General features: G+C 48.0%; 57 protein-coding genes (2 of these 57 cut by a window edge). 41 read left to right on the forward strand and 16 right to left on the reverse strand.

Annotated features, from left to right (window positions below; translation table 11 throughout):
* Both T497_RS18375 and T497_RS18380 read left to right on the forward strand, forming a co-directional pair.
* A protein-coding gene (locus T497_RS18375) for a cellulose-binding protein CttA-related protein (protein ID WP_028516030.1) crosses the window boundary here: on the forward strand, positions 1–1,308 show its 3' portion. The gene continues 1,209 nt to the left of window position 1, outside the view; only the last 1,308 of its 2,517 coding nucleotides appear in the window; the start codon falls outside the window, past its left edge; its stop codon occupies positions 1,306–1,308.
* A 140-nt stretch (positions 1,309–1,448) separates the two neighbouring features.
* A complete protein-coding gene (locus T497_RS18380) occupies positions 1,449–2,312 on the forward strand; it encodes an NPXTG-anchored protein (RefSeq protein ID WP_028516031.1) in 864 nt (287 codons plus the stop codon).
* A gap of 57 nt (positions 2,313–2,369) precedes the next feature.
* On the opposite strand, the gene T497_RS0113290 is transcribed toward T497_RS18380, so the two are convergent.
* On the reverse strand, positions 2,370–3,116 hold the full coding sequence (locus T497_RS0113290) for a tRNA 2-thiocytidine biosynthesis TtcA family protein (protein WP_028516032.1): 747 nt from the start codon (positions 3,114–3,116) through the stop codon (positions 2,370–2,372).
* A 513-nt stretch (positions 3,117–3,629) separates the two neighbouring features.
* On the opposite strand from T497_RS0113290, the gene T497_RS0113295 reads away from it, so the two are divergent.
* The 6 genes from T497_RS0113295 to T497_RS0113320 all read left to right on the forward strand — a co-directional run bounded on the left by T497_RS0113295 (position 3,630) and on the right by T497_RS0113320 (position 9,134).
* Complete coding sequence (locus T497_RS0113295; protein WP_028516033.1) at positions 3,630–4,133, forward strand: DUF2500 family protein; 504 nt, start codon at positions 3,630–3,632, stop codon at positions 4,131–4,133.
* Positions 4,134–4,189: 56 nt separating this feature from the next.
* Positions 4,190–4,861, forward strand: coding sequence for a uracil-DNA glycosylase (locus tag T497_RS0113300; RefSeq protein ID WP_028516034.1), 672 nt, complete (start codon positions 4,190–4,192; stop codon positions 4,859–4,861).
* A gap of 11 nt (positions 4,862–4,872) precedes the next feature.
* A complete protein-coding gene (gene metF, locus T497_RS0113305) occupies positions 4,873–5,733 on the forward strand; it encodes a methylenetetrahydrofolate reductase [NAD(P)H] (protein WP_028516035.1) in 861 nt (286 codons plus the stop codon).
* Positions 5,734–5,774: 41 nt separating this feature from the next.
* Entirely contained in the window at positions 5,775–6,398 is a 624-nt protein-coding gene (locus T497_RS0113310) for a 5-methyltetrahydrofolate--homocysteine methyltransferase (protein ID WP_242840019.1), read from the forward strand.
* A 247-nt stretch (positions 6,399–6,645) separates the two neighbouring features.
* Positions 6,646–8,037 carry an ABC transporter substrate-binding protein gene (locus T497_RS0113315; RefSeq protein WP_028516037.1) on the forward strand — a complete coding sequence of 464 codons (1,392 nt, stop codon included), beginning with the start codon at positions 6,646–6,648 and terminating at the stop codon, positions 8,035–8,037.
* Positions 8,038–8,174: 137 nt separating this feature from the next.
* Positions 8,175–9,134 carry an NAD-dependent epimerase/dehydratase family protein gene (locus T497_RS0113320; RefSeq protein WP_028516038.1) on the forward strand — a complete coding sequence of 320 codons (960 nt, stop codon included), beginning with the start codon at positions 8,175–8,177 and terminating at the stop codon, positions 9,132–9,134.
* 218 nt (positions 9,135–9,352) lie between these two features.
* Here the strand turns inward: T497_RS0113320 and T497_RS0113325 are convergent, their stop codons facing one another.
* From T497_RS0113325 to T497_RS0113350, 6 genes are all read right to left on the reverse strand, one after another.
* Complete coding sequence (locus T497_RS0113325) at positions 9,353–9,595, reverse strand: RNA-binding S4 domain-containing protein (RefSeq protein ID WP_028516039.1); 243 nt, start codon at positions 9,593–9,595, stop codon at positions 9,353–9,355.
* Positions 9,596–9,664: 69 nt separating this feature from the next.
* Positions 9,665–9,940 carry an HU family DNA-binding protein gene (locus T497_RS0113330; protein ID WP_028516040.1) on the reverse strand — a complete coding sequence of 92 codons (276 nt, stop codon included), beginning with the start codon at positions 9,938–9,940 and terminating at the stop codon, positions 9,665–9,667.
* Positions 9,933–10,757 carry a nucleoside triphosphate pyrophosphohydrolase gene (gene mazG, locus T497_RS0113335; RefSeq protein WP_028516041.1) on the reverse strand — a complete coding sequence of 275 codons (825 nt, stop codon included), beginning with the start codon at positions 10,755–10,757 and terminating at the stop codon, positions 9,933–9,935. Before mazG ends, T497_RS0113330 begins: the two co-directional genes overlap by 8 nt.
* A gap of 188 nt (positions 10,758–10,945) precedes the next feature.
* Positions 10,946–11,941 (reverse strand): tryptophan--tRNA ligase, encoded by a 996-nt coding sequence (trpS, locus tag T497_RS0113340; protein WP_028516042.1) that lies wholly within the window; start codon positions 11,939–11,941, stop codon positions 10,946–10,948.
* A 12-nt stretch (positions 11,942–11,953) separates the two neighbouring features.
* Positions 11,954–12,484: a hypothetical protein gene (locus tag T497_RS0113345; RefSeq protein WP_028516043.1), complete on the reverse strand. Its 531-nt coding sequence runs from the start codon at positions 12,482–12,484 to the stop codon at positions 11,954–11,956.
* A gap of 32 nt (positions 12,485–12,516) precedes the next feature.
* Positions 12,517–13,710 (reverse strand): PLP-dependent aminotransferase family protein, encoded by a 1,194-nt coding sequence (locus T497_RS0113350; RefSeq protein ID WP_028516044.1) that lies wholly within the window; start codon positions 13,708–13,710, stop codon positions 12,517–12,519.
* A gap of 244 nt (positions 13,711–13,954) precedes the next feature.
* Between T497_RS0113350 and T497_RS0113355 the strand changes: the two genes are divergently transcribed.
* The gene (locus T497_RS0113355; protein ID WP_080693386.1) at positions 13,955–15,562 is read left to right on the forward strand and encodes a polysaccharide biosynthesis C-terminal domain-containing protein; all 1,608 of its coding nucleotides are present in this window, start codon (positions 13,955–13,957) and stop codon (positions 15,560–15,562) included.
* 195 nt (positions 15,563–15,757) lie between these two features.
* Here the strand turns inward: T497_RS0113355 and T497_RS0113360 are convergent, their stop codons facing one another.
* Positions 15,758–16,189, reverse strand: a complete 432-nt coding sequence (locus T497_RS0113360; protein WP_028516046.1) for an RrF2 family transcriptional regulator — start codon at positions 16,187–16,189, stop codon at positions 15,758–15,760.
* A gap of 319 nt (positions 16,190–16,508) precedes the next feature.
* Between T497_RS0113360 and T497_RS0113365 the strand changes: the two genes are divergently transcribed.
* Positions 16,509–17,126 carry a DUF4352 domain-containing protein gene (locus T497_RS0113365; RefSeq protein WP_028516047.1) on the forward strand — a complete coding sequence of 206 codons (618 nt, stop codon included), beginning with the start codon at positions 16,509–16,511 and terminating at the stop codon, positions 17,124–17,126.
* A 185-nt stretch (positions 17,127–17,311) separates the two neighbouring features.
* Here T497_RS0113365 and cysK read toward each other — a convergent pair whose 3' ends face one another.
* The gene (gene cysK / locus T497_RS0113370; protein WP_028516048.1) at positions 17,312–18,238 is read right to left on the reverse strand and encodes a cysteine synthase A; all 927 of its coding nucleotides are present in this window, start codon (positions 18,236–18,238) and stop codon (positions 17,312–17,314) included.
* Positions 18,239–18,590: 352 nt separating this feature from the next.
* Positions 18,591–19,472: a hypothetical protein gene (locus T497_RS0113375; RefSeq protein ID WP_028516049.1), complete on the reverse strand. Its 882-nt coding sequence runs from the start codon at positions 19,470–19,472 to the stop codon at positions 18,591–18,593.
* A gap of 399 nt (positions 19,473–19,871) precedes the next feature.
* Here T497_RS0113375 and T497_RS17755 point away from each other — a divergent pair, with 399 nt between their 5' ends.
* The 20 genes from T497_RS17755 (at position 19,872) to T497_RS0113480 (ending at position 40,020) form a co-directional block, all read left to right on the forward strand.
* A complete protein-coding gene (locus tag T497_RS17755) occupies positions 19,872–21,923 on the forward strand; it encodes a cellulase family glycosylhydrolase (RefSeq protein WP_051530682.1) in 2,052 nt (683 codons plus the stop codon).
* A gap of 108 nt (positions 21,924–22,031) precedes the next feature.
* Positions 22,032–23,630, forward strand: coding sequence for a GDSL-type esterase/lipase family protein (locus T497_RS18875; RefSeq protein WP_051530683.1), 1,599 nt, complete (start codon positions 22,032–22,034; stop codon positions 23,628–23,630).
* 51 nt (positions 23,631–23,681) lie between these two features.
* The gene (locus tag T497_RS0113390) at positions 23,682–24,596 is read left to right on the forward strand and encodes a diacylglycerol/lipid kinase family protein (RefSeq protein WP_028516050.1); all 915 of its coding nucleotides are present in this window, start codon (positions 23,682–23,684) and stop codon (positions 24,594–24,596) included.
* A gap of 5 nt (positions 24,597–24,601) precedes the next feature.
* Entirely contained in the window at positions 24,602–25,585 is a 984-nt protein-coding gene (locus T497_RS0113395; protein WP_028516051.1) for an ATP-binding protein, read from the forward strand.
* A 22-nt stretch (positions 25,586–25,607) separates the two neighbouring features.
* Complete coding sequence (locus tag T497_RS0113400) at positions 25,608–26,474, forward strand: PSP1 domain-containing protein (protein WP_028516052.1); 867 nt, start codon at positions 25,608–25,610, stop codon at positions 26,472–26,474.
* Positions 26,474–27,100: an epoxyqueuosine reductase QueH gene (locus T497_RS0113405; RefSeq protein WP_028516053.1), complete on the forward strand. Its 627-nt coding sequence runs from the start codon at positions 26,474–26,476 to the stop codon at positions 27,098–27,100. The genes T497_RS0113400 and T497_RS0113405 overlap by 1 nt, the downstream gene beginning before the upstream one ends.
* Positions 27,101–27,447: 347 nt before the next feature.
* A complete protein-coding gene (locus T497_RS0113410) occupies positions 27,448–27,996 on the forward strand; it encodes a hypothetical protein (protein WP_028516054.1) in 549 nt (182 codons plus the stop codon).
* 13 nt (positions 27,997–28,009) lie between these two features.
* Positions 28,010–28,486 carry a Cys-tRNA(Pro) deacylase gene (gene ybaK / locus T497_RS0113415; protein ID WP_028516055.1) on the forward strand — a complete coding sequence of 159 codons (477 nt, stop codon included), beginning with the start codon at positions 28,010–28,012 and terminating at the stop codon, positions 28,484–28,486.
* A 39-nt stretch (positions 28,487–28,525) separates the two neighbouring features.
* Entirely contained in the window at positions 28,526–30,310 is a 1,785-nt protein-coding gene (locus T497_RS0113420) for a GGDEF domain-containing protein (protein ID WP_028516056.1), read from the forward strand.
* 458 nt (positions 30,311–30,768) lie between these two features.
* On the forward strand, positions 30,769–31,194 hold the full coding sequence (locus tag T497_RS0113430; RefSeq protein WP_028516057.1) for an Hsp20/alpha crystallin family protein: 426 nt from the start codon (positions 30,769–30,771) through the stop codon (positions 31,192–31,194).
* Between the two features lie 574 nt (positions 31,195–31,768).
* Positions 31,769–32,596, forward strand: a complete 828-nt coding sequence (locus T497_RS0113435; protein WP_037325215.1) for an HAD family hydrolase — start codon at positions 31,769–31,771, stop codon at positions 32,594–32,596.
* A 146-nt stretch (positions 32,597–32,742) separates the two neighbouring features.
* A complete protein-coding gene (iorA, locus tag T497_RS0113440; RefSeq protein ID WP_028516059.1) occupies positions 32,743–34,473 on the forward strand; it encodes an indolepyruvate ferredoxin oxidoreductase subunit alpha in 1,731 nt (576 codons plus the stop codon).
* Between the two features lie 249 nt (positions 34,474–34,722).
* Entirely contained in the window at positions 34,723–34,950 is a 228-nt protein-coding gene (locus tag T497_RS0113445; protein WP_028516060.1) for a hypothetical protein, read from the forward strand.
* Positions 34,928–35,320, forward strand: a complete 393-nt coding sequence (locus T497_RS0113450) for a hypothetical protein (protein ID WP_028516061.1) — start codon at positions 34,928–34,930, stop codon at positions 35,318–35,320. Before T497_RS0113445 ends, T497_RS0113450 begins: the two co-directional genes overlap by 23 nt.
* 26 nt (positions 35,321–35,346) lie before the next feature.
* Entirely contained in the window at positions 35,347–36,420 is a 1,074-nt protein-coding gene (locus T497_RS17765) for a hypothetical protein (RefSeq protein WP_028516062.1), read from the forward strand.
* A gap of 29 nt (positions 36,421–36,449) precedes the next feature.
* The gene (locus T497_RS0113460; protein ID WP_028516063.1) at positions 36,450–37,025 is read left to right on the forward strand and encodes an indolepyruvate oxidoreductase subunit beta; all 576 of its coding nucleotides are present in this window, start codon (positions 36,450–36,452) and stop codon (positions 37,023–37,025) included.
* Between the two features lie 256 nt (positions 37,026–37,281).
* Positions 37,282–38,589 carry a phenylacetate--CoA ligase family protein gene (locus T497_RS0113465; RefSeq protein WP_028516064.1) on the forward strand — a complete coding sequence of 436 codons (1,308 nt, stop codon included), beginning with the start codon at positions 37,282–37,284 and terminating at the stop codon, positions 38,587–38,589.
* Positions 38,590–38,659: 70 nt separating this feature from the next.
* A complete protein-coding gene (locus T497_RS0113470; protein WP_028516065.1) occupies positions 38,660–38,884 on the forward strand; it encodes a hypothetical protein in 225 nt (74 codons plus the stop codon).
* Positions 38,885–39,027: 143 nt separating this feature from the next.
* Positions 39,028–39,462, forward strand: coding sequence for an amino acid-binding protein (locus T497_RS0113475; protein ID WP_028516066.1), 435 nt, complete (start codon positions 39,028–39,030; stop codon positions 39,460–39,462).
* Positions 39,463–39,585: 123 nt separating this feature from the next.
* A complete protein-coding gene (locus T497_RS0113480) occupies positions 39,586–40,020 on the forward strand; it encodes a zinc ribbon domain-containing protein (protein WP_028516067.1) in 435 nt (144 codons plus the stop codon).
* Here T497_RS0113480 and T497_RS0113485 read toward each other — a convergent pair whose 3' ends face one another.
* Positions 40,021–40,437 (reverse strand): putative ABC transporter permease, encoded by a 417-nt coding sequence (locus tag T497_RS0113485; RefSeq protein WP_037325217.1) that lies wholly within the window; start codon positions 40,435–40,437, stop codon positions 40,021–40,023.
* A gap of 78 nt (positions 40,438–40,515) precedes the next feature.
* Between T497_RS0113485 and malQ the strand changes: the two genes are divergently transcribed.
* From malQ to T497_RS0113530, 9 genes are all read left to right on the forward strand, one after another.
* The gene (gene malQ, locus T497_RS0113490) at positions 40,516–41,988 is read left to right on the forward strand and encodes a 4-alpha-glucanotransferase (protein ID WP_028516069.1); all 1,473 of its coding nucleotides are present in this window, start codon (positions 40,516–40,518) and stop codon (positions 41,986–41,988) included.
* A gap of 152 nt (positions 41,989–42,140) precedes the next feature.
* Entirely contained in the window at positions 42,141–44,486 is a 2,346-nt protein-coding gene (locus tag T497_RS0113495; protein ID WP_028516070.1) for a glycogen/starch/alpha-glucan phosphorylase, read from the forward strand.
* A 499-nt stretch (positions 44,487–44,985) separates the two neighbouring features.
* Positions 44,986–45,423, forward strand: a complete 438-nt coding sequence (locus tag T497_RS0113500; protein WP_028516071.1) for a hypothetical protein — start codon at positions 44,986–44,988, stop codon at positions 45,421–45,423.
* Between the two features lie 4 nt (positions 45,424–45,427).
* A complete protein-coding gene (locus tag T497_RS0113505) occupies positions 45,428–45,919 on the forward strand; it encodes a hypothetical protein (protein WP_028516072.1) in 492 nt (163 codons plus the stop codon).
* Between the two features lie 110 nt (positions 45,920–46,029).
* Entirely contained in the window at positions 46,030–46,488 is a 459-nt protein-coding gene (locus T497_RS0113510; protein WP_028516073.1) for a hypothetical protein, read from the forward strand.
* A gap of 195 nt (positions 46,489–46,683) precedes the next feature.
* Positions 46,684–46,806: a hypothetical protein gene (locus tag T497_RS18970; RefSeq protein ID WP_278244746.1), complete on the forward strand. Its 123-nt coding sequence runs from the start codon at positions 46,684–46,686 to the stop codon at positions 46,804–46,806.
* Positions 46,796–47,002: a helix-turn-helix transcriptional regulator gene (locus tag T497_RS0113520; RefSeq protein WP_028516074.1), complete on the forward strand. Its 207-nt coding sequence runs from the start codon at positions 46,796–46,798 to the stop codon at positions 47,000–47,002. Before T497_RS18970 ends, T497_RS0113520 begins: the two co-directional genes overlap by 11 nt.
* An 11-nt stretch (positions 47,003–47,013) precedes the next feature.
* The gene (locus tag T497_RS0113525; protein WP_028516075.1) at positions 47,014–47,439 is read left to right on the forward strand and encodes a hypothetical protein; all 426 of its coding nucleotides are present in this window, start codon (positions 47,014–47,016) and stop codon (positions 47,437–47,439) included.
* Between the two features lie 28 nt (positions 47,440–47,467).
* On the forward strand, positions 47,468–47,911 hold the full coding sequence (locus T497_RS0113530) for a hypothetical protein (protein WP_028516076.1): 444 nt from the start codon (positions 47,468–47,470) through the stop codon (positions 47,909–47,911).
* Between the two features lie 120 nt (positions 47,912–48,031).
* On the opposite strand, the gene nifJ is transcribed toward T497_RS0113530, so the two are convergent.
* Positions 48,032–51,559, reverse strand: a complete 3,528-nt coding sequence (gene nifJ / locus T497_RS0113535; RefSeq protein ID WP_028516077.1) for a pyruvate:ferredoxin (flavodoxin) oxidoreductase — start codon at positions 51,557–51,559, stop codon at positions 48,032–48,034.
* 754 nt (positions 51,560–52,313) lie between these two features.
* On the opposite strand from nifJ, the gene T497_RS0113540 reads away from it, so the two are divergent.
* On the forward strand, positions 52,314–52,751 hold the full coding sequence (locus tag T497_RS0113540; protein WP_028516078.1) for a SpoVA/SpoVAEb family sporulation membrane protein: 438 nt from the start codon (positions 52,314–52,316) through the stop codon (positions 52,749–52,751).
* A 95-nt stretch (positions 52,752–52,846) separates the two neighbouring features.
* Entirely contained in the window at positions 52,847–53,125 is a 279-nt protein-coding gene (locus tag T497_RS0113545) for a sporulation transcriptional regulator SpoIIID (protein WP_347491744.1), read from the forward strand.
* A 255-nt stretch (positions 53,126–53,380) separates the two neighbouring features.
* On the opposite strand, the gene T497_RS0113550 is transcribed toward T497_RS0113545, so the two are convergent.
* The 4 genes in view from T497_RS0113550 to T497_RS0113565 are tightly spaced (at most 6 nt apart) and all read right to left on the reverse strand, a layout consistent with a single transcriptional unit that may run on beyond the window.
* Positions 53,381–54,754: a DUF4340 domain-containing protein gene (locus tag T497_RS0113550; RefSeq protein ID WP_028516080.1), complete on the reverse strand. Its 1,374-nt coding sequence runs from the start codon at positions 54,752–54,754 to the stop codon at positions 53,381–53,383.
* Positions 54,754–56,301: a Gldg family protein gene (locus T497_RS0113555; protein ID WP_028516081.1), complete on the reverse strand. Its 1,548-nt coding sequence runs from the start codon at positions 56,299–56,301 to the stop codon at positions 54,754–54,756. The genes T497_RS0113550 and T497_RS0113555 overlap by 1 nt, the downstream gene beginning before the upstream one ends.
* A gap of 6 nt (positions 56,302–56,307) precedes the next feature.
* Complete coding sequence (locus tag T497_RS0113560) at positions 56,308–57,057, reverse strand: ABC transporter permease (RefSeq protein ID WP_028516082.1); 750 nt, start codon at positions 57,055–57,057, stop codon at positions 56,308–56,310.
* A 2-nt stretch (positions 57,058–57,059) separates the two neighbouring features.
* Positions 57,060–57,671 carry the 3' portion of an ABC transporter ATP-binding protein gene (locus T497_RS0113565; protein WP_028516083.1) on the reverse strand. 429 nt of this gene lie beyond the right edge of the window, so 612 of the gene's 1,041 nt are visible here — the last part of the coding sequence; its start codon lies off the right edge, out of view — the gene reads right to left on this strand; the stop codon is at positions 57,060–57,062.

Genomic DNA, 57,671 nt, shown 5'->3' on the forward strand with positions numbered 1-57,671 from the left:
AAGAGCTTTGGCATCAACAAGCAGCTCCCACCAACAGCAAGCGATATCGCTTCTAATTCAAAGGTTGCTGCTGCATTTGCAGAGATCTCCGAGAAGACAAACGGTAAGGTTACAATTTCTGCTGCTGAGGTTGGCAAGTTAGCTGACGAGGTTGGCGGAAGAAGCATCAAGAAGGGCGACGATGTAGTAGTTTCTACAGACCTCAGCGCAAACATCTTCGGCGGCGTTGGTTCATTCACAGCTGCATTCGATGATGATGCTGACGAAGTTGCTGTTCTTAAGAAGAAGGTAGAGGCTGACGGCTATCAGCTCGTAGGTTCTTACAAGAAGGCTTACGCAAGAGTAGACTTCAGCGACATCAAGGACACAGGTAAGGCAAGCCTTTCACTCAGCCTTGACAGAATCCTTGTAACTGATACAACAACAACTACAACTTCTACAACAACTACAACAACTTCATCTACAACATCTTCATCTACAACAACATCATCAACAACATCTTCATCTACATCTTCATCAACAACATCATCTTCTACAACAACATCAACAACTTCATCTTCTACAACAACATCAACAACATCATCTTCTACAACAACATCAACAACTACTACACCTCCTGATACAAAGAAGATCAAGAAGCAGTACGCTAAGGCTGGCTACAAGACAACTGCTGCATTCTACCTCAACACAGAGGAAGAGTTCAACAAGAAGCAGATCTCCAATGTAGCACTCGTTATCGAGTACACAGACGGTACTTCCGAGGAGAGAACAGTTGCTGCTGACGATATCAACTTCGGTACAGCTAAGCCAACTAACACATACGAAAAGGGCAACACAACATTCAAGTATGATGTTCCTGTATTCGTAAAGGATACAGCTCTTACAGATGCTGACGGTAAGGCAATCACAGTTGAGGCTTACATCGGCGTAAGAGGTGACGCTGACCTTGACAACACAGCAAACGCTGTTGACGCTTCTGTAGTTCTTACATACTATGCTAAGCTCCAGACAGGCGGCAAGGCTGCAAGAACTCAGCTTTCTACAAGCCCACTTGTAAAGGCTGCAAGTGATATCTACGATGATTTCGCTGCTTACCTCGCTGATGTATATTACGATGTTGAGAATGGCGTAATATTTGATAACCTTACAGACAAGGCTACAAGAAAGAACACTATCAACGCTGTTGACGCTTCTTCAATCCTCCAGTTCTATGCAAAGAGACAGGTTTCTGATAACCAGAACAAGTCTGATGCAGTTCTCTGGGCTGACGTTGACGCTAACATAGGCAACAGCGAGTCAAATCAGTAAGTAAATATACTGATACTTATCAATGTGAATTATCTGCCGTCGCAAAACGGCGGCAGATATAAAATTTAATATTTATGATGTTAGCCGCCGTATCTGCGACGGAAAAACATATATAAAAAATCTGAAAGGAAATAATAACAATGAAGACGAACACTATTAAGCGTGCTTTCGCTGCACTGGCAGTTTCCGCTGTAGCACTTTCAGCAACTGCTATTAATGCTTCTGCTGAGACAGCTGTAGGCTATACTTCTACAGGCAAGGCAGCAGGATTCACAGGAGCTTCACTTGAGCTCACACAGAAGACAATCACTCTTGACGAGGCTAAGAATGCTCAGATGATCACACTTTCTGCTAAGAGCACAAACGGCACAAAGTTTGATTCAACAGGTATCCACATCACATATGATGCTGGTCTTGAGCTTGTTCCAATCACAATTAAGGGCAAGAACGTAAACGCTGAGGATATGCAGGTTTACGGTACATACAAGGCTGTAACAGACGGCGACAACGGCCTCTTCCTTACATTTGGTAACGACGAGACATTCAGCGCTGCTGCTGACGGTACTGCTCTTTGGCAGTTCCAGCTCAAGGTTAAGAACCCAGAGGCTGGTAAGAAGTACCCAATCAACGTTTCTTTCACTGACGGTGACCTCTTTGACCTCAAGGGAAGCGCTGATACTGAGAAGATCAGAGACTATGCTTTCTCTAACGTAACTCAGGGTTACATCGAGATCGTAGCTCCTCCAACTACAACAACAACAACAGCTACAACAACAACAACTTCTACAACAACATCTACAACAACAACTACAACAACTCCTACATCATCTACAACTAAGGCAAGCGCTACAACAACTAAGGCTGCAACAACAACTAAGAAGGTAAGCACAACAGCTGCTAACGCTAACTCACCTAAGACAGGTGTTCCTGGTGCTGGCATCGCTGTAGCAGGTCTTGCTGTTGCAATCGGTACTGCATTCGTTCTCAGAAAGAAGGAAGACTAATTAATTAGTCCCATCTTAATGGAATAATTAAAGGCTCTCCAATCGGAGAGCCTTTTTTTAGTCTTTTTTAGTTGGCGGAGTCCAGTTTATTCCGCCCCAGCCGTCAACGTTGGCACGGCACATAGCACCGAAGAGCCTGTCCTTGAAGCCGTGGTCATTACGCTCCATATCTGCAAGGAAGTCCTTGGTCTTCTGGCGGTTGGTGTGACCGTCAGCAGGACAGACGGATCTCACAATAGGGAGCTCGTTTTTGCGGGCTGCGCGGCGTATCTCCTTTTCGGGAGCAAGCACCAGCGGACGTATAACAGTCACTTTTTTGTGGCTCAGGTAGGTGCTTGGTGCAAAGCAGCCGATACGTCCCTCGGTAAAGAGATTCATCACGAATGTCTCAACTGCGTCGTCGTAGTTGTGCCCGAGAGCTACCTTGTTGCAGCCGAGCTCGTTAGCGGCGTCGTGGAGTGCTCCGCGGCGCATACGTGCGCAGAGACTGCACGGGCTGGGCTCCTTGCGGACGTCGAACACTATCTCGCCTATCTGAGTAGGGATAACGCGGTACTCCACGCCCATTTTTTCGCAGCGTTCCGCAATGGGGGAGAAGTCGGGCTTCTTGTCCTTGAACCCCATATCGAGGGTGACAGCGACGACTTCATAGTCGATACCGATGAATCGGCGCAGGAGCACAAGACCCTCTAAAAGCACAAGGCTGTCCTTGCCGCCCGAGACTCCTACGAGTATGCGGTCACCGTCGCTGATGAGCCCGTAGTTCTGAATGGCTTTTCGCATATATCCGAGAATTTTCTGCATAATATCTCTCCAAAACGTTTTTCTTGATTATATCACATCTAAAAGTAAAATGCAACTAAATAAGGAAATCCATGTAGGGGACGGCGTCCTCGACGTCCCAGCGTAGGGGCGGATATTATCCGCCCGGTAAGGGACGCCCTCTCTTGCAGGGCGTCCCTCTTAAAAAAACAGTCCAGTGGACTGTTTGGGGAAGAGGGTGACTCCCCATGGGGTGGGGAGATGTCGCAACGCGACAGAGAGGACGGACACGATTAGGGGACCTTGCAAGTGAAGGCGTCCCTAATGGGACGTCGAGGACGCCGTCCCCTACAAATAGATCATTTATAATAAATATGCATTTTGCGGGACGCCGAGGGCGGCGTCCCCTACAGATAATAATCACTTTTTTCGGAAATTTGCAAATTTTTCTTGCAAAGTAAGAAAAAATATATTATAATAGAAATGGTAACTTTTCGGGATTTGTCCCGAATCCAGCAAATCAGAAAGGAGCGGCGCATTTGCGCCTTTAAAACAATGACAGAACAGCTGAAAAACCTGCTAATTTTACTGGCGGCGATAGTTGTCGTACTTATCCTTGTCATACTTCTTTTCAGCGGCAAAAGCTCGTTCAGACGCCTGCTTTCACTATTCCTTGAAGAGCGCGAGGACTACGAAGGCGACGATGACGGGGACGGCGGCGAGAGAGCTATGCCTGTCAAGCAGCAGACTCCCACACAGCGCAGAAGAGCAGCAATAGAGGAAAACGTGCAGAAGCGTACCTCTGAGCCTATTGTCGAAATGGCTACACTGGTTCGTAAAAGCGATGACCGCCTCAGAGTTATAGAGAGTACAGGTCAGGTAAGACTCGTTGACGAGTACTACGAGCTTATCTTTGTAACACGTAAGGGACAGAAGCTAAAGATAGAATGCTCTGCCGAGGCTTACGAAAAGGTGCCCTTCAATCAGCAGGGCTCGCTTACATACAAACGCAATACCCTTGTAAAGTTCAAGTACTACGAGGATACTGTATTTAATTGACATCAGGGGGACGGCTTAGTGTCGTCCCATATTTGTATACGAATGGACGTGGGCATATGGTAAACTTTAATAACGACTGGGACGGGCTTCTCAAAGGCGAATTCGATAAGGAATATTACCTGAAGCTCCGCCAGACTCTCATAAACGAGTACAGAACACAGCGTATCTACCCCAATATGTATGATATCTTCAACGCTATGAAGCTGACCTCATACGACGATGTAAGGTGCGTTATCATCGGTCAGGATCCCTACCACGGCGAGGGACAGGCTCACGGACTGAGCTTTTCTGTACGCAAGGGCGTAGCTCCGCCGCCGTCGCTGGTGAATATCTTCAAGGAGATACGGGACGACGTGGGTATAGACAATCTCGGCAAGCATGGCGAGCTGACCAAATGGGCGCAGGAGGGCGTTCTCCTGCTGAATTCAGTTCTCACTGTCCGCGCAGACCAGGCAAGAAGCCACCGCGGTCTGGGCTGGGAGAACTTCACCACCGACGTTATACAGCTTCTCAACAAGCGCGAGAAGCCAATGGTGTTCATGCTCTGGGGCGGCGACGCCAAGGCAAAACAGCAGTTCATCACCAATCCCAACCACCTTATACTCAAGGCGGCTCACCCAAGTCCGCTGTCGGCGTATAACGGCTTCTTCGGGTGCAGACATTTTTCAAAGGCAAACGAGTTTCTCCGCGCACATGGCTTGGGAGAAATAGACTGGTCAATAGATTAACGGAGGAAATTATGCATATAAAGGAACTTTTCTGCAAAAAGACCGTTTTTTCATTCGAGGTTTTCCCGCCCAAGAAGGACAGCCCCGTGGACATAATATATGATACCCTTGATGAGCTTCAGGGACTTTCTCCCGATTTCATCAGCGTTACATTCGGCGCAGGCGGAAGCGGCAACAGCAAGCACGCCTTGGAGATAGCTTCAAAGATAAAGGACAGCGGCACTATACCAATGCTCCACCTGCCCTGTATCAACTTCACCAAGGCTGAGATAGACGCAGCTCTCAGTGAAGCACAGCAGCGCGGCATTGAGAATATCCTCGCCCTCCGCGGCGACATCAATCCCGATATACCGCCTGTGGACGATTTCCACCATGCAAGCGACCTTATCACTTATATAAAGTCCAAGGGCGATTTCGATATCGCAGGAGCCTGCTATCCCGAGTGTCACCCCGACGCTGCGGATATGATAGAGGACATCAAGAACCTCAAAGCCAAGGTGGACGCAGGCGCTGACCACCTTATCTCGCAGCTTTTCTTCGATAACGACAGCTTCTACGCATTCCGCGAAAAGGCTGCTATCGCAGGCATAAACGTGCCTATTGAGGCAGGTATCATGCCTGTTGTAAACAAGAATCAGATAGAGCGCATGGTAACTACCTGCGGAGCAAGTCTCCCTGCAAAGTTCGTGCGTATCATGACCAAGTACGAGCACAGTCCCGAGGCTCTCCGCGACGCAGGAATAGCCTATGCGGTAAACCAGATAGTTGACCTTGTGGCAAGCGGAGTCGACGGAATACACCTCTACACCATGAACAAGCCCTACGTGGCACGTAAGATATGCGAGGCTGTTTCGGGCATAATAGGTGCGTAATGGAGCTGCTTCCCATATCAAAATCAGAGGCGGCACGGTACATGGGCGTAAAGGGAGAGCCTGACGAAGCAGTCATGGAGCTCCTTGACCGTGCGGAGCGGCTTGTCCGCGAAAAAGTCCGCCCTAAGTACGTCTATCTCGAAACAGATGTGAGCTTCACAGACGAGGGAGTAGTCCTCGGAGCAATGTCCGAGCCCCTCACAGGAGAGGATATAAAGCGTCATTTAACGGGCTGCAACAGAGCGGTAATGCTGGCGGCTACTCTGTCTCAGGAGGCTGATAAGCTCATAAGACAGGCGGCTGTGACCAATATGGCGGAGTCTCTTGCCATAGACTGCATTTGCAGTGCGGCAATAGAGCAGGTCTGTGACCGTGCAGAGCAGGAGATATTCGCAGAGCACCCTGCACCATACAGGACATGGCGCTTCAGCGCAGGCTACGGAGACCTGCCCATAACGCTGCAAAGGAGCTTTTTGCTTGCTCTCAATGCTCAGCGGCGCATAGGTCTCACGGCAACAGCCAGCTCACTGCTGATACCCTCAAAGTCGGTGACGGCTATAATAGGGGTGTCGGATGATCCTGTAAAAAAAGGAGCAAAAGGCTGTGCCATATGCTTCATGAAAGATAACTGTGAGTATAGACGAACTGGAAGAGTTTGTAAGTAAATAAAATTAATCTATATACTGGATTTAAGCAGTACATAAATGGTCCATATGTGATAAACCCACTATAAATGCCCACAAATTATATGAAATATTGACATTGACATGAACAATGCAAAAGTGTTATAATTAAGTAAAGAATAATCAAAATGTATTATTGGGGAACTTATCTCCGTATTGTTATTGAAAAATTGCAGAGTTTTTTCAAATACGGATAAGTTTGTGTGGGCGGTATTAAAGGAGTCATAAAATGAAAAAAGCAAGATATTTTATTTCGGCATTGCTGTTGACATCGCTCTCAATGTCTCTTCTTGCGTGCAGCAGTAAAAAAGATGACAGCTCAAAATACAGCAAGGAGCTGGATTCCTCAGTAAGAGATGAGATACGTCAGAATGCAGTTGCTTCAGAGCTTCTGACAGGCGACAAGCTTGAAAACGGCGTCATAAAGTGGCTTTCTGACTGGGATATCAACCCCGACGGTACAGGCAAGAACGTTCCTATCGACCTTGCTGTATTTCAGGAGCGCTATGGCGGCGAGATAAAGTATTACAGATGCAAATATGAAGAGCGCTATGATATGCTCAGTAAGTATATCGCTTCGGGCGAGGGCATAGACTTCTTCTATGGAGGAAATCTTGACGCTTTCCCAAAGGGCGCCGTAAAGGATATGTTTGCACCTGTTGACGATTATATCGACTTCGAATCCCCACTATGGGAAGACGTAAAGGACATCAACGACCAGTTCGTTTGGAACGGCAAGCATTATATGGCAGGCATTCAGGCTACAGGCGATAAAACGGCTGTGGTATACAACCGAAAGACAGTTGCAGAGGCTGGTCTTGAGGATCCTGCCGACCTCTATGCAAGAGGCGAGTGGGACTGGAACGCTTTTGAGAATATGCTTGAGAAGTACGTTGATAACGGCAGTCAGAAATTCGGCATAGACGGCTGGTGGTTCGAGTACGGACTTATGAATACTATCGGTGTGCCTCCTGTAAGTATCGAGGACGGCAAGCTGGTAAGCAATCTTAGCGATCCTTCAATGGAGCGCGTGCAGAACTGGCTCTATGAGCTCTATCAGAAGGGCTATGTAGCCATAGGCAGTGAGGACTTAGGCTGGGAAAGCAAGCCTGCGTATATTGGCGAGGGCAAGGAGCTGTTCTATCCTGTGGGACTGTATGAGTTCTATAAGGAGAAGTCACAGTGGTCTGCCACCTTCGGCGCTGACGCATTCTTCGTGCCAATGCCAAAGGATCCCGAGGCTGATGAGTATTACATACCTACAGGCTTTGAATCATATATGTTCGTCAAGGGCGGCTCAAATCCGCAGGGCGTTGCCAAGTACCTCGACTGCAAGAGATTCACTCATCTTGACGAGGATACAAAGTCTGTTGCGGATAAGCAGTTCATCGACGACTACGGCTGGACTCAGGAAATGATAGATATGAAGAACAGTATGCAGGAGCTTGCAGAGGCTAACCCTGTTATCGACATATCAAACGGCGTTTCCGAGGACTGCGGAGAGCTTCTGGACAGCAGTCTCAGACTGACCGCAAGAGGTACTCCGTGGAACGAGACCTATGAAGCCATTTATGCTACAGTGGATAAGTATCTTGAAAATATCAATTCCGAGGTGAAATAAAGCGAAGCGGCTTTCTCGGAGTTGCATAGTGTTAACATTAGTTTTATTTATTGCCAAACCGTTGTAATTATGCTATAATAAACATATATAAGACAAAATTTTGATAGTTTTTTAGTTTCAGAAAGGAGGCTATGATCATGGAGAAAGTACTTGTTACAGGAGGATGCGGACTTATCGGTCAGCACATTTGCTCAGGACTTCTGAAAAAGGGCTATGAGGTCATAGCTGTTGACAGAGAAGAAAGTGGATATAACGAGGGAAAGCTTCATTATTCATCAGTACAGTGCGAACCAACAGATAAAAATACAATAGCAGAACTCTTTGAGAAACACGATTTTTATGCGGTAATACACGCGGCGTGTACCGTTGATAATGACATGGGACCTATAGTTACAGACAAGCAGGTAAAGGATTCCGCAGCAGTGGATAAGTTCATTTACCGCTATGCAATGACATCGACTGTGAAGAAGTTCATTCTTCTCAGCACAGATCAGGTATATCAGTTCCCGAAAACACGTGAACCTATCCGTGAGGACAGTGATCTGAAGCCGTCTACAAATTATGCGGCTATGAAATATGCTTCCGAAAAGGCTATTGCCAGCGAATTGCAGCATCACAACAAGGAGGATATCCTCTGTTGCCTGATACGCTTTCCTGCGGTATATACCTTCAATTTTACGGATAATCTCATGGCAAAGATAACCGATCCCAAGGACGGCACATATTTCGTGTTCGGTCAGGGACAGTACGGCTTCCAGCTCTGCTGCGTACATAATCTTGTGGACTTTATCCTGTGCTTCATCAAGAACGCAGATAACCACACCTATGCAGGCATATACAACGTTGCAGACAAGGAGCTTACAACAGCTGCTGATATCATTACATTCATGAGGACGAACCACCGTCTCGGAGCTGTAATGCAGAAGCAGCCCACCAATGCTATCACCAAGCTTAAAGGACTCTTCGGAGCCAATAAGGAGGAGAAGCAGAATTACCGTTATCTTGACATGAACAGAGTCGAGAACAACAACCTGCTGGATAAGACAAAGGCTTCCAAGCTTGTTACATTCCGCTGGGACATACGTAATACAAAGTAAAAAATGCTGTACCGAAAGGTACAGCATTTTTTGTTACTGTAGGGAGTCACCCACATCAGCCCGATGAATAAACGCAGCGATATGAGCATCAGCCCGATGAATAAACGCAGCGATGTGAGCATCAGCCTGATGAATAAACGCAGCGATGTGAGCATCAGCCTGATGAATAAACGGGGCGATGTGGGCATCGCCCCCTACATATTATAGTCACTAATAACTTATTCGATAACGGTGTAGTTATCCGCTGCATTTTCCTTGGTAGCGTGCTCGGTAACGCTGAGCACCTTTACCTTCAGCGGACGCGTACCCATATTTATCTCGATGATATCGCCCACCTTTACGTCGTATGAGGCTCTCTGAGCCTTGCCGTTCACGACTATCTTCTCGGCGTCGCAGGCTTCGTTAGCCACAGTGCGGCGCTTTATAAGGCGCGTCACCTTGAGGTATTTGTCAAGTCGCATAATATCTTCCTTTCAAGCTCTTATATGATGATATAAATAAAAGGGGACAGCGGACTGTCCCCTTTGCTATTACTTGTTTACAGCGTCCTTGAGACCTCTGCCAGCCTTGAATGCAGGTGCCTTGCAGGGAGGGCAGACCATCTTTGCCTTTGTCTTAGGATTGATGCAGGTCTTTTCGCCTCTCTCGCGTACCTCAAAAGTACCGAAGCCTGTGATGGAAACCTTCTCGCCGCTTTCGAGAGCGCCCTGGATTGCTGTGAGTGTAGCCTCGAGAGCAGAAGCAGCGTCCTTCTTAGTGCAGCTTGCCTTATCTGCGATAGAGTTGATAAGTTCAGTCTTAGTCATTTTTCTGTTCCTCCATTTTACTAATTATTGATTTTGCCTTGTCCCAATAAATGTCGAGCTCTTCAATAGGAAGATTTTTCATATCAAGCTTTTTCTCAGAGACCAAGTCCTCTGTAACTGAAAAACGCTTGATAAACTTCTCCGTAGCGGATTTGAGTGCCAGTTCCGCGTCAATGCCTAAGTGTCTTGCTGCGTTGACGCATGAAAACAGCAGGTCGCCCATTTCTTCCTCGATATCTGCTTTATTGCCGCTTGCGATAGCAGCGTCCAGCTCAGCTTTTTCGCCGCCTATACAGGCTACAGCGTCCTCGGCACAGCGGAAATCCATGCCTGCGCGCATTGCTCTTTTGCCGACCTTCTGAGCTCTCATAAGAGCGGGAAGTGACTTGGCAACGCTTGTGAGGGTGTCCGTATAACGCTCCTGTCCCTTTGTCTCCATTTTAATGGCGTCCCAGTTTTTCAGCACCTGATCGGTTGTATTGGCTGTGACGTCGCCGAAAACGTGAGGGTGACGGATAATGAGCTTTTTGCAGACCTCGTCGCACACATCGTCGAACTTGAAGGAGCTCTGCTCCTCCTCGATCCTGCAATGGAAAACGACCTGTAGCAGAACATCGCCCAGCTCCTCACGGAGAAGCTCTGCGTCCTCAAGGTCTATAGCCTCGATGACCTCGCAGGTCTCTTCGATGAGATCGCTTCTGATAGACTGGTGAGTCTGTTCTCTGTCCCAAGGGCAGCCGCCCTCGCCTCTGAGAAGTCTGACAATATCGAGCAGATCGTTTATTGAATAATGGTCTTTCTGCTGGTATTCAACCATAGGAAAACACTCCCTTAAAGACGGGCTATGTTATATAATACCCTAATTTTTTCTAAATTGCAACCTATTTTTTACATTTTTGTTAATTTCGTAGAATAATAATATTTGCTTAGTCGAGGTTTGTATATTTTTGACATATAATTACTATCTGTTATATAAAACAAAATGCAAAAAACATAGCATAATGCTTATTTATCTACAAATCCTACCTTGTGGTAAACCTTGGAAACTATTCTTCCCGAGTATCTGAGAGCCTTCTGTGCGCCCTCTGTGTAGCACTGCTTCAGATAAGCCTTGTCTGCGCTGAGTCTTGCGAACTCTGTGCGGACGGGCTCTAAGTGGTCTGCAACAGCCTCGCCGACAGCAAGCTTGAAGTCGCCGTAGCCCTTGCCTGCAAACTCGGACTCGATAGCCTTGAAGTCCTTGCCTGTTACGCAGGAATATATAGTCATAAGGTTGTTGATGCCGTCCTTGCCCTCGCGGTAGCATACCTCAGCCTCGCTGTCAGTGACAGCTCTCTTGAACTTGCGGATAATGGTATCCTTGTCGTCAAGTATGAGTATGCAGGCGTTGACGTTTTCGTCGGACTTGGACATCTTCTTTTTAGGCTCCTGCAATGACATTATCTTAGCGCCTACCTCAGGTATATATGGCTCTGGCAGGGTGAAGAAGTCGCCGTAGCGCTGGTTGAAGCGCTGAGCGATATTTCTTGCCAGCTCTAAATGCTGCTTCTGGTCAACGCCGACAGGAACGAGGTCTGCGTTATACGCAAGGATATCCGCAGCCATAAGGGTAGGATATGTAAAGAGACCTGCGTTTATATCGTCGGGGTGCTTCTGGCTCTTGTCCTTGAACTGAGTCATACGGGAGAGCTCGCCGAACTGTGTATTACAGCCCAGTATCCAGTTGAGCTCAGCGTGTGTGGGAGCGTGGCTCTGTATAAAGAGTATAGATCTTTCTGGATCAACTCCGCAAGCCATGAGAAGCGCATACGAGTTGAGTGTGTTCTGACGCAGCTTTGCAGGATCCTGTCTTACGGTGATAGCGTGCATATCAACAACGCAGTAGATACAGTTGTACTGCTCCTGGAGAGCTCCCCAGTTTCTGACAGCTCCGATATAATTTCCGAGGGTAAAGGTTCCTGTAGGCTGGATACCGCTGAAAATCAGCTTTTTATCGTCCATTTGCGGTGCTCCTTACTTCTGTGCGGCTTTTCTTGCTTCAGCCTCGTCCTTGAGCTGACAGCTTCTTATCTCGCTGAGAACGCGCTGATAGAGTACGTAGAATGTGCGGAGCTCCTGCTCCTCCTCGGGGATAAGACCAGCCTTTATCTCGGTCTTGTAAACGCCGCCCTTTGTGAGGATAAAGATGTTGTTTGTTCTGTCCTTAGGAAGGTCATACTGCTTTGTCTTTTCAGCCTTTGGAAGAAGCTGACCTGCGTTTGCAACGAGAGTATGAGCAGCCTGTACAAGGTTTCTGTACTTCTGTGAAGCGCCTGTGTACTCGCCGCCGTTGTTGAAGTAGATATTTGCAGCTCCGTTGATGAAGCAGACCATAGTTGTGAGAACGTCTGCTGACATAGGAATGTCGATAACTACGCCGAATACGTCGTTTCTCTTCATCTTGGCAAAGTTGTCGAAGTACTGGGCAGGGAAGTTGATAGCCTGTCCTCTTGTCATAAGGTATTTCTGTGTGACATTATATCTGTCGGTCATTCTGTTTGGCATAATGGATTATCCTTTCGATATGTTTTTTATTCTCAATCGAGCATTTCTCTTGTCATACGGGCAAGAATCTCCATGCCCTTGTTTATCTGCTCGTTTGTAGGTGTTGAGTAATTGAGTCTGAACGAATGGCTTACCTCGTTCTCGTCAATGCTGAACGAATTTCCGGGAACTACGGCTATCTTGTACTCCTGTACAGCCTTTCGGCAGAAATCGTTCATGTTGCAGTTCTCGGGAAGGTCGCACCACACGAAAAGTCCGCCCTGAGGCTTGATGTAGCTCATCTTCTTTGAGAACTCGTTGTCGATGTATCCGCACATAAGGTCGCATTTTTCCTTATATATAGCGCGGAGCTTCTTGAAATGTGCTTCTCTGTCAACAGTTGACATGAATCTGTGGGAAACTACCTGTGCCCACATATTGGAGTGAACGTCTGAGACCTGCTTGCACACTACCATTTTCTGGATAATTGGTGAAGGTGCGGAGCAGTAGCCTGTTCTGAAGCCTGATGAGATTATCTTGGAGAATGTGCTGGAGTAGATAACTCTGCCCTCGGTATCGAAGCTCTTTATGCAGGGGATATTTTCGCCCTCAAAGCGGAGCTCGCCGTAGGGATCGTCCTCTAAGATAACGAAGTCATACTTGCAGGCAAGCTCGTATACAGCCTTGCGCTTTGCAAGTGACATAGTCTTGCCTGTCGGGTTCTGGAAGTTGGGGATAACGTAAAGAAGCTTTACGTTTTTCTCGGTCTTGAGAGCGTTTTCCAGCTTTTCGAGGTCGATTCCGTCGTCCTCCATGTCGATACCCCTGAGGTGTACGTTGTATGAGCGGAAAGCGTTCAGTGAACCGATGAAGCACGGCGACTCGCAGAGGAGAGTGTCTCCCTCGTTGAGGAGCACCTTGCAGGAGAGCTCATTAGCCTGCTGTCCGCCCGATGTGATGATAAGGTCGTCGAATTCCTTGTGGAAGCAGCCCTTTTCGGTCATCCAGCCCTTTAAATAGTCGCGGAGGGGAGTATAGCCCTCGGTAACGCTGTACTGGAGAGCGAGGATAGGATCGTCTCTGAGAAGCTCTGCGGATATCTCAGCGATACGCTCCTTTGGAAAAGCTTCGGGAGCAGGATTGCCTGCTGCAAAGGAAATTACACTGGGATCAGCAGTGAATTTCAGTATTTCTCTGATAGCTGAAGCGTGAAGCTTAGTTACCTTGTCTGAGAATTTATAATCCATGATAAAAACCAGCCTTTCGTCTGTTTGTTGATACTTTGCTTGGTCTTGCCCCGCATCATCTTTTTCGGGACAGTTCGGGATATATTATCAGCTTATCTTATACATAAAGATAATATGCGCACCCTGAACTTTGTTCAGGGGGATAACCGTCTGACGGCGACTATCAATAACTCATTATATTATAACACATATTTCTGGATTCTGCAACATATATTTTTGTGAAAAAGTGATTTTTCCATACATTATGTCAAATCGGAGGCGGTTTGTACTGAAAAAACAAAACTTCATAAAGGGTTCTATCATACTTATGGTGTCGGCAGCGGCGGCGAAGCTCCTTGGTGCGGTGTTCAAGATACCCCTGACAAATATCCTCGGCGGCGTGGGAATGAGCTATTTCAGCTGTGCCTACAGCCTGTTCATGCCCGTTTACGCGCTGGCGGTAACTGGGCTCAGTTCCGCGGTGGCAAAGCTGACCGCAGAGAGCACGGCTCTGGGTATGCACAGGAACGCCGCAAAGGTCAGGCGGACTGCCCTTGCTCTGTTTTCGGCGGTGGGACTGGCAGGGAGCCTGCTGATACTTCTCCTTGCCAAGCCGTTCAGCGCCTATGTCATAGGACTTCCCGAGGCGTCTGCGGCAGTTGCGATGATAGCTCCTGCGGTGTTTTTCGGCTGTATAACCGCCGTGGAGCGTGGCTACTACGAGGGCATGAGCAATATGTACCCTACTGCGTTCTCACAGGTGGCAGAGGGCATGGTCAAGGCGCTGGCAGGGCTTCTGCTGTGCGGCTTCACAGCTGCTCACCCTCGGACGGTCATGGAGCTCTTTCCCTTTGTGACGGATATACGGGCGGCAGCTGCCGCCGCAGGCATACTTGGCGTTACCCTGTCAACAGCAGGAGCGGCGCTGTTTTTCGCAGTAATGCGGCTGTTTTCAAAAGCTCCCCAAGGCGGCGAAGCCCATGTGATGAGCCGCAGAGCCATTGCACGGGAGCTGTGGGCGACGGCTCTGCCTGTGGGAGTCAGCTCCGTGGTGACAAATCTTACGGCGCTGATAGATATGTGGACTGTCATAGGCTGTATATCGCGATACGGCTGTCCGTCGGGACTTCCCGAGGGAGTCCCCGAAGCCGAGCTGCCCCAGTTCATATACGGCTCCTTTGCAGGGATAGCCCTGACGGTGTTCAATCTTGTGCCCTCGGTCACGAATATGCTTGGCAAGGGCGCTCTCACCTGTATTGCGGCGGCAAGGGGCAGCGGAGACCGCTGTGCGCTGGAGCACGGCACGTCGCAGGCGCTTCTCTCGGCGGCGCTGATAGCCGTGCCTGCGGCTGTGGGACTGGGAGTTCTTGCTCCCGAGGTGCTAAGTTTTCTGTTTCCGCGGCAGTCTGACGAGGTGGCGGTGTGCATAGGTTCTCTGCGGTATCTCATGGCAGGCATGGTGTGTCTGTGCGTGTCCTTTCCGCTGTTCAGTATGCTTCAGGCGGTAGGCAAGCCTGCCGCACCGCTGAAAATAATGCTTCTCGGTACGGCGGTAAAATTAGCAGGAAATCTTCTCCTTATCCCTGCCATGGGAGCTGACGGGGCGGCGCTGTCCACGTCGCTGTGCTACGCAGTTATTCTGGGATTGTCCTTACGTGTTTACATAAGAGCTTCGGAAGTCCGTATAAGCGCCGCGCCCTTTGGCAAGGTGCTCTACGCAGGAGCTATGTGCGGCGGAGCGGCTCTCCTTGCAGCAGAAGCTCTGCGGCGCAGGGAAGCGCCTGTTATGGCGGTGCTGGCAGTCTCGGGAGCAGTCGGCGGAGCTGTATATATCGGGCTTGTGCTTGCACTTATCGGCAGGGCAAAAAAATAAAGCAGTATATGAAACTGCTTAGTGTTAAGAACAAACGGGGCGATGTGGGCATCGCCCCCTACACAAGTTTTCAGGAAAATTGTTTGTAGGGGCTGATGCCTAACAGGCACCCGTACCCTCTGTCGCTTTACGACATCTCCCTACACTGTAGGGAGTCACCCACATCAGCCCGTATGTGATAATGGAATATAAGATTCAGATACAATAATCTCCGCCGTTATGGCTGTGGTTTATTATATCGTTGAGACTTATGTTGTCGAGGTAGTCGGTTATGGACTTGTAAAGCCCCTCCCAGATAAAGAGAGTTGAACATTCGGCTGCTCTCGCACATTCATTTGGCTCGAATTCAAGGCAGGTCACGGGAGCAAGGCTGCCCTCGGTAGCTCTGAGCACATCGCCTACGGTCACTTCGTCGGGACTTCCTGCAAGCATATAGCCGCCCTTGTTGCCACGGTTGGTTCTCAGGAGTCCTGTTTTATTGAGCAGGGGAACTATCTGTTCCAGATATTTCTTGGATATTCCCTGTCTGTCAGCAATATCTTTAAGCGATACATATCCCTCTTCGTGATGCAGAGCAAGGTCATAGAGCATTCGCAGAGCGTATCTGCCTTTGGTTGAAATCTTCATTGATACACGTCCTTTCGGGGTAGTTCGGTAATTATCATTATACCATAGGTTTAGTATGTTTTCAAGAGCAAATTGAAAAAAACTGCCTTTTTTATGCAGGATACGGAATTAATGCATTGCCTGCACGATATTATTTGAATTTATCCGTGAAGCGGACACAGCCATTCTCGGTTTAATGCTCCGTTATTGATTCAAAAGCTTGACATTATGCCGATATTTGTGCTATACTATAATATGCTGAATATAGAGAGCAGCTCCTTTTTATGCACTGAGACGGAGCTGTATTTCAAGGCTTTAGAACGATTCGGAGGATAGAACGATGAAAAAAACAGGTATTTTTGCAGTACTTATTGCAGCAGCACTTGCAACAGCTGCGTTTGCAGGCTGTTCAGATAGAAACGATAGCTCGTCATCAGATTCCATAACACGTCCGCGTACAGGTGAAAACATACCGTCTGAAACCGAGCCTGTAGGCACAAACGTTATAAACGGCGAGCTTGGCAAGGAAATTACCGCAAAGGACACAGCCTTTACGCTTAATTCCGTTGTCAGCACTATTAACAGCGAGACAGGCGAGCATTTTATATACATGGATATAACTCTCAGAAACAGTATGTCCAAGGAGTACACCCTCAGCACGCTCAATAACTTCTATATCGAGCTTCCCGACGGCAGTGAGGTCTATTCCGATGTCCGCACACAGCTCTATGCAAAGCAGCACTTCAATGACAGCAAGTACTATACCGATCCCTTTAATATCCCGTCAAACGGACAGTTCAGCGGACTTATCGGCGGTATCGTATTAGTCGGCGATATAAAGGATTTCAAGCTCTGCTTCTATCCTACAGAGGACGACGCGAGAGCAAAGGGTACTGTTATCAAGTACGATATAACAGCGTCGGATATCATTGATCCGCCTGCTGAGGTTTTAAAGTAATATCATCAAGCCCGAAGCTCTTCGGGCTTTTTGTTTTAGAGTTAAGAGTTGATCGCCGCTGTATGTGATATTCATATTATCGCCGCAGGCGACACCATAACTCTCAACTCTCAACTTTCAACTCTAAACTTAAAAAAACGGAGCTTTAAGCTCCGTTTTTTTAATGTAAATGGCATAAAATGTGATTATTCAAACATAGGAGTTGAGAGATAACGCTCGCCTGTGTCAGGGAGAAGAGCAACGATAGTCTTGCCCTTGTTCTCGGGACGCTTAGCAAGCTGGATAGCAGCCCATACTGCTGCACCTGAGGAAATACCTACGAGTACGCCCTCTGTTCTTGCGATAGCTCTGCCTGTCTCGAATGCGTCCTCGTTGGAAACGGGGATTATCTCATCGTAAATGTTGGTGTTGAGAGTCTCGGGAACGAAGCCTGCTCCGATACCCTGGATCTTGTGAGGACCTGCTGTGCCCTCTGAAAGAACAGGCGAGCTCTTAGGCTCTACAGCAACTACCTTGACATTGGGGTTCTTGGACTTGAGGTAAGCGCCTGTACCGCTGATAGTACCGCCTGTACCTACACCTGCAACGAAGATATCAACCTTTCCGTCAGTATCGTCCCATATCTCAACGCCTGTTGTCTTTTCGTGGATAGCAGGGTTTGCAGGGTTTGTGAACTGTGAGGGGATAAAGCTGTTTGGAATCTCCTGAGCAAGCTCGTCAGCCTTGGCGATAGCGCCCTTCATGCCCTTTGAGCCGTCTGTGAGGACAAGCTCTGCACCGTAAGCCTTCATAAGGTTGCGGCGCTCGATGCTCATGGTCTCAGGCATTGTGATGATAAGTCTGTAGCCTCTTGAAGCAGCTACGGAAGCAAGACCGATACCTGTATTTCCGCTGGTAGGCTCGATGATAACGCTGCCCTCCTTGAGGAGTCCCTTAGCCTCTGCGTCGTCTATCATAGCCTTGGCAATTCTGTCCTTAACGCTTCCTGCGGGGTTGAAGTATTCAAGCTTAGCGATAAGCTTAGCGCCGAGCTCGTAAGCGTTTTCGAGATTTCCAAGCTCCAGAAGGGGAGTACCGCCGATAAGGTCTGTAATCTTCTTATAAGTCTTCATAATTAATGTTCTCCTTTACATTAGTTGTTGATAATAATACGTGTTGGCGAATGAAACAGGAGCGTCAACATCGTTTGCACTTGATTCTATACATGACATAGCACCTCTTAATATTTTCTATATCACCTATATGTTTGGTATGCTTATATTATAACAGCAAAATTTACATTTGTCAACCCTTTTTGAAAAAATAAATCAGGTGTTAGTTGATTGTAGGGGGCGATGCCTTCATCGCCCCGTGTAAATCAGGCATAATTGTTCGGGCTGATGTAGGCATCAGCCCCTACAGAACTACTCACTATTGACTAATCACTAAAAAAGGGCGTGACCATCGTCACGCCCTTGCATAAGCTTAGTTATTTGGCTTTTCACCTGTAGTTGCAGTTGCTGCGAACTTCTCAAATTCACCTGACGGATAGATACCCTCTACCTCCATAGCGTTTGTATCGAAGTATACCCAAACCAGCATAGCTGCAAGACCGGGGTTGTTCTTGAGGTTGATGTGGTATGTTATTTCGTCGCCGGGCTTAGCGGAAACATTGTCGCCGTAAGCTACGAAGCCTGTCTCGGAGGAAACGTTCTGCTCCTCGATATCGCCGCCGACTCTGATATTACCCTGAATTACCTTGTCGGGAGAAACGCTCTTGCCTGCAACGGAAGCAAAATCAGGATTGAATCTTACAGGATAGTCCTTGTTGGGGATATTGTCCTTGAGCTTGAATACGACCTCGATGAAGTCGCCGTTGAATACATAGTCGGAATCCTTTGAGATATCCAGCCACATACAGTATCTGCTGTCTGTCTTGCTGGTGTATTCGCCTGAAGCTTCTGTAGTCTTTGTAACTATCTCTGTCACAACAGCGCCGTTAGCGTCTGTGACCTTTTCACCGTTAGCCTGTGTTACCTCAACTACCTCTGTAGCAGCCTGAGTTGTGGACTTTGTCTGAGGATCGTCGGAATCAAGGTCAATGCCGTTAGGAGCTGTAAGACCTAAGTTTGCAATGTCGGCAGGAGAGCCTGTCTGGAAAGGAGTAACGACTACAGCACCGCTTGCATTCTCGATATTTTCAAGTGTAGGCATATTGTTTGAAGCTGCCTGACCGGAAGAATTGCTTCCTGCGGATGTACCGTTATTTGTTGAGCTTGCCTGCTTTTTTGAGCATGAAGCAGCAGATGTAACAGCAACGCAGGCAACAGCTGCCAGCGCGATAGCTTTTTTTCTGAAATTAGTCATAGTTTTGCGTCCTTTCATTAAAAGGGAAATGTTTTTTTATTCGTTTTTGCGGAGCAGTGCACTCCGCTCAGCTTACTTTAATTATACACAAGCGGCAATAATTTGTCAAGACAAAGACAGAATTGTAATCAATTCTTTGACAAAGAGTCACATTTTTACCACGACTATTTCACAGTTCTGTCATCTTGAAGTATAAAATGCAAGGTGCTTTATTGGCAGAATAATGAAAAAAAGTCGGTATAATGGCACATATTAGTAAAAATCATGTATTGCAAATCGCACATTGTCATGATATAATTAAGATAAGTGTTTATAAAGTCGTTCCGTGATAAAAAAATAATAAGGAATGACGTTTTGTTGATTGATATCCAATAAACAATGGGGAAAGGACATTTGGCAATGAAGAGATCTGCAATGGCGCTGCTGACAGCCGCTGCAATGCTGCTTACGGGTGTGTCATGCGCGAAGAAAGGCGGTTCTTCAAAGGTGTCTGAGAAAGAAAACAGTACAGACGCGCCGAAGACTACCGCTATTATTGAGGAGGAAACTACAGAGATGGCAACCGAGCATAAAAGCCCAGTTGAGACCGTTTCGGCTTCTCTTGGCTCACAGATATCCGTAAACAGAGTGATCGGACGTGCCGAGGGCAGCAACACGATCAAGTTCCCGCTTGCCGACCTTATCGAGGAGGGCGACAGGATCGAATCGTTCACATTCACTGTATATTCGGGGGACGGCGGAAATATCGGTGAATTCAAAGGCGGCTGCGGAATATCCGTAGACGACAAATGCCCTGCTGCAACAAACAAGGGCTGGTACCAGTCAGGTGATTTTTCGGCTCCTACAGAGGGAAGCTACGGCGAGATAACATGGAACGTTCCCGAGGAGCTCAAGGACTATATCCACGAGGGCGGAGAGGTGCTCTTCGGATATTGGTGGGGAAACTGCGAAAGCCTTAAAATAGACAACGTTGTATGCAGATTCGACAGGACGAGAGATGTTCCTGTTGACGGCACTGCCTCTGCCGAGGTGGGCAAGTCGGTAAGCTACTCCGACGAGGACAACAGAGTCCATATCCCTCTTGATTTCATACCCGAGGGAATGATACCCGAGGTGGTAACGTTCAACGTGAGTACATCGGGCAGCTTCGGAAAATTCACGGGCGCCTACGGGATAAGCTCTACAGCAGGCGAATTCCAGTCGGGCGATGTGTCAATATTCACTGACAGCGATAATCTGCAGCTCACATGGTTCGTGCCCGATAAGGCAAAGGGCTGCATGGAAAAGGATAACGAGCTACTGTTGGGCTACTGGTGGAGCGACCAGCCGACTCTTACTGTTGACAAGGTCGAGGTCAAGTACAGCGTGGGCGGCGGAGATTATCCTGCTCCTACAAAGGTAGAGGTGGCTACTATCGAGCCCACTACCGAGTCGGCTGACGGCGAAAAGAGCTTCCGCACCGCTTCCGAGATAGTATCGAAGATAAAGGTGGGCTGGAACTTGGGCAACACCCTTGAAAGCTACAATACAGGCAAGTCGGGGCTTGACACCGAGACAGGCTGGGAGAACCCAAAGACCACCAAGGATATGATAAAGTCCGTAAAGGCGGCAGGCTTCAATGCTGTCAGAATACCTGTAACGTGGTCCGAGCACATGAACGACACAAAGATACAGAAGGAATGGCTGGACAGAGTTCAGGAGGTAGTTGACTACGCATATAACGAGGGTATGTTCGTTATCATCAATATGCACCACGACGACTATATCTGGTTCGATCCTCAGCCGAGCTCCTTCAGCGGTGACAGTATGCGCCTTGAAAGCATCTGGAAGCAGGTGAGCGAGCGCTTTGCCGACTACGACGACAGACTCATATTCGAGGGCATGAACGAGCCGAGAACTGTGGGTTCTGCTATGGAATGGATGGGCGGCACAAAGGAGGAGCGCAGTACCGTAAACAAGTACGCCAAGACCTTTGTCGATACAGTCCGTGCAAGCGGCGGCAACAACGCGAACAGAACCCTTATAGTTACCACATATGCGGCTTCTGCCGACAGCGTGGCACTTAATGATATGGTAGTTCCCAGCGGCAAGAACATAGTTCTTTCGGTACATTACTATGCACCGTGGAGATTCTCCGAGGGAACAGAAACTACATTCACTCCAAGCGGCGAGAGCGAGCTTGAGGGCAAGTTCACAGAGCTGAAGCAGAAGTTCATCGACAAGGGCATACCTGTTCTTATCTGCGAATTCGGCTGTGTTCACGGAGCTGATGAGGCTACAAGAAGCAGATACTACAGCTACTATATAAGCGCCGCAAAGAAGCAGGGCATAAAATGCTTCGTATGGGACAACAGCAAGTTCAGCGGCGAATCGAGCTTCGGTATATTCAACAGGAACTCTGTTGCATGGGACGGCGCTATCCTCAAGGCTATCATGGAGGGCGCCAAGTAAGGCACATTTTTCCGCTTGACATAAAAAATTTTATATTATATACTACACATAGCCGAGGGCAGGAAAAATGCTCTCGGCTGTCACAGCAATAAAAAGGAGGATAATTACATGAAGAAATTTCTTTCAATGCTGCTTTCCGCAGCTATAGGACTTACAGCTCTTACCTCTGTTTCAGGCGGAGCTTTCAATGAAAAGGCGGCAGCTGCAGAAAAGGGCGGTATGGTCGTTTTCGGTGACAGCATATCTGTCGGCGTTACAAGAAATGGCAATGTCGAGCATAACTACGGCGAGATATGCGGCGATTACCTTGGCTGCAAGGTGAGCAACTACGCAGTTTCGGGAGATAACACCTCTGACCTTCTCAAAGTCATAGACAAGCTCTCTGACGAGCAGAAAAAGAACGTTGCAAACGCCGAGTACATCGTTATCTCTATCGGCGGAAACGATATAATGCAGTTTGCTTCAAGAAAGCTCATAGATTATGCCGCAGATAAGAACTTCCTCAACGACGGCTACACAAAGGACAATCTCCCTGCCGAGCCCTCTGTATCTGACCTGATAAAGGTAGTCAAGTTCAAGGGCGAGGGAAGCCTTGCAGAATATGCTTCAAAGGGCTTTTCTCAGGCTCTTGAAGTAAACAGCAGGATAAGCAGCGTTGCTACAGACCTGTGCAGCAGCGAGAACGGACACGACGGATATTTTGAAAAGGTAACTATCCCGAATGTAAAGACTGCTGTGGCAAAGCTCAAGACCATATCTCCTGACGCAAGGATACTGGTGCAGAATATCTACCAGCCTGTTGAGCTGGAGCAGGCATATATTGATAAGACATACGGCAAGGGCTCATCACAGAATACTATCATCAATTCTTCTGTAAGACCGAGACTTGAAGACGTTATGGCAGGCTATGACCAGCAGCTCCGTACCATAGACGGTATCGAGGTTGTAGATGTAAAGGCTCTCTTCACATCTACAAATGAAACACTTACCGCAAGCAATCCCGGACACGCAAATTATTTCGTTGATATCCAGACAGGCGGTCTTTCGTCAGCAGACGTTCACCCCAATCAGAAGGGACACGTTGCGATTGCAACAGCTATACTGGCGCAGATAAACAAGCTCCACGGCGATAACGGACTTCTCCGCAAGACATTCAACAGCTTCAGCGACAAGGACAAGTATCCTGCTATCGCACTTGCCGCCTATAACAAGGTTGCAGGCGCTGATCCGACTCTGACTACTACAACGACCTCAACAACAACTACTACAACGACCACAACTACTACAGCAAAGCCAACTACTACCACCACAACTACTACAACTACAACAACAAAGAAGCCGACAACTACGACCACAACTTCAACAACGACTACCACCACAAAGAAAACAACAACAACAACTACTACTACGGCCACAACTGCGCCTGTTACAACAACTACACAGCCCGTAAAGACTATCGCTCTGGGCGATGTAGACGACAACAAGAACATAAACGCAGTTGACGCTTCATATGTTCTTGAGGACTACGCAAGGACTTCAACAAATCAGACATCAAAATTCAGCGACGCTCAGAAAAAGGCGGCAGACGTAAACAAGGACAAGAAGATAAACGCTGTTGACGCTTCGTATATCCTTTCATACTACGCATACACCGCAGTTACATCGAAGGACGTCAAGAGCTTTGAGGAATTTTTAAAGACAGCATAAATCACAGCGGACAGCTAACCCCTGTCCGCTGATTGTATAGGGAGAAAAACAATGAAAAAGATGTATTTTATAGTCAACCTCGTCGCAGGCAAGGCTGTTATCAATAAAAAGCTGGGCAAAATAGTAGACGAGTTCGTTAAGGCAGGCTATGAGGTGACTGTCCACACCACTCAGAGCGGCGGCGACGCTGTTGAGCAGGCTGTATACGCCTGTGAAAAGGGCTATGACCTCCTTGTTGTAGCAGGGGGCGACGGTACTCTCAGTCAGTGCCTACAGGGAGTAATGGGCTGCGAAAAGCGCATACCCATAGGCTATGTGCCTGCGGGCTCTACCAATGATTTTTCCAAGAGTCTCGGCATACCTGCCGACCAGATAAAGGCTGCAAAGGTCATCACCCACGGCAAGCCCGTGCTCTGCGACGTAGGCGGCTTCAATGACGGCTATTTCTCCTATGTTGCGGCTTTCGGAGCTTTTACCAACATCACCTACGAGACCTCCCAGAAGGTCAAGAACGTTTTCGGTCACGCCGCTTATATCGCAGGGGGAGCTGCTCATCTGGGCAGTATCAAGGCAAAGCCCATGCGCATAGAGTACGACGGCAGGACTATCGAGGGCGACTTCGTATACGGCATGGTGACGAATACCGCTTCTGTGGCAGGCATGATAAATATGAAGAACTTCCTCCTTGACGACGGTATCTTCGAGGTAACTCTCATCAGAAAGCCCAAAAACGCCGCAGAGCTTGGCAAGACCGCTGTAGCCCTGCTGAAAAACGATATGACTGATAAAAACATCGTTTTCTTCCGCACAAATAACGTGACTATCACCAACCTCTCCGACAAGCCATTCTCATGGACAAGAGACGGCGAGTACGGCGGCGAGGAAGTTGTCAACCATATCTGCTGCCACAAAAAGGCAGTTCCGTTCATGGTGCGCGGCAAGAGCCGCCTGCCCTTTGAGAAGTGAGCGGCATGAAGAAAATATACGGAAACAAACAGCTTCTTGACGCCCTTGCAGGCATGAGAGCCAGCGGCAGGACTGCTCATTCGCTGATGATTTGGGGCGAAAAGGGCAGCGGAAAGAAGCTTATCGCAAAATACTACACACAGGCGCTGATGTGCGAGACTCCCGAAAACGGCAAGCCCTGCGGACGCTGCAACGCCTGCGTGAACGTGGAAAAGGATATCCACCCCGACGTGGTATATCCCGAAAGGTCGGGAAAGCTGGGCAACTACAGCGTAAAGACTGCCCGTGACATCATCGCGGACGCCTATGTAAAGCCCAACAACAGCAGCGGCTGCAAGGTGTATATCTTCGCAGATTGCAGCCATGTACAGGAGCAGACTCAGAACGCCCTGCTGAAGCTCATAGAGGAGCCTCCCGAGTATGCCTATTTCATATTCACCTGCGGCTCAAAGTCGGAGTTCCTGCCCACTATCATATCCCGATGTGTGTGCTTCTCCACAGCTCCCTGCACCGAGGAAGAGGCGGAGGCTTCACTGGCGGACAGCGGCTATGCTCCCCAGGACATACAGGCGGCAGTGAGCTGCTTCCACGGGAACATCGGTATGTGCGAGAGCTATATCAACGACGAAGCTCTCCGCAGGCAGGTGGATTTGACAAAATCCCTTGCCGATAGTATAATAAGGAAAGACGAGTACGCTCTCAGCGTAGGTCTGTTCTCTCTGGGACGAGAGAGGGACGACGTGAGAGAGGTGCTTTCAATGCTTGACAAGCTCATACGCGACGCGGCAGTTCTCGGCAAGGACGAAACTGCACGGACCATAGGCTGCTTCCGCGAGGGAGCAAGAGCGCTTTCACGCTCGCTGACGGCTTATCAGTCCGCACGTATGCACTCCCGTATCGAAAAGGCGTGGAGCGCAGTTGAGAGCAATGTTGGCATACCGCTGGCGCTTACGGCGCTGGGTGCGGAGATAATGGAAATAGTCGGATAAACGGCTTTAGATAGGAGTTTCTATGAAGGAAATAGTCGGAGTACGCTTCAAGAGCGTAGGAAAAATATACTACTTTTCACCGGGAGATATAAAGGCTAAGGTGGGCGACCGCGCCATAGTCGAGACCGTCCGCGGAGTTGAGTGCGGCGAGGTAGTCATCGCAAACCGTCAGATAAACGACGAGGAGATAAATTCACCTCTCAAGCCAATAATCAGGCTTGCTGACGAGAATGACCTCAAGACCGTTGAGAAGAACAAGCAGCGCGAAAAGGACGCTTTCAGGATATGCGAGGAAAAGATAGCCTTCCGCAAGCTCAGCATGAAGCTGGTTGACGTTGAGTGCACCTTTGACAATAACAAGCTGCTCTTTTACTTCACAGCCGAGAACCGCGTGGACTTCCGCGAGCTGGTAAAGGACCTTGCGGCTGTGTTCAGAACAAGGATAGAGCTGCGCCAGATAGGCGTCCGCGACGAGGCTAAGATACTGGGCGGATTGGGTATCTGCGGCAGGGAGTTCTGCTGTAAGAGCTACATGGGCGATTTCCAGCCCGTTTCAATAAAAATGGCAAAGGAGCAGGGACTTTCCCTGAATCCTACCAAGATATCGGGAACCTGCGGCAGACTTATGTGCTGTCTCAAAAACGAGCAGAACGCATACGAGGCTCTGCTGAAGATAACCCCGAAGATAGGCGCTACAGTAGTTACTCCCGACGGCGACAAGGGACGTGTTGAGGACGTTAACCTCATCACAGGCAAGCTCCGCGTAAAGACCGACAAGTCCGAGGTGCCTGTAACTCTCGACAGAAGCGAGGTAAAGCTTCTCAAGGACGCTGAGATAAGAGTAAACAAGGAAGAGCTGAAGGCGCTGAAAAACCTTGAGGATAAATAATGCCCGAGCAGAAGATAAATTACGGACTGCTTCTGGATAAGAAGATAGCGGAGCTGGAAAAGAGCGGCGAAAGACCGTCGCTGCTGCTTCATGCCTGCTGTGCGCCGTGCAGCAGCCATACCCTGACGGTGCTGTATAAGTATTTCCGTATCACGCTGTATTTCTGCAACCCCAATATAGCTCCCGAGGAGGAGTACGTATTCCGTCTCAATGAGCTGAAAAGGCTTGTTCGTGAAATGGGGCTTGATATCCCCATTATCGAGGAGGACTACGACTCTGCGCCATTTTATGAGCTGGCAAAGGGGCTTGAAGACCTGCCCGAGCGCGGAGAGCGCTGTAAAAAGTGCATAGGCTACCGTCTGCGGAAAGCAGGGGAAAAGGCTAAGGAGCTGGGCTGCAACTTCTTTACGACTACGCTGACTATCAGTCCCCATAAGGACTGCGCATTTATAAACGAGTTCGGCGGCAGATTGCAGGACGAGGTGGGAGTTGCCTACCTTTTCTCTGATTTCAAGAAGCACGAGGGCTACAAGCACTCCATAGAGCTGTCAAGGCAGTATAATTTGTATCGTCAGAACTACTGCGGCTGCGTATTCAGTAAAAAGTTATCAGTGAATAGTGATTAGTGCTTAGTAGGGGAGCCCGTCATCGGGTTCCCGCTAGCAATTAGTCTGTAGGGGCGCCCTTTGGGCGTCCGCAAATTTTAAAACAGGCACAAATGACCGTAAATCTGTGTAGGGGCGACGTCTCGTTGCCCGTCAAATAGCAAATATATACACGGGCGGCGAAACGCCGCCCCTACAAAGCCTTGAATATATTTTTAGCGCAGATTACGGGAGGGCGAGGGCGCCCTCCCCTATATAATGCTGTATGTTATAAACAAGCTCTTTTGCTAACGGCTAAAGGCTAAGGGCTGAAAAAGTATTGGCTGACTATGGTGTTCTGTATTTTAATAAAAGATGAGGTGGCAGATATGAAAAATGGTCCCATGATCGCTCTGGCTGTCTTTTTGGTGCTTCTGGTTTTGGGTCACACAGTTAAGCTTGTCTTTCAGGTCATAAAGGGCAGGCTGCTGCTGAGCAGGGCAAGAAAAAGCGGTGAGCCTGTTATTAAGGGCGTAAATGCAGTTTACAAGATGATAAATTATATAGTTGCCGTTGTTACTGAAGCGCTTTTTACAGGTTTTATCGGTTGGAACATTTTAAAATATAAAATGGATATTATTTCCGCTGTACTTATTTGGACAACCGTATTGTCTCTCGGTTTGAGTACGGTGATACATATCATTGCTTTGTTCACAGAGAAGAACGTGTATCTCACCCCGAGCGGACTTATTTATTTTCTGGGCAGATTTAAGTTTGCGGACTGTCGTTTTTCATGGGACAGTTCCGATACTCCCGATTCTTTGTCAGACAAACTCTACATATACGAGAAAAAGGCTAAATTCCCGTTTGTAGCCTCTTTTGAGGACAGAGAGAACGCTCACAGGATAGTGAACGAGAATTCTGTAAAACAGCAGTAGGAGATAAATAAAAATGGGCAAAGAATTAAAAACCAACGCAATGCGTTTTCTTGATAAGAGCAAAATAGAATACACGGTGCAGACCTACGAATGCGACGAGTTCATCGACGGCATACACACCGCCGAAAAGCTTGGACAGCCCCTTGACGAGACTTTCAAGACTCTCGTTGCGCAGGGCAAAAGCGGCAGCTATTACTGCTTTCTTATTCCCGTTGCGCTGGAGCTTGACATGAAAAAGGCTGCTAAAAGCGTAGGGGAGAAGTCCGTGGAGCTTATCCACGTCAAGGACATCACCAAGATAACAGGATATGTCCGCGGCGGATGTACTCCTATCGGCATGAAGAAGCAGTTCATGACCGTGGTGCACGAAAGCGCGGCGGAGCTCCCTATGTTCTTTATCAGCGGCGGACGCATAGGCACACAGATACATCTTTCGCCGCAGGAGCTTGTAAAGGCTATACGCGGCAAATTCGAGGATATTATCCTGTAAACAGCCATATAATACTGTCAGAGAGAGGGTGACGGCAATATGAACGGCGATTTTCTCAGCGAAAAGCTCTACAGCGTAGGCAGAGCCGTGGTGGACAGGAGCTTCCATACCCAGAGCGGCAACGAAGCCTTTTTCGCGTTTTTCGGCAACGATGTTACCTATTCAATAAGGCGAACTATCAGCGACGAGGACTATCCTCGGATACTTGAATGTATGGAGAACGCCTCCGTGGGAAATATCCGCAGGACCGTTATCCGCATGAAGGGCGTCAGCGGCGATTACCGCTGGATACTGGTGACTGTTCGGCTTATCCTGTCCGAGGGCAGAGAGCCCCTGTACAGCATGAATTTCAGTGATGTTTTCTCGCTGGAGTCCCTTGCCTACAGCCGTCAGCGAAAGCTCTCGGAGTACCGCTATGTGCTTAGTCTCATATCCGACCTTGCATTCGAGTACAGCTTCGAGACCAAGAAGATACGCATTTGTATGTTTGACTGCTTCCGCGAGATAGTCCTTGTGGACGAGGAGCTGGAGCAGTGGCACAAGAATGCCATAGATTCAGGCTATGTCCTGACGCGCTACATCGAGACATTCAACTCCCTTTGCAGGGATATCAGCAGCGGAGCCTACCGCTTCGACCATGAGCTGGAGACCTCTGTGCTCACCGAGGGCAAGACCAAGGAGGTCTGCCTTTTCCGAGGTCTTACACGTTACGACGATCCCGAAAACCGCAAGGTGACGGGGATAATCTCCGTGGTAAGCTCCCGCGGCAGGGGCAAGGAGGTCAATCTCGCCCTTGAAGCCAACAAGGATTCACTGTCGGGACTTCTCAATAAACGTGCCATAACTGCCTTTGCGCAGGAGATACTGGCGGAAGAGCCCCACCACAGCGTACACCTTGTTATACTTGATATCGACGACTTTACCGATATAAACAACGGCTACGGACATCTTTTCGGCGACGAGGTCATCTACACCGTGGCGAGTATAATCAAGACCGAGATTGGCTCCCGCGGCATTGCAGGCAGAATAAGCGGCGGCGGTTTCCTCATCGTTTTGGAGGAGATACGGGACGAGGAGGACCTGCGAAGCATTCTCCGCGCTATCCGCACTAATATCGAGTTTTCATTTACGGACAGGTTCGAGAAATTCCGCCTGACCTGCTCTATGGGAGTTTCTACCTACCCAATAGACAGCAGAAGCTACGACGAGCTGTTCATGCAGGCTGACAAAGCCCTGTATATCGCACAGGAAAAGGGACAGAACCGCTACGTCATCTACGATGTGGTGAAGCACGGTCCTGTTGAAAAGGACATGGGCAACAGGATAGCCTTTCTCAGCGGAAAGGGCGAGTCCTCGGAGAAGCTCAGCTTCGTGGGCGGACTTGCGGAGAGCCTTGTTCTGGGCAGGATACCCGATATTTCAGTACTGCTGGAGCAGGTGAGAGTTCAGTTTGACCTTGATGATATCTGCGTATTTTCGGGCAGCGATATGGGACTTATGCTGAGCTGCGGAAATGCGGCTTTGAAAAACGCGGCTTATCTCCTTGAAAATGGCTATACAGACCGATTCACAGGGGACGGGCTCTTTGTTATCGACAACGTAAACGAGCTGGAGGGGCGCGACGACAACGCCTTTGCACAGCTTGTAGCGCAGAATATCGGCGGTGCGGTGCAGTACCTCATCACCGAGGACGGCATGATAAAGGGAATGATATCATTCTGCTACATCGGACACTTCAAGAAGTGGTCGGTAGCTGATATGAACTACTTCGCCATAATCGGCAGAGTCATCTCAGCGATACTGAAAAAGCAGGCGTATATCTGATTTCATAGACGTTATGCACTAATAACCGAGGGCTGTTTTGTTTATTCATACAAAGTTTTCAAAAAAATGCAACAAAACGGGCTTCTCAGGAGACTTATATAGTAGATACTATTTTTTGAACCGGTTTTTCATATATAATAATAGGGGGTTATATTATGGAAGAAGCATTGGCGGCTGTTTCAGCCATAGTTCTGCTAATAGGCTGCTATGCAGGCTGCGGCAGGGGTAAAAAGAAGGAAAAAGACGATTAGCACTCTCACGCCGAGAGTGCTAATTTTCATTATACTGTCACATAACCTTGATATTCCTTTCAAATAACCGCTGTATCATATAGACAATGAAACGAAAGGAAGCGATACCAATGGAAAGCGTGAAAAGTGTATATTATCGTGAAAAGTGTATATTATAATGAAAACTGCATAGGATAAATATGAAATTATCAATTGGAGGTATGATTTATGTATGGACTTACACCTTTCGGCGGCACAGGCTTTGGTCTGTGGGACGCATTCAATGACTTTGACAAGAATTTCTTCGGCGGCAGTATGCCGATGAGCAGCTGCAAGACCGATATCCGCGACGACGGCGACAAGTATGTTCTCGAATCGGAGCTCCCCGGCTTTGAGAAAGAGGATATAAAGCTCGACCTCAGCGGCACACAGCTCACCATTACGGCTGAGCACAGCACAAACAACGACGAAAAGGACGACAAGGGCAATTATATCCGCCGCGAGCGCACTTTCGGCTCGTATAAGAGAAGCTTCAATATCGGCGATATTGATACAGAGGGCATCAATGCGGAATACAAGAACGGTATCCTGACCATTGAGCTCCCGAAGAAAACTCCCGAAGCTCCTGTCGCAAAGAGACTGGAAATCAAATAAGGCAAGCCTGCCAATAACCATATAACACCACCCCATAAGCCCGTAAGAAGCTGCTTCTTACGGGCGCTTTTTTAATTAGTGATTAGTGCTTAGTGATTAGTAAGTAGTGAGTAGAAAGTAGTGAGTAGTAGGGGCGGCGTTTCGCCGCCCGCGTATATATGCATTTTTATTTAACGGGCGACGGGACGTCGCCCCTACATGGATTTACGGTCATTTGGGGTGAATATTTAGCTTGCGGGAGGGCGAGGGCGCCCTCCCCTACAATTTAAACTGCATAAACGCCTTGCGGTGTCATGTTTATAAAATGTGCCGTAAGCGATGTACGATTAACGGTTCTGACAGATGTGAGCGAGCTTGCGAGCGGCAACGTGGCAAGCGGTCGAGCTGGCTCAGCTCGCGTGGCAAGGGTGCAGCGTCACGCTGCTTTATGCAGGATTAACATTCCAAAGGGACAAAATCCGTCGGAATGTACAAATCTGTTTCTGACAAAAAATATATCTTCACTTTTCTCGCTAAATATGTTATAATACTATTATGAATATCCACGTAAAGGCTCACGGAGGTGACCGCCCAATTGAAAAGGCTCTATATCAGCGATCTTGATGGAACTCTTCTGAGCCCAAAGCCCGAAATAACTGCTCATACAGCGGAAATAATGAACGCTCTTGCCCGAAAGGGTATGAACTTCACATTCGCTACTGCAAGGTCTATATATTCGGCAGTTCCCATTACATCGGCACTGGATATAAACGTGCCCTGTATACTTATGAACGGCGTGAGTATCTATGATATAAAAAATGAACGCTATGTCAAAAACGAGTTCATAGAGCCTGCGGTGTCTGCGAAGCTCCTTGACATATATAGGCGCCACGGCGTTGAATGCTTCATGTACCGCATAGACAACGGCGCTCTTACCTGTTACTATTCGCAGCTCACAAGCAGAGTAATGCAGAGCTTTGCTGAGGTAAGAAAGCATGAGTACAAAAAGCCCTTTGTACAGTGCCGCCTTGAGGACTATGCCGACGAATACACGGTATACTTCACTACAAGAGCGACCTATGACGAGCTTTTGCCCGTAAAGCTTGAAGCAGAGAAGATAGCAGGCGTGGATATCGCCTTTTACCTTGACGTTTACGACGATTCGTGGTATCTGGAGATATTCTCACATAAAGCCTCAAAGTCCAACGGACTGCGTTTTCTCCGCGAGGAATACGGCTTTGACGAGGTAGTGGCATTCGGTGACAACTTAAACGACCTGCCTATGTTTGAGCAGGCTGATATAAAAATCGCAGTCGGCAACGCCAGAGATGAAGTTAAGGCTGCCGCCGATATCGTTATCGGGACTAACTCCGAGGACGGAGTCGCAAGGTGGCTCCTTGATGAAATAAAAAATGAGAATTGATTTTACGCATAAGCGCAAAGTTAAGAGTCGAAAGTTGAGAATTGAGAGTTAATGCGTTCACTTCGTTAACTGTCAACTCTCAACTCTAAACTCTCAATCAACATAATTGATATGATAATCTTTAACATGAAAGGAAAATACATAATATGAAGAAATTAATGCTGGGAAACGAAGCCTTCGCAAGAGGCTTGTATGAAGCGGGCTGCCGCGTAGTATCGAGCTACCCCGGTACTCCCTCAACTGAGATAACTGAGGAAGTTGCAAAGTACGACGAGGTCTACGCAGAGTGGGCTCCTAACGAAAAGGTCGCTATGGAGACAGCTCTCGGAGCTTCTATCGCAGGCGCAAGAAGCTTCTGCGGAATGAAGCACGTTGGTCTCAACGTTGCTGCCGATCCACTCTATACAGCAGGATATACAGGCGTAAACGCAGGTATGGTCATCGCAGTTGCCGACGATCAGGGAATGCATTCCTCTCAGAACGAGCAGGACAGCCGTCACCACGCTATCGCTTCTAAAGTTCCAATGCTGGAGCCTTCCGATTCTACAGAATGTAAGGAGTTCGTCAAGCTTGCCTTCGAGCTTTCCGAGAAGTTTGACGCACCGTTCATAGTAAGAATGTCCACAAGAGTTGCTCACTCACAGAGCATAGTTGAAATGGAGGACAGAAACGACCTCCCTCTCAAGGACTACGAAAAGACACCTAATAAATTCGTTATGATGCCTGCTTACGCAAAGGGCAGACACGTATTCGTTGAAGAGCGCACAAAGAAGCTCATCGAGTATGCTGAGACAACTCCTCTCAACAGAGTTGAGATATCCGACAAGGCTGAGTTCGGCGTTATCACAAACGGCGCTGCTTATCAGTACGTCAAGGAGGCTCTCGGCGACAAGGCTTCAGTGCTGAAGCTTGGTATGGTAAATCCTCTCCCTGTCAAGCTCATTCAGGACTTCGCAAAGAAGTATGAGCAGATATACGTTATCGAGGAGCTTGACGGCATAATCGAGGAGCACTGCCGCAACATCGGCGTGAACAACGTAAAGGGCAAGGAGATATTCGGCTATATCGGCGAGCTTCCCCAGTCTGTTATCGCAGAGAAGCTTCTCGGCGAGAAGAAGGACTTCGTGGCTCTCGAAGATGATATCCCTGTACGTCCCCCTGTAATGTGCGCAGGATGTCCACACAGAGGTCTGTTCTACTGCTTAAAGAAGCTGGGCGTTACAGTATCGGGTGATATCGGCTGCTACACTCTCGGAGCTGCCGCACCTCTCAACGCTATCGACACAACAATTTGTATGGGTGCTTCTATTTCAGGTCTCCACGGCTTCAACAAGGCAAGAGGAGCGGAGTCAGAGCACAAGAGCGTTGCGGTTATCGGTGATTCCACATTCATGCACAGCGGTATGACAGGTCTTGTAAATATCGCTTACAATAATTCAAATTCAACAGTTATCATTCTCGATAACTCTATCACAGGTATGACAGGTCATCAGCAGAACCCGACTACAGGTAAGAACCTCAAGGGCGATCCTGCTGCGGCTGTTAATCTTGAGGAGCTCTGCAAGGCTATCGGTATCAAGCGTGTCCGCGTGACCGATCCTTACAAGCTTGCCGAGACAGAGGCTGCTATCAAGGAGGAGCTTGCTGCTGACGAGGCTTCGGTAATTATTTCCAGACGTCCCTGCGCACTTCTCAAGTATGTTAAGCACAATCCGCCTGTAAAGGTAAATACAGACAAGTGTGTAGGCTGCAAGATGTGCATGAAGCTGGGATGTCCTGCTATCTCAATGCGCGACGGCAAGGCAGTAGTTGACCACACTCTCTGCGTAGGCTGCGGCATATGTCAGGAGCAGTGTAAAGTCGGAGCTATCCAGTAAGCACATTCAAGGCTTTGAATAAAAGCTCCTAAGACGGGGGCGGAGGCTCTCCGCTCAGGAGCAGTGCAAAGTCGGAGCTATTGAGTGATTAGAGCTAAGAACTAAGAGCTAAGTAGGGGAGCCCGCCCTCGGGCTCCCGTGAGTGATCAGAGCTAAGTAGGGGACGGCGTCCTCGACGTTCTATATGCGGCGCCCTTGACGTTACCTGCATACAATCAATATAACGGCGCACTAAAACGGGGTATAATTATGAAAATCAGAAAGATAAGCTGTCCATATTGCAATATACTTATGGAATGCAAAGGAACAAAGCGTATACAACTGGGACGCACAGGCTTTATTATAGGAGATATTGACAATCTCTTTTCTGGAGCGCTTACAACAAGCATCTATGAGTGCCCGAGGTGCGGAAAGCTTGAATTTTTCAGATTTAAGAAAACAAAGAGGAAAAAAGATGATACAGTTGCCGATATATGAGGAGTTCGCCCACTGGCTGGACGATATCCTCGAAAACAATGAAATGCCCGAGGAAACAAAGGCGTTCTGCTTCAACCTCTATGAGGAGTCCGACGAGGAGCACATCTGCGGCGTTCAGATTATTGCCGCAGGAGAGTACGATCCCGAGGACAAGGACGGTGAATGGGCTTGCGAGGAGGTCTGGAGCAGTGAGGAGAATATCTTCACAGTTGATACCTCCGACGAGGAAGACACGAGCTGGGCTCACGCACAGGAGCTCATAAAGGAAATGATAGAGGAATACCTCAGAAACGGTAAATACTCAGGTATTCTCAGCGGAGCAGGGGCAGTTGCCATAGGCTTCGTTGACGGAGAGCTTGAGATCATTTGATTATTTATTTAGGGAGTATATGAGAAATGGACGATCTTATGACAGGAGTCGGCAGCAGCGGCGGAATGGACGACATAAGTAATATGAACGAGCTGGCAAAGCAGGCAGAAGCCGCTTTGCAGCCTCAGAATAACTCTGTTCAGCAGCCTACTGGCTACGGCGCTTCGCAGAACAACTACGGACAGCAGCCTACTGGCTACGGCGCTTCGCAGAACAACTACGGACAGCAGCCTACGGGCTACGGCGCTTCGCAGAACAGCTACGGACAACAGTCCACGGGCTATGGTGCTTCGCAGAACAGCTACGGACAGCAGCCTACTGGCTACGGCGCTTCGCAGAACAGCTACGGACAACAGTCCACGGGCTACGGTACTTCGCAGAACAGCTACGGACAGCAGTCCACGGGCTACGGTGCTTCTCAGAACAGCTATGGACAGCGCTCCAATGATTATGGCAGTTCGCAGAGCAACTACAGCGATCCCTACATGAGCGGCAGCTCGGGCTATGACAGCTCGTCATCGGGCTACGGCAGTACAGCGGCTTATACATATAACGACTTCGGCGGCAGTGATTCAAAGCTGATACCTGCGCTGAAAGCTTTTCTCGGAGCAGCTGTAGGCGCTATCCCGGGAGTTATTCTCGTTATTTTTGTTGCAAAGCTGGGCTTTATAGCTTCGATCTGCGGAGCGGTAATGGCTATAGGTATCTTTGCAGGCTATACCTTTATGACAAAGGATAATGAGCTGGATACTAAGATCGGACTTATCATATGCGGAGCTGTAATGCTTCTCGGTATATATATCGCTGTCAGGACCTCGTGGGTAATGAATATATCGGACGCCATTAAAGAGGGAATGTCTGCGGGCAAATCTATGCTTGCGGATTCTGAGCTTTCCGAAAGCGATTTAAACAGCCTCTATAAGCTGATATATGGCGTTGACGAGCCATCATTCTCTGAGTGTTCGTCGCATTTCAGCGATCTTCTTTCGCGTTTTGAACTGAAAGGCAGGTTCTTCCTTTCATTCCTCGAAAATCTTGGATTTGCTGTATTGGGCTGCTTTGGCTCGTTTGCTAAATTCGGCGGCGGCAGCAAGTATTAATTCAATAATCAACTAAGGAGTAATATAAAATGGAAACTAAATCAATTATGATAGTCGGCGTCGGCGGACAGGGTTCGCTTCTCGCTTCAAGACTTCTCGGCAATGTGCTTCTTGCACAGGGCTATGACGTAAAGGTAAGCGAGGTACACGGAATGTCGCAGCGCGGCGGCTCTGTTGTTACATACGTAAAGTACGGCGATAAGGTATATTCACCTGTTATTGAAAAGGGCGAGGCAGACGCAGTTATCTCCTTCGAGCTTCTCGAAGCAGCAAGATGTCTCCCTTACCTTAAAAAGGGCGGCAAGCTTATCACATCTACACAGCAGATAGATCCTATGCCTGTTATCACAGGTGCTGCAAAGTATCCCGAGAATCTCGTTGAGAAGCTCAAGGCAGCAGGTGCAGAGCTTGTTGCAGTTGACGCACTGTCACTGGCTGAGCAGGCTGGTACGGCAAAGGCTTCAAACGTAGTTCTCATGGGCGTTCTTGCTTCACGCATGGACTATCCTGACGAGCTCTGGCAGAAGGCACTGGAGCAGTGCGTACCTCCTAAGTTCCTCGACCTCAACAAGAAGGCTTTTGAGCTCGGCAAAGCAGCTAAGTAATAGAGCTAAGAACTAAGAACGATGTAGGGGACGCCGCCCTCGGCGTCCCGCAAGTTGCGAAATAAATATAAATGACCGATTGCAGGGGGGCGATGCCTGCATCGCCCCGCTGGCACGAGTTTATTATATCGGGCTGATGTGGGCATCAGCCCCTACACAAAGATATCGGACGATTATTCGGGCGGATAATATCCGTCCATGCACACGAACATCATATCATAACATAATAAATCCATAAATAAGGAGTAGAAGTCCAATGGAAAAGTATTGGAACAAAGAGATCGAATGTATGCCCCGTGAGGAAATGAAAAAGCTTCAGGACAAGCGCCTCGTGGCACAGGTAAAGCACGTTTATGAAAACGTTAAGTATTACCGCGATCTCATGGACGAAAAAGGCGTAAAGCCCGAGGACATCAAGGGGACTGACGATCTTCACAAGCTGCCGTTCCTCAGCAAGGCTGATCTTCGTGAGGCATATCCCTATGGACTCCTTGCAAAGCCACTCAGCGAATGTGTAAGGATACACTCCACCAGCGGTACCACAGGCAAGCGCGTCGTTGCTTTCTATACTCAGAACGACGTTGATATGTGGGAGGACTGCTGTGCGAGAGCTATCACTGCCGCAGGCGGCACTAACGAGGACGTAGTTCAGGTAGCATACGGCTACGGTCTGTTCACAGGCGGTATGGGACTCCACGGCGGCTCACACAAGGTAGGCTGTCTTACCCTGCCTATGAGCTCAGGCAATACAGAGCGTCAGATACAGTTCATGCGCGACCTCAATGCGACTATACTTTGCTGTACTCCGTCATATGCGGCATATCTCGGCGAAACTGTCCGCGATATGGGACTTACTCCCGACGATCTTAACCTCAAGGCAGGTATCTTCGGCGCCGAGCCGTGGACTGAGGAAATGCGCCGCAGTATCGAGCAGTCACTGGGTATCAAGGCTTACGACATCTTCGGACTTACAGAGTCCAGCGGTCCCGGCGTTGCATTCGAGTGCTCTGAGCAGAAGGGTATGCACATCAACGAGGACAACTTTATCCCCGAGATAATCGATCCCGAGACAGGAGAGGTACTCCCCGAGGGCGAGGTAGGCGAGCTTGTGTTCACAAGCATAACCAAGGAGGCATTCCCGCTTCTTCGCTATCGTACACGCGACCTCTGCAAGCTCACAAGGGGCAAGTGCTCATGCGGACGTACTCTCGTAAAAATGGCTAAGCCTATGGGCAGAAGCGATGATATGATGATTATCCGCGGAGTAAACGTATTCCCGTCGCAGATAGAGACTGTTCTCATCGAGCAGGGCTATTCGCCTAACTACCTTATCGAGGTCGACCGCGTAAACAACACGGATACCCTCGATATCAACGTTGAGATGAACCCCGACCAGTTCTCGGACAAGGTAAAGGATATGCAGAAGCAGGAGAGAGACCTTGCTGTTGCTATTAAGACCATGCTGGGAATCAACCCCAAGGTTCACCTTGTATCGCCTAAGTCTATCGCAAGAAGCGATGGCAAGGCTGTAAGAGTCATCGACAAGCGCAAGCTTCACGACTAAGTTAAAAGCAGACCGCCGAAGCAGTCTGTTGAATAAAAATATCTTTAATCATTTTAAGGAGGTTTCATTTATGAAAATCAAATTATTTTCCACAAATTATATGCCGGAGCAGGAGAAGTATCAGAGATTTGCAGCTTTTGAGAACGAGCTCAATCAGTTTATCCAGACTGTAAAGGTCATCGATATCAAGTACAGCACATCAGCAGGTCTTTGCCATGACGCACAGACTCACGTAAACGAGTACGTTGACGAGCACTCTGTTCTCGTTATGTATGAGGATATCGACAAGAAGTAATAGCTTCTTCTTCAGTCGGCAGGGCTTATCGTAAAGATATTGCTGTCCTTCCCTGTATCTGCGCAGGGGAGGACGCAAGGCATTTACAGCTGTTAGGGGCTTTGCGGTCAGCCGCCGAAACAATCTAAAAGGAGGATCGTCGTATGTCAAACGTAAGACAGATCTCAGTTTTTGTAGATAATATGCCAAATCAGGCGGCAGGCGTTATGAGGATAATCAAGGAGAAGGGTATCAACCTGAGAGCCCTCAGTCTTGCTGATACTGCTGATTTCGGAATAATCAGGCTCATTGCCAATGATACCGAAAAGACAGTGGATATACTGAGAGCGGCATCATACGCAGTAAATGTAACAGAGGTGCTGGCAATTTCCATTCCTGATACACCGGGACAGCTCAGCCGTGTGCTGGACGTACTCGGTCAGGACAATGTAAATGTTGAGTATATGTACTCGTTCCTCGGTACCTCAGACAGGGCTGTATCCTTCGTTATCCGTGTTGACGACAACGCTCAGGCTTCTGAAGCGCTCAACAGGGGCGGTATTATTCAGCTTACCGAAAATGATATTGCTGAAATGTAAAATTTGCACAAAAAGAGAACCTGTTTTGAAAAAATATTAAAAACGCTTGACATAATTCCCGTTGATGTTGTATAATTATAATACGATATTTAGCGAGAAAATATTCGACAGGAGTGATGGAAAATGGGTATTCTCGATAAATTTAATGACGCAAGCAGGGGTGTGTCTGAAAAGGCTAAGAATATCTCCGAAGCCAATAACCTCAAGAGGAAGATCCTTTATGAGGAAGAGCGTATAGTGGAGATATTTACTGATATCGGAAAGAGATATTACAAGAATCCGGGAGATGATCCTGCGGCTCTTAAAGTACTTTGCGACGATATAGATACAAGACGCAGAAGAATAAAGAAGATGAGATATGAGCTCAACGGCATAAGAGGCTACAAGATATGCCCCAAGTGCGACGCTGAGGTCAATGAACGCTTCCAGTTCTGCGGACGCTGCGGCGCAAGACTTCCCGATATCGAGGACGAGGACTTCATGTCCCTTGAAGCAAACGATTATTATACAGAAAGCAGCAATAACTTCTTCAATGCTGATTCTAACAAGAACTATTGATCACATGGGCTGTTCTGAGGCAATCGGAACAGCCTTTTTGTTACAGAAGCGAGTCCGTATGTGCTTGCATATGAGCCTTGCAGGGATACACAGCACGAACCAGAACGCCGAAAAGGGTATGCATATCTGCCCCAGAAAATTAAAGGGCATATTGGAGTAATCCCAGACGTTCCAGTGCATAATAATGTTATCGAATATGCCTACGGCAAGTTCTGTCATTGTTATGAAAAGCGAGCCGAGAGCGCAGCTTTTCATAAGAGTCATAGTTCGGCGGCTGTTTATGGCATAGAGGATAGTCATTACAAATCCCCCTGTCAGGCACATTGTCCAGTGGGTGTAGCCGCGGAGGACTATCTCTACAAGGCTGTAGCAGAAGTAGCCCATAAGGAAAGAAAACAAAAGCTGTGATAGCTTCATGGTATCACCTCAAAAAAATATATATTCATATTATTACCATTTTTATTTTGAATATTCAGAAAAAGGAGTTGAATAAATATGCGGAAAAGCTGTATACTTATGCACATATCCAGCCTGCCGTCGGAATACGGCATAGGTCAGATGGGACGGGCGGCATTTGAGTTCGTGGATTTTTTGAAGTCCGCTGAGGTCAAGTGCTGGCAGATACTGCCCCTTTCGCCTACGAGCTACGGCGATTCGCCCTACCAGTCCTTTTCGGTAAAGGCGGGCAATCCCTACTTCATCGACTTTGAAGTGCTGGAGGGTGACGGACTTCTGGAGCACCATGAGTTCGCCTCGTTTGAATGGGGAAACGACCCAAAATCCGTGGACTACAGCCTGCTGTACCAGCACTGCTATGAGGTGCTGAAAATCGCCTACGGACGCTTCAAGCCTGCAAAATTTCCCGAGTATAAAAAGTTCTGCGAGGAGAATAAAAAGTGGCTGGACGAGTATGCACTGTTCATGGCGCTGAAGTTCAAAAACGGCGGCAAGCCGTGGTATGAATGGGACGAGGAGCTGTCCATGCACAAGGCAAAGGCTGTTTCCGCAGCAAAAAAAGAGCTGAAAAATGATATCGGCTTCCATAAGTTCATACAGTTCGAGTTCAGCCGTCAGTGGTCAGAGCTGAAAAAGTACGCCAACGACAACGGCATAGAGATAATCGGTGATATCCCGATATACTGCGCTCTGGACAGCGTTGAGGCGTGGTCGTCACCGAGACTTTTCCAGTTCGACAGAAAGCGCAGACCTACGGCTGTGGCAGGCTGCCCACCTGATGACTTCTCACCGCTGGGACAGCTCTGGGGCAATCCGCTGTATAACTGGAGCTACCACAAAAAGACGGGCTATGAATGGTGGATAGACCGTATCAGAGCCGCAACGGAGCTCTATGATATAGTCCGTATCGACCACTTCCGCGGCTTTGAGAGCTACTACACCATTCCCTTCGGCAACGAGGACGCTACCATAGGCGAGTGGAAGAAAGGTCCGAATTATGAGCTTTTCAGGCTTGCCGAGGAAAAGCTGGGCAGGCTGAATATCATTGCCGAGGATTTAGGCTTTATAACTCCCGAGGTAAGGGAAATGCTGGACAAATGCGGTTATCCGGGTATGAAAGTCCTGCAATTCGGCTTCTCGGACGGCAAGAACGAGTATCTGCCACATAATTTCAGCAGTACGAATTATTTCGCATATACGGGCACTCACGACAACGAGACTCTCAACGGCTGGGTGGAGACCTTGGACAAGAAGTCCCTGAAATTCGCCATGAAATACCTTAACGTCAAGAAGAAAAAGGATATCCCCATGGCGGTTGTCCGTGCGGCTTGGGGAAGCGTTGCGGAGGTGGCTGCGGCGCAGATTCAGGACTTCCTTGACAGTCCCAAGGAGGGCAGAATGAATACGCCCTCGACGCTGGGCGGCAACTGGCAGTTCCGCGTACAGAAATCGGACTTAACCCCCGAGCTTGCGAAGAAGATACGTAAGCTGAACAGATTGTATAACCGATAAACAGTTGAGAGTTGAAAGTGGAGAGTTGAGAGTTAAGGGTGTGACCTGTCGGTCACGTATCTGAATTTTTTTAATCTGTTCGCGTAAGCGAACACTGCAACTCTCAATTCTCAACTCTAAACTCTCAACTTCAAGAATAGGAGTAAGGGAATATGGATAAGAAATTGTTTATGGAGAAATTTACAGGAAGACTTCCGAAGGATATAAAATCTGCAACAACCCAGCAGCTTCACGACGCGCTGGGCAAGACCGTTATGGAGATGTTTGCTGACCGCTGGGACAATGCCCGTCAGGAGCACCTTTCAAAGCGCCGTGCGGCTTATCTCTCTATGGAGTTCCTCGTTGGACGTGCAGTGTACAATAACCTGCTCGTCCTTGGCATTTACGACGAGGCGGACGAGGCTTTCAAGGAGCTCGGCATTGACCTTGCTGACCTTGAAGAAATAGAGGACGCCGCTCTTGGAAACGGCGGTCTCGGCAGACTTGCGGCTTGTTTCCTTGACAGTGCCGCAACTCTGAGCCTGCCCCTTGACGGCTACGGTATACGCTACAAGTACGGACTTTTCAAGCAGTCAATCGTTGACGGATTCCAGCGTGAGGACATCGACGACTGGACGAAATACGGCGATCCGTGGTCGGTGCGCTGTGACGAGGACACTGTCCTCATCGAGTACAGCGGTCAGACCGTAAAGGCTGTGCCCTATGATATGCCTGTATTCGGTTTCCGTACCGAAAATGTGGGTACTCTGCGACTCTGGCAGGCTGAGCCCGTCAAGGAGTTCGACTTCGACGTTTTCAACAAGCAGGACTACCTCGAAGCTTCTAAGGAGAAGATATATGCCGAGGATATCTCCCGTGTGCTCTATCCTAACGACGATACCGACGAGGGCAAGAAGCTCCGTCTGAAACAGCAGTATTTCTTCAGCTGTGCTTCGCTGACGGATATAATCAGAAAGCACAAGGCTCGCTTCGGCACTCTCGATAATCTTGCGGACTATATCTCTGTCCAGCTCAATGATACTCACCCTGTTATCTCTATCCCCGAGCTTATCAGACAGCTTGTGGACAACGAGGGCTACAGCTTTGAGAAAGCCCTTGAAATGGCTAAGAGGATATTCAACTACACCAACCACACCGTTATGCAGGAGGCTCTTGAAAAGTGGCGCACCGATCTTGTTGAGGAGCTTCTGCCCCGTATCTACGCTATAATCATTCAGATAAACGAGGCTCTTATGGCGGAAATGTACGCAAAGGGTGTGGAGCGCTCCAAGATAGACCGTATCAAGATAATCAAGGGCGACCTTATCCATATGGCGGACATGGCTTGCTATGCTTCAAGTCATATCAACGGTGTTGCCGAGATACACACTCAGATACTCAAGGACACTGTTCTTGCGGACTGGTTCAGCCTTTGTCCCGAGCGTTTCCGCAACGAGACCAACGGCATTACTCAGCGCCGCTGGATAGCGCTCTGCAACAGGGAACTGTCTGCGTATATCAGCGAGCTTCTTGGCGGTGACGACTGGATAAACGACCTTGACAAGCTGAAAGAGCTTTCCAAATATGCCGACGATGAGAACGTGCTTCGCCGCTTCATAGACATCAAGCAGGGCAAGAAAAAACAGCTTGCGGACTTCATAAAGGCTCACGACGGCGTTGATATCGACGAAAACTCCGTTTTCGACATCCAGATAAAGCGCCTTCACGAGTACAAGAGACAGCTTCTCAATGCGTTCTCCATACTGTGGATATACTACGGTATCAAGGACGGCAGTATACAGAATTTCAAGCCTACAACATTTATTTTCGGAGCTAAATCTGCTCCCGGATACCGCCGTGCAAAGGCTATTATCAAGTTCATCAATGAGGTGGGCAGGATAGTTTCCGAGGACAAGGACACCCGTGACCTTATCAAGGTCGTGTTCGTGCAGAATTATAATGTTTCCTACGCCGAGAAGCTGGTTGCGGCGGCTGATGTTTCCGAGCAGATATCTACCGCAGGCACTGAGGCAAGCGGCACAGGCAATATGAAGCTCATGCTCAACGGCGCGGTAACTCTCGGAACCTACGACGGCGCTAACATCGAGATAGTGCAGGAGGCTGGAGAGGATAACAACTACATCTTCGGCGCCCGTGTTGAGGACCTGGAGAAGATTGTCCCCGAGTACGACAGCCGCAGTATATTCTCCTCTGACGATATGATACGCAGGGTAGTGTCCTCACTTATCGACGGTACTGTTTCCGACGGCGGCAGCGGTGATTTCCGCGAGCTTTACATGGCTCTCCTTGACGGTGCAAGCTGGCACGCTCCCGACCATTATTACCTCCTCGGTGATATCAGGGACTACGTTGAGACTAAGCTGCGCTGCATAAACGACTACAGCAGCGACAGAATAGGCTTTGCACGTAAGCAGTGGCTCAATATGTGCAGCGCAGGCAAGTTCAGCTCCGACAGAACAATCGCAGATTATGCGGAGAATATCTGGGGGATAAAATAACAGCTATTTTGGGCTTTCTATGAAAGGGATTCCAAAGGGACTGTGTTCCTTTGGCAGAGTCCAGAGGCGGCGCCTCTGGTGGGGTGTGGGGCAAAGCCCCGCAGTTACAAAGCGCTTCGCAAAGGGTGAATCAAAAAACAGTCCGGTGGACTGTTTTTTGAGAGGGTGACTCCCTACAGTGTAGGGAGGTGTCCGAAGGACAGAGGGTGCCGGACACGATTAGTGTCGCCTTGCAAGTGAAGGCGTTCCCTTATAAGAAGTGCTTAAAAAATGTCCCCTCATATATACTCCCCAAACCGCGTTTTTTCAACGCGAACACGTTGAATTTCAGAAAAATAATTTTCAGGTTCTGCGTTTTATACAAAAACTATTATCCGCATTTGTGAGCTTTCACAGATGCGGATTTTTTAGTGACAAATGTCACTGAAAAAGTGACAAATGACACTTTAAAACCTCGCCTTCATTATGGTATCATAATATCAGAAAAGGGGGAGTGACTATGAAAAAGTCAATGAAAGTATTGCTTATTGTTTCAGCGGTGATGACAGTGATCGGTACTGCTTCACTGATATTTGCATGGAGCTTGCGTATTCTGTTTACCATAGGGCTCAGTATGGGCTTCGGTGTAATAATATCACATTTTATCGGCAGTAAGGAAAGAGACAGAGTGCCTGTCTGGCTGAGCATTCTATTTGTGCTTTCGTTTATTCCCATAATGCTCTGCTTTTACTGGTCCATAGATGCAGCAGTCAACGGTACAGGCGGAGGAATGATATTCCGCGAAAAACACGGCTGGGAGGCATTCTCTGAGACTTTTCTGATAACAACGTTACTGCTTACGGTGATACCTGCTATACCAATGGCAGTTATAGTGCAGGTCAGATTCATAGCATTGTGTATAAAGCTGAGGAAAAAGAGAATTTCTGAAAGGAGCTGAGCTTATGAATAAGGTCGAGAAGATTCTGATAGGCGTTTTCGGAGTAGGAACGATACCGTATTTTATGCAATGTATACGCAAGGGAATGCGATACGGCTTCGGAAGTGGAATGATGAGATATTTTAAATCAGAGCTTATTACTCTGTACGGAGCTTTATTCGCATTGTCCGTGATAGGCATGATAACGGTGTTTATCGTTCACGCTATCATAAAGAGAAAGAAAAGGAGCGAGGTCAGGATAACAAAGGCTGACAAGATATGGTTCGCAATATCCTTTTTGCCTGTTGTACTGCTTCTGCTCTACGGACTGTACGGTGCTGTGACAGGTGTGAATTTTTTGTGGTCGAGTTACTATGGTATTGACGGCTTTATGTTAGCTGTTATCTTCGGCGGTATACTTATCCTGCCTGTACTGCCACTGTGTATCATCTGGCAGATAATATTCCTCGTAACACGGCATAAGGCTAAGAAAGCGGCGGCTTCTAAAAGTGAGTAGAAAGCAGCAGGGGACGCGGCGTCCCACATAAAAATTGTAGGGGCTGCCTTTGGCAGTCCGCGAATCAAAATGACACTATCCGCGTTCAAATCCCGAAAGGATCTGAGCTTATGAAAAAGTATGAAAAGTATTTACTGGGCATATTTGGCGGCTGTGCCGTATTATCCGCAGCGTTTCTGCTGTACAGGGTACTTGTGCTTGATAAGGGGCTGGGATTATTTGATAGTATTGATGTAGTCATGCCGTGGTTATTTGGCTTCGGAGCTCTTTTCGGCATAATTGCCGTTCTGGTCTCATGGCGGCTGAGAAAACGGGCAGAAGCAGGCAAAAAGCCCATATCAAAGCTCTATATGTGGAGCTTTATACTGTCATTTGTTCCCTTTGCGGCAATTCTGATACGTTCAGTGTTCCGCGGCGTTTCCGAGACTTTGCTTGAGGTCGTGATATGGTATGCAGTCATTATATTCGGACTGATTATTCCTGTTTTTCCGCTGATGATATTCTGGCAGGTGCTGTATATCGTCAAGAGGATACAGTATAAAGAGCAAATGAAAGTTGTTAGTGATTAGAGATTAGAAATTAGAAAGTAGTGTAGGGGACGTCGTTTCGGCGTCCGAAAAAAGAGCTTCACGTTTTATGACGTGGAGCTCTTTTATGTTAAAATATAAAAATATGTAAAGCTGACTTGACAGAAAATGTAAAGCGTGCTATACTATAATCACAGAAGAAGTAAAGTTTGCTTTACATCAAAAGGAGGAGCCATCATGATTGAAAATATACACGATTTCATAGAGGCGGCTTTGCCGTGGGTGACATTGGCTACAGCCATAGCAGTTTTCAGCGTTTGCAGAGACAGGGCTGAAAAGGAGAATAAACATGAAGAATAAAATACAGGAGCTGCGGAAAGCCCGAAAGGTCACACAGCAGGAGCTTGCCGACGCCCTCAGCGTCACGCGGCAGACTATAATATCACTGGAAAACGGAAAATACAATGCGTCCCTCACTCTCGCCCACAAGGCGGCGCAGTTCTTCGGCGTTACTATCGAGGAGCTGTTCATATTCGAGGGAGAGGAGAACCTTTAAGGAGGATAATTATGGAAAAGTTTAAAAAACAACTTGTTACAAGTAACTTCATTTACTGGCTTTTTATAGTTCTTTCGATAATAGGAGCAGTTCTTGTCGTTGTATTTAGTCCGAATCATCGTGACGGCAATGGTACAGTCGGATTTTTTGCTGCTATGATAGCTATTTCGGTGATTAATATACACAGAAACAGGAAAGCGCTCAAGAACGAAAAGCTATTGAAAGAAATGTACATCAACAGCGTTGACGAAAGAAAAAAACAGATTCTGCTCCAAGCATCAAAAACCTCATTCTTTATTATTCTTGCAAGTATGCTGATAGCTTCTATTGTGTTCAGATTCATCAGCATGACAGTAAGCATTGTTCTTACCTGCTGTATGATGTTTATTCTTATCGTTTATTTTGCGGTTACGGCTTATTACAATAAGAAGATGTGAATACCGAGTATTTATAAGGAGGATAATTATGGAAGAATATAGGAAAAAATTAAAGAAGAGATCTGTTTTATATCTGCTTGTACTTATCGTCTCTTTCGCAGGGATAGGAACATTTTTCGTATTTGGCAGGGTATTGTTCGGCATGGACGTTGAACTCAGACGAAGCTTCGGCGGTATATTCGGCATTTTGTTTCTTGCTTCGTTTGCAGGCATTTTAAGCAGCACAGTGACGCTCGGCGATGAAAATAAGCTTAAGAAAGAGTATATACGCAGCACCGACGAAAGGAACCTCGTTATCGAGGCAAGATCATCTAATGTGACTTTGAACATTGTAATGGCAGGTCTTTATATAGGATTCGTAATTATTACGCTTTTCTCCGACAACGGTGCGGGAAAAGTTTTGGGAATATGCTGTTACAGCACATGGCTTATAAAAAGTATTGTGAAGTCTTATTATAATAAGAAGATGTGAAACAAAAACTCCCCGATACCTGTTCGTATCGGGGAGTGATTTTTATATTCGTATGTGCACGTTAGTTTTCAAGCGGAAATATTCCGTTTAATCAATCTTCAACGAAGAGCGTCACGCTGCTTACTTCTCAGCGAGCTTTGTGAGGTACTCGTAACGATTAGCAGCAGTCTTCTCAGCCTTCGCGAAGAGCTCCTTAGCACGGTCTGGGAATGAACGTGTGAGTGCGCTGTAACGAGCCTCGTTCATGATGAAGTCCTGATATGACTCTGTTGGAGCCTTGGAATCGAGCTGGAATGGGTTCTTGCCCTCAGCAGCGAGACGAGGATCGTAACGGAAGTTGTTCCAGTAACCGCACTTAACAGCCTTCTCCATCTCAGCCTGACAGTTAGTCATACCGCCCTTGATAGAGTGCATCTCACAAGGTGCATAGCCGATGATGAGTGATGGGCCCGGATAAGCCTCAGCTTCCTTGATTGCCTTGAGTGTCTGGTTCATATCAGCACCCATAGCGATCTGTGCAACATAGATGTAGCCGTAGCTCATAGCGATATCAGCAAGACGCTTCTTAGCGATTGCCTTACCAGCTGCTGCGAACTGTGCAACCTGACCAATGTTAGAGGACTTGGAAGCCTGTCCGCCTGTATTTGAGTAAACCTCAGTATCGAATACCATGATGTTTACATCTTCACCTGTAGCGAGAACGTGGTCGAGACCGCCGAATCCGATATCATAAGCCCAACCGTCGCCGCCGAAGATCCATACGGACTTCTTGGAGAGGTAGTTCTTGTTCTCAAGGATATCAGCCTTCTTATCGCACTTGCAGTCGCACTTCTCGAGCTCAGCAACGAGTGCAGCTGTTGCAGCTGTATTCTTAGCACCGTCGTTTACTGTTGCGAGATACTCATCAGCAGCAGCCTTGATCTCAGCAGATGCCTTGTCGCTTGCAGCGATTTCCTTTACTTCCTCGATGAGTCTCTCACGGATAGCCTTCTGACCGAGATACATACCGAGACCGTGCTCAGCGTTGTCCTCGAACAGTGAGTTTGCCCATGCAGGACCGTGGCCGTTTGCATCAACAGTGTATGGTGATGTAGCAGCAGGACCGCCCCAGATCGAAGAACATCCTGTTGCGTTGGAGATGTACATTCTTGAACCGAAGAGCTGAGTGATGAGTCTTGCATAAGAAGTCTCAGCACAGCCTGCGCATGAACCTGAGAATTCGAGGAGCGGCTTCTTGTACTGGCTGGAGATAACAGTAGCGTCAGTTGCTACATCTGTCTTCTCTGTAACCTTAGCAACACAGTAATCGAATACTGCCTGCTGTGGCTCCTGTGACTCTCTTGGAACCATCTTGAGTGACTTAGTTGGGCAGACACCGATACATACGCCGCATCCCATACAGTCCATAGCGGAAACAGCGAGAGTGTACTTGTACTCGCTCTTTACGATCGGCTTAGGAGCGATCTTGATGTTCTCAGGAGCAGCAGCAACCTCAGCGTCTGTCAGAGCGAATGGACGGATAGTTGCGTGTGGGCAGACAAATGAACACTTGTTACACTTTGCACAAGTATCCTGATTCCACTCAGGAACCATAACAGCTACGCCGCGCTTCTCGTATGCGGAAGCACCCTGCTCGAATGTACCGTCAACGTGATCTGAGAATGCAGAAACAGGGAGAGTATCACCGAGCATCTTGCCTACAGGGTTCATGATGCCGTCAACCATCTTGACGAGCTTCTCTGGGCCCTCGAGCTTAGCAGGTGCGGAATTATCAACAGCATTTGCCCACTCAGCAGGAACATCTACCTTAACGTAAGCATTTGCGCCTGCGTCGATAGCCTTCTCGTTCATCTGAACGATCTCGATACCCTTCTTCATGAACTTCTGAGCCTTCTCCTTCATGTAGCCGATTGCCTCAGCCTCAGGAAGAACCTTTGAAAGTGAGAAGAATGCAGACTGGAGAATTGTATTTGTACGCTTGCCAAGACCGATCTCCTGTGCAAGGTCTATAGCGTTAACCAGATAGAGCTGGATATTGTTCTTTGCGATATACTGCTTTGTATCAGCTGTGAGGTGCTGATCGAGCTCCTCAGGCTTCCACTGGCAGTTGATAAGGAATACACCGCCGGGCTTTACATCGTTGACCATCTTGTAACCCTTGAGTATGTAGGAAGGATTGTGACAGGCAACAAAGTCAGCCTTGTTGATGTAGTAAGGGCTCTTGATTGGCTTATCGCCAAAACGGAGGTGTGAGATTGTGATACCGCCGGTCTTCTTTGAGTCATACTGGAAGTAAGCCTGAACGTACTTGTCAGTGTGGTCGCCGATGATCTTGATAGAGTCCTTGTTAGCGCCAACAGTACCGTCGCCGCCGAGTCCCCAGAACTTGCACTCGATCGTGCCTTCTGCTGCTGTGTTAGGAGCATCTTCCTCAGCAAGTGAGAGGTTTGTAACATCATCAACGATACCGAGTGTGAACTGTGGCTTAGGATCAGCCTTAGCGAGCTCAGCATATACAGCGAATACAGATGCAGGAGGAGTATCCTTTGAACCGAGACCGTAACGGCCGCCGATCACCTTGATACCTGTTCTGCCTGTAGCATTAAGAGCTGCAACAACATCGAGGTAGAGAGGCTCACCGAGAGAACCAGGCTCCTTTGTTCTGTCGAGTACAGCGATTGCCTTTGCAGATGCAGGGATTGCCTCAACGAGCTTCTCAGCAGAGAATGGACGGAACAGGCGAACCTTAACGATACCGACCTTCTCGCCCTTCTTGTTGAGGTAGTCGATAACTTCTTCAGCAACGTCGCAGATAGAACCCATTGCAACGATCACGCGCTCTGCATCAGCAGCACCGTAGTAGTTGAAGAGCTTGTAGTCTGTACCGAGCTTTTCGTTTACCTTGTTCATGTACTCCTCAACGATACCGGGAACAGCATTGTAGTAGGAGTTGCAAGCCTCACGGTGCTGGAAGAAGATATCTCCGTTTTCGTGAGAACCGCGCATTGTAGGATTCTCAGGATTAAGAGCACGTTCACGGAATGCCTTAACAGAATCCATATCGCACATTTCCTTGAGATCCTCGTAATCCCATACAGCGATCTTCTGGATCTCGTGTGATGTACGGAAACCGTCGAAGAAGTTGATGAAAGGAACACGGCTCTTGATGGAAGCGAGATGTGCAACAGCAGCAAGATCCATAACTTCCTGTGGGTTTGTCTCAGCGAGCATTGCGAAACCTGTCTGACGGCAAGCATAAACGTCAGAGTGGTCACCGAAGATGTTCAGTGCGTGAGAAGCAACGCAGCGAGCAGAAACGTGGAATACGCAAGGAAGCAGCTCACCTGCGATCTTGTACATATTCGGGATCATGAGGAGAAGTCCCTGAGAAGCAGTATAGGTTGTGGTAAGAGCACCAGCGTTCAGAGAACCGTGAACAGTACCTGCTGCACCGGCTTCGGACTGCATCTCCTCAACCTTAACGGTAGTGCCGAAAATGTTCTTGACACCCTGAGCGGACCACTGATCAACATAGTCTGCCATTGGGCTGGAAGGTGTGATCGGGTAGATACCGGCAACTTCCGTGAAGGCATAAGAAACATATGCAGCGGCATTATTACCGTCCATTGTTTTCATTTTTCTTGTGATTGCCATAGGAATGACCTCCTAAATATTATAATAATTAGGTTATAGAAGTGGTTAGCGAATGATAACGTAAACCACATATAACTACTGTGAAATATTATACCACATATCGAGATTTTTGTAAACACTTTTTTTGCGGAATTGTTAGAAAAATATCAGGGATGTTTTTGGAGAATTTACCTATATTTAGGGAAATAGGCGGCATATGCAGCGACGGAGGTCCGAAAAGATATACAGCTGTCAGCATTTTTGAAAGGATTCTTATGAAATATGCGATAGAAAGAACGGCAAAAGTTGTGCATATTGACAAAAGTTGGTGATTTTACTTGACGGAAAGTCAGAAATAAGGTATAATAACTACAGTGTTAAATAATCTTTAATTATTAACACTCGTTTTGTTGTCTCCTTTCTTTTGTTCTACACATATTTATTTTTATCTGTTTATCTAAGACAAGCAGGGCTTTATGCCCTGCATTTTTTTTGGCAGCGTGACGCTGCACCCTTGCCACGTTGACGCTCGCAAGCTCGCTCACTCTTATCAATGCCGATAATCGTACATCGCTTACGGCACAAAAAAATATGTAAGGGCTGCCTTTAGGCTGCTCCCCTTAACGGAAAAAGCGGGCTACCGAGCCGTAAAGTAACGGCTCATATTTGGTAACCTGCGATTCCGCCAAAGGGGGCTCCCCTTGGCAGTCCGTTTTTTATGCATATTTTTCATAAAGCCGCAGATAATACCGTAAAAGGAGCTGATATTATGAAAATAACCCCTGAGCTTTACGGTGATATGACACGGCAGGCTTCTCCCAAATCAAATTATAAGGTGAATATCACGACTGCATTTTTAGTCGGCGGAGCTATCTGTGCTCTCGGGCAGATAATACTCGCTGTGCTGGAAGGATACGGTCTTGACCGTACGGAAGCAGGTACATGGACTTCTATAATACTTGTCGGATTAAGTGCAGTCTGCACGGGCTTCGGCTGGTATTCAAAGCTTGCAAAGCACGCAGGCGCAGGAACTCTCGTGCCGATAACGGGCTTCTCAAATGCTATTAGCTCGTCAGCCATAGAAGCGCGTTCCGAGGGGCTCGTTCTCGGTGTCGGAGCAAAGATATTCACGATAGCAGGACCTGTTATACTGTTCGGCTGTTCTGCTGCCACGGTTTACGGATTGATATATTATTTCGTAAAATAAGCGGAGGACGACCATTGACCGTCCCTACAGCTGAATGCTGATAATAATCACCTTTTTCATAACATATACATTAATAAATGTTATGAAAAGAGGTGATGAGCTTGAAGCTCCAGCAAGAGGGGCGGGCGGTCATGCTTGGGAGATTTATTACCGAGAACAAGACCACGGTCCGTGCCGCGGCAAATCATTTCGGTATCTCGAAAAGCACCGTACATAAGGACGTCAGTGAGCGGCTTCGTACCGAAGATCCCGAGCTGTATGCCCGTGTAAAGGATATACTTGAAATTAACAAGCAGGAGCGCCATATCCGCGGCGGCCTTGCAACTAAGCGGAAGTACGCGGCAATAGCACACCGCAAAAGACCATATAAGTAAAAAAAAACAGCACCAAATGCGAAAAAGCCGTAAATAAGCTTTAAGCTTCTTTACGGCCTTTTCTGAAATAATAAAGAATAGGGAATAAATAAGAAATAAAAATCATGTTGTCCGCTTCACGGACATATTAAAAATAATATCGCCGAAAGGCGATACCAATATTATTCTTTATTCATTATTCTTTCTTCTTTATTATTTTAGAGGGCGTGATAAATTTCTTTATCACGCCCTTGCTAATGGTGCTGGTTTTTTACTTTATTCAAGTCCTGCAAGCTTCTGGAACTTTATGAAGAATTCGCTCAGTGAATTTCTTCCTTTGAGCATTGATTCGTCAACGTAAGCTCCTGTATATTTGCCGTTGCGGAATACGTAATAGCTTGTATCCTCGCCTTTGACAAGCTCCATCTTTAAGGTGCCGCCCTCGTCAAGCTTGAATTCTGCTGTGAGTTCCGGCTCCTTGAGCTGGGGCTTTGCCTTTATGTCCATGCCTGTATACTTGTAAATGGACATTGAATTGAAGAAGTTGTCAAATGCAACGTAATTCTCGTTGGTATTGAGATCAACTTCCTTGCCGTTCACGGTGCACTTGTTATTCTCCATATCAAGCTCTGCGCTGATATCTATATTGCCGTATTTCAGCTTTAAGCTCTCTGTGCTGTAGTTCCTTGCGGCGATGTAATTCTGCGATATGAAGTCATAGGGGAGAAGCTGTGTGAAGTGCATATCCTGTGTATAGTACTTTTCCACCTGCTCGCCGTCGATAAGCACATAGCAGTATTTTGGATCTTTCTCGTCGACGCTTACAAGGATCTTTCGCTCTGTGCCGTCAAGTCCCTTTACAACTGCTTCGCCGTAGGGCTTGTCAAAGCCATACTTGGTGAGGTCGTCAAGCTTTTCGTCCATCATGTCCTCGGCTTCGAGGCGGACTATGTTATTGAACTCTGCTGTTACCTTAGTCTGGTCGAGCTCCACCTCGGAATACTCGCTCGGGAGCGACCATTTCTGGCTTTTCTCGTCATAAGTGAGGTCGCAGAGGACTTCGCCGTCCTTATAGGTGGTGACCTCCTTTAAGTCATAAAGCGTATAGGGCAGGAGCTCCTTGTTCTTGATAAGGAGCCTGTCAAGCTTGAGCACGCTTCCCTGCATAGCCTCGACAGCATAGACATTGTTTCTGCCGTCAACGGTGATGTAGTAGTAATTGCCTGTAGGGCTCATATCTCCTATGCGGAGAGTGTGAGTGCCCTTTGGCTCGGTTATCTCAAGGATATCCGGCTCGTCAAGACCGTACATCTTGAGCTTTTCGTCGGTTATCTCGCCGTAGTTTTCAGCGGCTTCAAGCGTTGATGTGTAGGTGCATATGAGCTGGCAGTAGGTCTGGTCAACGGCAAATTCGCCCGAATCCAGAGTCCACAGGTCGCCGTCGTGCTTGCAGACATAGCTCTCGCCGCCCTTTGAAAAGGTCAGCTGTGTGACTGCGTCGCCGTTAAAGCTGAGAAGTGCGTTTTCGGCTATCACTTCCTGTGCCTGCTGATTTTCTTTATCCTTTTTGTTCTTTACGGCAAAGAAAGCTCCCACGGAGCCGCCTGCCGCGATAACTAAAGCGATAAGTGCTATAATTGGTTTTTTCATCAGGAATTTCTCCTTTTAAGCCATACTGCAAGACCGATGACTGCGATGACAACAGGCAGGATAAACAGTGAGGCTATTGTCTTTGTAGCGTCGTCTGAGCCCTTGAATGACATATAGTCGTAGGCGTTTATCTTGTTGCCTACGCCGAACTGTATCTCGCTGTCGTAGAGCCATGTGTTGCTGAATATCATCAGCATTCTTGTACCGCTGGTGCTTGCCGCCTTTACCTTGTCGGCAGGTATATCCACTGTAGGAGTACATCTTACCGTGTCGATAGGAGCTGTAGTGCCGATGACTATAAGCTTTCCGCCTGATTTTTTGTTGAATGAATAGTAGCCGAAGTCGAGAGAAATGCCGCTGAGCTTTTCGTTTGCTTCCTTGGCGGTTATATCGTCGCCGCCCATTGCCTTGCTGACTGTTGTGTATGAGCCTTCAAGACCTGTTGTGTTCTTGATTATGGAAGAACGCTCGATATAGGAAGCTCCCGGGAATGAGTCATCTGGTATCTCTGTAAGGCTTCTCGGATAGGAGATGCCTGCGGAGAATGAGCCGTTGCTGATGAGCATATTAAGGTCTGTGGTAAGGTCCTGAGTGAAATCAGTGTTTACCTGTGAGCCTGCGGGATACTCGACGCGGAGATAATTCTCGTTCTGGTTCTGGTCGGGATCGTCAAGCATATTTGCAGGAGTTGTCTCGGTGACGATGTTGTAGTCGAGGACAAGTCCGAACTCCTCCATTATCTTCTCGATGTTGGTAAAGCGTCCCTCTGTGTCGCAGGGATCGAGGAGGAATGACATTGCGCCGCCGTTGTTGGAATATTCAAGGAGAAGGTCCTTTTCCTTGTCTGTGATATCCTGAGTAGGACCTGCAAGGTAGATTATCTTTGCGTTGTCGGGAACTGCGCCCTCCTTGCCCAGGTCAAGCTCCTGCACGTCGTAGTTGTTTGTTTTGAGAAGAGCAGAGAACTCTGCAAGGTTGGTCTCGATAGACTTCTCGCCGTGACCCGTGAGGAAGTAAACTGTAGGCAGGGAACCGCTTGAACAGGTCTTGATAGCGGCTGCGAGGAGCTCCTCGCCTGCGTACTGCTTGGTGTCGTCAGCACCTGTCTGGAACACTTTGTTTCTGCTTATTTTTTTGATAACGCCGTTTGCCTTTACGAAGGTATCGCCCTTTTCGATGCCCAGCAAGCCCTCGGGATCCAGTTCCTTTGAAAGAGTTACGTTCTCGTCGGGGAGGAAGCAGGTGAGGGTGATGTTGTCGCGCTGCTCCAGCTGCTTCAGTGTGTGGTAAAGAGGCAGGAACTCGGAGTTGTCCGAGCGCTTGAATTCTTCAAGGTCGTAGAGACAGTAGATGTCAATATGCTTGTCGGCAGTCTCGTCAAGGAGCTGTACTGTCTTTTCGTTGAGTGTGTATTTGCCTGACGGCGTCATATCGAAGCCCTTGTCGTAGTAGCTTACGATAAGATTTATGGGTATGAATATTATCAGTACAAGGAGCGCTGTTACGAGAGCCACAGTGCCCGAAAGATTCATTTTTTTCTTTTTCATTGCAGCTTACCCCCTGTTCCAGCGTCTTTTCTCTATGGCGATGTATGTCCATACGAGAAGCACGATTATTGCCGATGCGAAGAAGGTAAGGTCCGAAAGACGGACAAAGCCCTCGGAGAAGTATGCAAATCTTGGCTGAGCCGCAAATGCGTAGAGAACTGACTGTGCCTTTGGAAACTGTGACATGAAGCCTGAGTTTGCAAAGTCGTCGATGAAGAGGAGCATGAACATAACGACTTCGCCGATGATAGCTGCAAGAATGGAGCTTTCGGTAAGTGCGGATATGAGCATCCCCAGCGCTATGTACATGAGTCCCCAGCAGAAAATGCCGATATATGCGCATATGAGCTGGCTGATTACTACCTCGCCCTTGATGGCTGTGATGATAGGGAAGATAAGAGTTCCTGCTATCATAAAGAGGTATACGGTAACGTTTGCAAGGAACTTTGCGATGACTATCTTAGCTACGCTGACAGGAGAGGTCATGAGCAGAACCTCTGTGCCGTTCTTGCGCTCGTCTGCGAATGTCCTCATGGTGAGGATAGGCAGCAGGAATATGAAGTAAAGTATTACCGAATAGAACATCTCGGTAAATGAGAATGGCATCATGTTGGCGCTGACGGAGGTGTTTTTGCCGAGGTCGCTTATCATGTTTGCCATAGGAAGTGCGAAAAGCAGCAGGAAAAGAGCTGCTATAGCATATGCGAAAGGAGTGTAGAAGAAGGATTGCAGCTCCTTTTTATAAATAGGAAACATTGTTATTCTTCCTCCTTTTCTTCTGAGTTTTCATCGGACTCGCCCTCTGCTTCGCCCGACTCGTCGGGAGTCTCTTCAAGGAGCTCTTCAAGTCCCGACTTCTTGACAGGACGGTTTATGAGCTCGATGAATACGCTTTCGAGGTTTGGCTTGTCCGCATATATTTCGAGAATGCTTACGCCGTTCTTGATGCATTCAGCCATGATAGCGTCTCTTGCGGTATCGAAGTCGCCCTCGAGCTGGACTGTGAATGCGTAAATGCTGCTGCCCTCGTCGTCAATGGCGGTTATCTCCTTGACGCCCTTTGTCATCTCGATAACAGAAGCAGCCTTTGTTCTGTCGCCCTTGACCTTGATGTGGAGAGTGAGAGAAGCCGAAACGGATCTTTCGAGATTCTCGATAGTGTCGATAGCTCTGATATCGCCCTTGTTGATGATGACAACGCGGTCACATACTGCGCTTACCTCGCTGAGGATATGGGAGCTGAAAATTACAGAGTGCTCCTTTTTCAGGTCCTTGATGATAGCGCGGACCTCTGCTACCTGATTGGGATCGAGACCGACTGTAGGCTCGTCGAGGATAAGGAACTTGGGGTTGCCGAGAAGTGCCTGCGC

The organism is Ruminococcus flavefaciens MA2007, from assembly GCF_000621845.1.
In the GTDB taxonomy this organism is placed as follows: Bacteria; Bacillota; Clostridia; order Oscillospirales; family Ruminococcaceae; genus Ruminococcus; species Ruminococcus flavefaciens_E.

Coding starts and splice junctions, on each gene's coding strand:
- T497_RS0113310 (WP_242840019.1), top strand. CDS start 5,775: ATGGGCGTAAAGGGAGAGCCTGACGAAGCAGTCATGGAGCTCCTTGAC.
- T497_RS18970 (WP_278244746.1), top strand. CDS start 46,684: ATGATTGAAAATATACACGATTTCATAGAGGCGGCTTTGCCGTGGGTG.
- T497_RS0113365 (WP_028516047.1), top strand. CDS start 16,509: ATGAAAAAAACAGGTATTTTTGCAGTACTTATTGCAGCAGCACTTGCA.
- T497_RS0113300 (WP_028516034.1), top strand. CDS start 4,190: ATGGTAAACTTTAATAACGACTGGGACGGGCTTCTCAAAGGCGAATTC.
- T497_RS0113290 (WP_028516032.1), bottom strand. CDS start 3,116: ATGCAGAAAATTCTCGGATATATGCGAAAAGCCATTCAGAACTACGGG.
- T497_RS0113355 (WP_080693386.1), top strand. CDS start 13,955: ATGTCAAATCGGAGGCGGTTTGTACTGAAAAAACAAAACTTCATAAAG.
- T497_RS0113405 (WP_028516053.1), top strand. CDS start 26,474: ATGCCCGAGCAGAAGATAAATTACGGACTGCTTCTGGATAAGAAGATA.
- T497_RS0113410 (WP_028516054.1), top strand. CDS start 27,448: ATGAAAAATGGTCCCATGATCGCTCTGGCTGTCTTTTTGGTGCTTCTG.
- T497_RS0113390 (WP_028516050.1), top strand. CDS start 23,682: ATGAAAAAGATGTATTTTATAGTCAACCTCGTCGCAGGCAAGGCTGTT.
- T497_RS0113495 (WP_028516070.1), top strand. CDS start 42,141: ATGGATAAGAAATTGTTTATGGAGAAATTTACAGGAAGACTTCCGAAG.
- T497_RS0113420 (WP_028516056.1), top strand. CDS start 28,526: ATGAACGGCGATTTTCTCAGCGAAAAGCTCTACAGCGTAGGCAGAGCC.
- T497_RS0113485 (WP_037325217.1), bottom strand. CDS start 40,437: ATGAAGCTATCACAGCTTTTGTTTTCTTTCCTTATGGGCTACTTCTGC.
- T497_RS0113520 (WP_028516074.1), top strand. CDS start 46,796: ATGAAGAATAAAATACAGGAGCTGCGGAAAGCCCGAAAGGTCACACAG.
- T497_RS0113555 (WP_028516081.1), bottom strand. CDS start 56,301: ATGAAAAAGAAAAAAATGAATCTTTCGGGCACTGTGGCTCTCGTAACA.
- iorA (WP_028516059.1), top strand. CDS start 32,743: ATGAAGAAATTAATGCTGGGAAACGAAGCCTTCGCAAGAGGCTTGTAT.
- T497_RS0113460 (WP_028516063.1), top strand. CDS start 36,450: ATGGAAACTAAATCAATTATGATAGTCGGCGTCGGCGGACAGGGTTCG.
- T497_RS17755 (WP_051530682.1), top strand. CDS start 19,872: ATGAAGAGATCTGCAATGGCGCTGCTGACAGCCGCTGCAATGCTGCTT.
- ybaK (WP_028516055.1), top strand. CDS start 28,010: ATGGGCAAAGAATTAAAAACCAACGCAATGCGTTTTCTTGATAAGAGC.
- T497_RS0113550 (WP_028516080.1), bottom strand. CDS start 54,754: ATGAAAAAACCAATTATAGCACTTATCGCTTTAGTTATCGCGGCAGGC.
- T497_RS0113325 (WP_028516039.1), bottom strand. CDS start 9,595: ATGCGACTTGACAAATACCTCAAGGTGACGCGCCTTATAAAGCGCCGC.
- mazG (WP_028516041.1), bottom strand. CDS start 10,757: ATGGTTGAATACCAGCAGAAAGACCATTATTCAATAAACGATCTGCTC.
- T497_RS0113470 (WP_028516065.1), top strand. CDS start 38,660: ATGAAAATCAAATTATTTTCCACAAATTATATGCCGGAGCAGGAGAAG.
- T497_RS0113475 (WP_028516066.1), top strand. CDS start 39,028: ATGTCAAACGTAAGACAGATCTCAGTTTTTGTAGATAATATGCCAAAT.
- T497_RS0113445 (WP_028516060.1), top strand. CDS start 34,723: ATGAAAATCAGAAAGATAAGCTGTCCATATTGCAATATACTTATGGAA.
- T497_RS18875 (WP_051530683.1), top strand. CDS start 22,032: ATGAAGAAATTTCTTTCAATGCTGCTTTCCGCAGCTATAGGACTTACA.
- T497_RS0113560 (WP_028516082.1), bottom strand. CDS start 57,057: ATGTTTCCTATTTATAAAAAGGAGCTGCAATCCTTCTTCTACACTCCT.
- cysK (WP_028516048.1), bottom strand. CDS start 18,238: ATGAAGACTTATAAGAAGATTACAGACCTTATCGGCGGTACTCCCCTT.
- malQ (WP_028516069.1), top strand. CDS start 40,516: ATGCGGAAAAGCTGTATACTTATGCACATATCCAGCCTGCCGTCGGAA.
- T497_RS18380 (WP_028516031.1), top strand. CDS start 1,449: ATGAAGACGAACACTATTAAGCGTGCTTTCGCTGCACTGGCAGTTTCC.
- T497_RS0113320 (WP_028516038.1), top strand. CDS start 8,175: ATGGAGAAAGTACTTGTTACAGGAGGATGCGGACTTATCGGTCAGCAC.
- T497_RS0113525 (WP_028516075.1), top strand. CDS start 47,014: ATGGAAAAGTTTAAAAAACAACTTGTTACAAGTAACTTCATTTACTGG.
- trpS (WP_028516042.1), bottom strand. CDS start 11,941: ATGGACGATAAAAAGCTGATTTTCAGCGGTATCCAGCCTACAGGAACC.
- T497_RS0113360 (WP_028516046.1), bottom strand. CDS start 16,189: ATGAAGATTTCAACCAAAGGCAGATACGCTCTGCGAATGCTCTATGAC.
- T497_RS0113480 (WP_028516067.1), top strand. CDS start 39,586: ATGGGTATTCTCGATAAATTTAATGACGCAAGCAGGGGTGTGTCTGAA.
- T497_RS0113330 (WP_028516040.1), bottom strand. CDS start 9,940: ATGACTAAGACTGAACTTATCAACTCTATCGCAGATAAGGCAAGCTGC.
- T497_RS0113510 (WP_028516073.1), top strand. CDS start 46,030: ATGAAAAAGTATGAAAAGTATTTACTGGGCATATTTGGCGGCTGTGCC.
- T497_RS0113350 (WP_028516044.1), bottom strand. CDS start 13,710: ATGGATTATAAATTCTCAGACAAGGTAACTAAGCTTCACGCTTCAGCT.
- T497_RS0113540 (WP_028516078.1), top strand. CDS start 52,314: ATGAAAATAACCCCTGAGCTTTACGGTGATATGACACGGCAGGCTTCT.
- T497_RS0113395 (WP_028516051.1), top strand. CDS start 24,602: ATGAAGAAAATATACGGAAACAAACAGCTTCTTGACGCCCTTGCAGGC.
- T497_RS0113375 (WP_028516049.1), bottom strand. CDS start 19,472: ATGACTAATTTCAGAAAAAAAGCTATCGCGCTGGCAGCTGTTGCCTGC.
- T497_RS0113295 (WP_028516033.1), top strand. CDS start 3,630: ATGACAGAACAGCTGAAAAACCTGCTAATTTTACTGGCGGCGATAGTT.
- T497_RS0113465 (WP_028516064.1), top strand. CDS start 37,282: ATGGAAAAGTATTGGAACAAAGAGATCGAATGTATGCCCCGTGAGGAA.
- T497_RS0113430 (WP_028516057.1), top strand. CDS start 30,769: ATGTATGGACTTACACCTTTCGGCGGCACAGGCTTTGGTCTGTGGGAC.
- T497_RS0113530 (WP_028516076.1), top strand. CDS start 47,468: ATGGAAGAATATAGGAAAAAATTAAAGAAGAGATCTGTTTTATATCTG.
- T497_RS0113545 (WP_347491744.1), top strand. CDS start 52,847: ATGAGCTTGAAGCTCCAGCAAGAGGGGCGGGCGGTCATGCTTGGGAGA.
- T497_RS0113500 (WP_028516071.1), top strand. CDS start 44,986: ATGAAAAAGTCAATGAAAGTATTGCTTATTGTTTCAGCGGTGATGACA.
- T497_RS0113505 (WP_028516072.1), top strand. CDS start 45,428: ATGAATAAGGTCGAGAAGATTCTGATAGGCGTTTTCGGAGTAGGAACG.
- metF (WP_028516035.1), top strand. CDS start 4,873: ATGCATATAAAGGAACTTTTCTGCAAAAAGACCGTTTTTTCATTCGAG.
- T497_RS0113315 (WP_028516037.1), top strand. CDS start 6,646: ATGAAAAAAGCAAGATATTTTATTTCGGCATTGCTGTTGACATCGCTC.
- T497_RS0113450 (WP_028516061.1), top strand. CDS start 34,928: ATGATACAGTTGCCGATATATGAGGAGTTCGCCCACTGGCTGGACGAT.
- T497_RS0113400 (WP_028516052.1), top strand. CDS start 25,608: ATGAAGGAAATAGTCGGAGTACGCTTCAAGAGCGTAGGAAAAATATAC.
- T497_RS0113345 (WP_028516043.1), bottom strand. CDS start 12,484: ATGCCAAACAGAATGACCGACAGATATAATGTCACACAGAAATACCTT.
- T497_RS17765 (WP_028516062.1), top strand. CDS start 35,347: ATGGACGATCTTATGACAGGAGTCGGCAGCAGCGGCGGAATGGACGAC.